Consider the following 57,671-nt stretch of genomic DNA (forward strand, 5'->3'; position numbering starts at 1 on the left):
ATGATCGGCGCCCTCGGCCGCCTGGTGCCGATCAAGGGCCACACCCATTTGCTGCAAGCCTTTGCCACCCTCAAGGACAAATACCCTGAGGCGCAGGTGGGCATCATTGGTTCCGGGCGTGCCGAAGCCGATCTGCGCGCCGACATCGAGCGCCTGGGCTTGACGGGCCGTGCGCATTTGCTGGGCTTTCGCGAAGACGGCATGAAGTACGTGCGCGGCTTCGACATCTGGACCATGCCATCGCTGTTCGAAGGCCTGGGCCTTGCGCTGCTGGAAGGCATGAGCGGCCACTTGCCGGTGATTGCGTCCAACGGCCCTGCGATGCTGCCCCTGGTGCAGGGCGCGGGCGGCTTGTCCCATGACCCTGGCAATGTCGAGCAATTGGCCGAGGCGCTGGATACCTATCTGGCGCTGAGCGATGAGCAGCTGCGCGCCAAGGGTGAAGAGGTGTTCCGCTATCTGGAAGCCAACCACACCCTCGACGAGTTCAAGCACAAGTACCTGACCCTGATTGAAACCGGTTTGCGTGAAGTAGGTAGAGCATGAATCAGCAGCAACCCCTGGTCTCGGTGATCATTGCTTCCTATAACCATGCCCGGTACATCGAGCAGAGCATCCTCAGCGTGTTGGGGCAGACCTACCCCCATATCGAGTTGCTGGTGGTCGACGATGGTTCCAAGGATGACAGTGTCGAGCGCATCCGGCGCCTGCAGGCCGAGCATGGCTTTGATTTCCAGGTGCAACAGAACCAGGGGCTCAGCGCCACCCTCAACGGCGCGATCGCTCGCGCCAAGGGCAGCCTGATCGCACCGTTCGGCTCGGATGACATCATGCTGCCGGACCGTATCGCCACTCAGGTGGCGTATATGGAGGGCAAGCCGAAGGTGGGCATGTGCGCCGGCAACATCGAGCTGATCGATGGCGATGGCAACCTGCACCCGGAGAAGAAGCAACGTCGCGATGTGCCGTTTCGCAGTCTCGATTTTGACGACATGTTCATGGACCGCAAGCCGTTCCCACCGGCGCCCACCATGCTGATTCGTCGGGACGTGCTCGAGGAGGTCGGCGGTTTCGACCCGCAGATTCCCCTCGAGGACCTGCTGATCCAATTGAAGATCACGGCGGCGGGCTACACCATCGACGCCCTTGACGTGGTGATGGCGCAGTATCGGCAGCACGGCAGCAACACCTACAAGAACCACCGCTACATGATCCAGAACATCCTCAAGACCTACGCCAAGTTCAGCGACCACCCGGCCTATGACGCGGTGCGCTACAACTTCCTGAACTCGATGTTCTTAAAGACCGCCCAGCGCGACCGGCCGCTGGCGCGCGAGATTCTCAAGCAGATTCCGCTGAAGTTCTGGGGCCGCAAAACCTTGCGCGGGTTGGTGCGGCTCTACCTGGCACCGCTCAAAAGCTGAAACGGCGCGACCCATGTAGGAGCGAGCTTGCTCGCGAAAAACTCAAGGACACTGCGGGCACCCTGAATGCCCGCGTTATCGTTGACGATCTTCGCGAGCAAGCTCGCTCCTACAGATGCTTATCGACTGGACGGGCCAGGCTCTGTACCTGCTCGCGAATTTTCGCAGTGGCCGTTGGGCTCGCAACGGTTGCGTAGCCCTTCACCAGTTGCTCGAAGTGCGTTTCGAACAGCCAGTTGCGGTCCTGCGGATAGCGTTGCATGTGGCGCAAATTACGCTGGCGCAATGCGTAGCGCAGGGGCGACGGGAAGATGCGCAGGTCGGCGACGTCAATCAGGCCGAACTCACCGTCGTCCATCAGCAACACGTTGCCCAGGTGCAGCGAACGGAAGTACACGCCGCGCTCATGCAATTGCGCCATGAACCGACCAAAACGCTCGACCAGCGATTCGCGCAGGCTGCTGTCCAGGCTTTGCAGGGCCTGGCGCAGGGTCAGGCCGGGCAGGGGCGTGTAGGCCACGGCGCTGCTGGCATCGGGCAGGGAGTAGAGCCCGAGAATGTGCGGTGCGGGGATGCCCAGGGTGCGCAATTGCTCGCTGTTGCTGGCAAAGCGCTCGGAATACGGGTTGAAGCTACCGGAGGTGTACCAGCGGCGTGGGCGGAACAGCTTGAGGAAGCTGCCATCTTCCAGGCGCAAGACCTTTGGCCCGAGGCCATCGGCTTCGATTACATGGGCATTGCTGCACAGCTGGTCGAATGCCTGAGGCTTGATCGATTGCACAGGCATGCGCAGCAGACTGCGGTGGCGCTGGGCGACGCTCAGGCCGGCAATGATTGCCAGCGGGATCCACAGCAGGAACCAATGCTCCTTGGGTCGCGACAGGATGCCACCGCCTTCGGTCAGGCCGGCACCGATGCCGTAGGCCAGCAGCGACGATGCCAGGATAAACAGCGGTTGCGCGCGTTGCTGCAGGCTCTTGTACAGGGCCCAGCCGAGCATGAATATCCACGGGATGAAGCCAATGATGCCGACGTAATAGAGCACGCCAAGGGCAAAGCTGTGGGGTTCGCGCAGTTGGTAGCCGTCTGCCAATGTCAGGTACAGCTCGGAATTATAGCTATGGCCGATCCAGGGACGCTCGGCGATAAGCTGCAGCGACATGCTCCATAGCTCCAGGCGGAACGAGCTGCCGCGCGAAATAATCCATTCGGGATAGAACACTACCAGCACGGCCGCTCCCACCACCGTACCGGCGATAAGCAGCACCGAACGACGGTTGCGGCTGATTAAAGCCATCCACCCAATCGCCAGTATCAACGCCACTAATGGGGTACGTGAGCCGGTTGCCAGCACCGCCATAGTCATGATCGCCAGGGCCGGCACGCTGAACCACAACACTTTCAGGCGCTGGGTCGTCATGCACACGTACAGCCAATACACCGTGAAAAAGCCGAACAGGTGAGAGCTGAGCAGCGGATTGTCGAGGGCGCCAAGGCCGCCGATCATGCGCGTGCCAGGTTGGTAGCCCTTGGCGAACGCCATCAGGTTGGCCAGGCACACCACCAGCGCAATCACTGCGGCGCCGAAGAAAATCGGCTTGAGCAACTCGTTGCGGTAATGCAGCAGCAGCGCGCAGCCGCCAAACAGCATGAAGGTGTTCAGCGGACGTTTGAAAAAATCGGTGTCGGTGCTGTGCTCGGGGCTCCAGAGCAGGCTGGTCAAGGCCCAGGCGCAGAACGCCAGGAACGCCAGAGCGATAGGTTCGCGCAACAGGTCCTTGAGTTCCCGGGGACGCATGCACAACAGCAACAAGGTGGGCACGCTGAACAGGATGTAGAAAACCCGGTGCAGTACGTTACGGTTGCCGACAAAGAACAGCGCACTCAAGAGCAACAGCAAGCCAACAGGCAAAATCCACAGGACCAGGAAGTCGAAAACGCGATTTGAGCCATAGATAAGGCGCTTTGAGTGCATACGATAAAGCCATTCCAGAAAGAGAAAGCCGACCATCTTAAGGTAGTGGCTATGTAATGTCGCCCGTCTGATCCAACCGGGCTGCGGGTTACGCCGGGTGCAAGTACAACAGAGAAGCTGTGCTAAAGTCAGCCTCCTTTTTCAAAACGCCGCGTGATATGACCGACTCCAGTCCGAGCGCAAGCCCTTCGAGCTTGAAAATATACTTCCGCCTGCTCAGTTACGTTAAGCCTTATATGGGCTTGTTCGCGTTGAGTATCCTTGGATTTCTGATTTTCGCGTCGACCCAACCGATGCTGGGTTACATCCTCAAATACTTCGTCGACGGCCTGTCCAACCCCGAAGCCGTGCTGTTTCCGACCGTGCCTTTCCTGCGCGACCTGCAGCTGCTGCAGGCGGTGCCGCTGCTGATCATTCTGATCGCGGCCTGGCAAGGCCTGGGCTCATTCCTGGGCAACTACCTGTTGGCCAAGGTCTCCCTGGGGCTGGTCCACGATTTGCGCGTGCAGTTGTTCAACAACCTGCTGACGCTGCCAAACCGTTACTTCGACAACCATAACTCCGGCCACCTGATTTCCCGCATCACCTTCAACGTGACCATGGTCACGGGGGCGGCAACCGATGCCATCAAGGTGGTGATCCGCGAAGGCATGACAGTGATATTCCTGTTCGCCTCGCTGCTGTTCATGAACTGGCGCCTGACGCTGGTGATGATCGCCATCCTGCCGTTGATTGCGGTCATGGTCAGCACGGCCAGCAAGAAATTCCGCAAGCAGAGCAAGAAGATCCAGGTGGCCATGGGTGACGTCACCCACGTCGCCTCGGAAACCATCCAGGGCTACCGCGTGGTGCGCAGCTTCGGTGGCGAGGTCTACGAGGAAAAAAGATTCTTCAAGGCCAGCCAGAGCAACACCAACAAGCAATTGCGCATGACCCGCACCGGGGCGATCTACACGCCGGCGCTGCAACTGGTGATCTACTCCGCGATGGCGGTGCTGATGTTCCTGGTGCTGTACCTGCGAGGCGATGCGTCGGCCGGTGACATGGTGGCTTACATCACCCTGGCCGGTTTGTTGCCCAAACCGATCCGCCAACTGTCGGAAGTCAGCTCGACTATCCAGAAAGGCGTGGCCGGTGCCGAAAGCATTTTCGAACAGCTGGACGAAGAGGTGGAGGTCGACCACGGCACCCTCGAGCGTGAAAAAGTCAGCGGCCGCCTGGAAGTGCGCAACCTGAACTTCACCTACCCGGGCACCGAGCGCCATGTGCTCAAGGACATCAGCTTTACCGCCGAGCCTGGGCAGATGATCGCCCTGGTGGGGCGCTCGGGCAGTGGCAAGTCGACCCTGGCCAGCCTGATCCCGCGGTTCTATCACCACGAAAGCGGTGAAATCCTGCTCGACGGCATCGAGATCGAAGACTACAAGCTGCTCAACCTGCGCAAGCACATTGCCCAGGTGACCCAGCACGTGACCCTGTTCAGCGACACCGTGACCAACAATATCGCCTACGGTGACCTGGCCGGCGCGCCCCGCGAAGACGTCGAGGCGGCGGCGGCAGATGCCAACGCCAGGGACTTCATCGACCAGTTGCCCAAGGGCTTCGATACCCAGGTCGGCGAGAACGGCGTGCTGTTGTCCGGCGGCCAACGCCAGCGCCTGGCGATCGCCCGTGCCCTGCTCAAGAATGCGCCTGTGTTGATTCTCGACGAAGCCACCTCGGCCCTCGACACCGAGTCCGAGCGGCATATCCAGGCCGCGCTGGACAAGGTCATGCAGGGCCGCACGACGCTGGTGATCGCACACCGCTTGTCCACCATCGAAAAGGCTGACCTGATCCTGGTGATGGACGACGGTCGGATCGTCGAGCGCGGCACCCACGGCGAACTGTTGGCGCAGAACGGCTATTACGCCCGCCTGCATGCCATGGGCCTGGATGCGCCGGTACCGGCCGATATCACCTGATCTGAAATACGCACACATCTACTGTGGGAGGGGGCTTGCCCCCGATAGCGAAGTGTCAGCTTGCAGAAGTGCTGGCTGATACAGCGCCATCGGGGGCAAGCCCCCTCCCACATTTGCCCTGCGCTATATTCGGCGTCGCGCCAGTCGCAAGCCAGCGCAAACCCTGTGCTAATATCGCGCCCCTGTTCATTTTGTATGTGGGTTGCTCCATGAAGTTGTCCATGCCGCGATTCAATCAAGCCCCTGTCTTGGTGGTCGGCGATGTCATGCTCGACCGTTACTGGCATGGTGGTACCTCACGGATTTCCCCTGAGGCGCCGGTACCGGTCGTCAAGGTCGAGCAAATCGAAGACCGTCCAGGTGGCGCTGCCAACGTCGCCCTCAATATTGCCGCGCTCGGCGCCCCGGCCTCTCTGGTGGGTGTGACCGGTGACGACGAAGCGGCCGACAGCCTGGCCAACAGCCTGCGCGGGGCGGGCGTGCGCGCATTATTCCAGCGCATCGCTCATCAGCCGACCATCGTCAAGCTGCGAGTCATGAGCCGTCACCAGCAATTGCTGCGCATCGATTTCGAAGAACCCTTCGCCACCGACGCCCTGGCCCTCAATAGCCAGGTAGAGGAGTTGCTCGAAGGCATCAAGGTGCTGGTGTTGTCTGACTACGGCAAAGGCGCCTTGAAGAACCACCAGGTGCTGATCCAGGCCGCCAAGGCCCGCAACATTCCGGTGCTGGCCGATCCCAAGGGCAAGGACTTCTCGATTTATCGGGGCGCCAGCCTGATCACGCCAAACCTCAGCGAGTTCGAAGCCGTCGTCGGTGGTTGCGCCGATGAGCACGAGCTGGTGAGCAAGGGCGCGGCGCTGATGGCCGATCTTGAGCTTGGTGCCCTGCTGGTGACCCGTGGCGAGCACGGCATGACCCTGCTGCGTCCAGGCCATCCGGCGATGCACCTGCCGGCGCGTGCGCGAGAAGTGTTCGACGTCACCGGCGCCGGTGACACGGTGATTTCCACCCTGGCCGCGTCCATCGCCGCCGGTGAGGAGCTGCCCCACGCCGTGGCCCTGGCCAACCTGGCGGCGGGCATCGTGGTTGGCAAGCTGGGCACCGCTGCCATCAGCGCACCCGAGTTGCGTCGCGCCATCCAGCGCTCCGAAGGCTCGGAACGCGGGGTGCTGGGGCTCGAGCAATTGCTGTTGGCGATTGACGACGCTCGCGCCCACAACGAAAGCATTGTCTTCACCAACGGTTGCTTCGACATCCTGCACGCCGGCCATGTGACTTATCTTGAGCAAGCGAGCGCCCAGGGCGATCGCCTGATCGTCGCGGTCAACGATGACGCGTCCGTCAGCCGCTTGAAAGGCCCTGGGCGCCCGATCAATAGCGTCGACCGGCGCATGGCGGTACTGGCGGGTTTGGGTGCGGTGGACTGGGTGATCAGTTTTTCTGAAGGCACCCCGGAAAACCTGTTGGCCCAGGTCAAGCCAGACGTGCTGGTCAAGGGTGGTGACTATTCCGTCGACCAGGTAGTGGGTGCGGACATCGTCAGTGCCTACGGCGGCACGGTCAAAGTGTTGGGGCTGGTGGAAAACAGCTCGACCACCGCGATCGTCGAGAAAATCCGCAATAACGAATAAAGCCTGTAGCCGCTGGGCTCGCGCCTAGCGGCTGGTTTTCTTCGGCACGATCTTGCGCAGCATCTGCTGCGCCTTGCCGGTCAAGCGCTTAAGCTTCGACTCTTTTTCCGGTTCTGCCAGGCCTTGCTGGCGCAGCCAGTCCTTCCAGCGAATCCGCTCATCACGCACCAGCCAGCCCTCCTGCTGGGCGAAGCTTTCGGCCAGGTACAAACCACGCGTGCTCGCCGGGTACAACTGATCTTTCTTGACCGTGTAGAGCTCGGCCAGCGGCTCGCCGTCTTTGAGCGGCATCAAGTACAGATCCGGACGCTGTCGATCCAGGCGCGCCACCAGTTGGTCACCTTCCAGGCGCTCATCCACATGAAACAGGCTCAGCGACTTGGCCTCCTTCGGCACTTCCAGGCGCAGATCGTAAATCAGCTGCAGTGACGCCGTCGGCAGGTGCACATAGGCCCGTGGGCGCTCGATCAACTGGGTGGTCGCGCAGCGCACCGGGCGCGCGGCGCCGGACAGCGGGCTCAGGCGAAACGGCAGGGCTTCACGGTAATGCAGCGCGGCGGAGTAGGGCGCCGGCAGCCACGTGTCGTTGAAGCGCCCGCCGAGCCAGCCTTCCGGAGTTTCCAGCAAGCACTCTTCGGCAATTTCCTGGATGGCGGTATGCAGCGGCAGGTTCAGTTCATGGGCCGGGACGTAGCCGGAGATCAGCTTGAGCACCACATCGCCGCGATCCTGGCGCCGCTGGCGCACCAGTACCCAGTAATCCTTGTTTTGCCAGTGCAGCGTCAGACGCACCGAGACGCCGAGGTTCGCCAGCTCCAGAGTGAAGCGTTCTGCGTCGGGCACCTCGACCGGCTTGCGCCGTTGCAGGGTCTGGGCGAAGTTGAGCGGCATGCCGACGCTCTGGTAGCTCAGGCCTTCTGGGGTGGCTTCTACGTGCAGCGGCAGTGTCTTGAAGTTGCTCGGGTTCTTTCTTATGAGCGTACGCGGCATGTCGGCTCCTTTTTGCGACGGGGTCGGCCGCGTGGGCGGCATCAGAGTTGACGGATGACTCGGGCAGCGGTTGCCACGTTATGGGCCAGGTGCAGCGGATTAATGGTCCCGACAATAGCACTGGCGACGCCCGTTTGCGCAAACAACAACATGAAACTGGCCTGAATTGGATCCATTCCAGGCTCCAGGCACACGTGGCCGCTGGCCAGGGCTTTTTTCACCAGGATGCCCTTGCCATGGGCCGCCGCGTATTCAATGACGGCTTTTTCAGCTTGTTCGTTCAAATTGTAAGTGACCATTGCGCAATCACCCTGTTCCAGCGCCTTCACACCGCCTTCAACGGTCTTGCCGGAGAAGCCGAAACCGCGAATCTTGCCCTCTTTTTTCAGCGCCGCCAGGGTCTGGTACACCTCGCAATCGTTGAGGATATGCAGGTCGTTACCGTCGGAGTGCACCAGCACCAGGTCGATAAAATCCGTTTCAAGTCTTTTCAGGCTGCGCTCGATCGACATCCGCGTATGGGCGGCGCTGAAATCGTGGCGGGAAACGCCCGCTTCGAATTCCTCACCGACCTTGCTGACGATCACCCAATCCTTGCGCTGGTCGCGCAGCAGAGGCCCGAGGCGCTCTTCGCTGCGGCCGTAGGCGGGCGCGGTGTCGATCAGGTTTATGCCCAGCTGGCGCGCCTGGCGTAGCAACATCCGCGCCTCGTCGTCATCCGGAATCTTGAAGCCGCTGGGGTATTTCACCCCTTGGTCACGGCCCAGCTTGACGGTGCCCAGGCCCAGTGGCGACACCAGCAAGCCGGTACTGCCCAGGGGGCGATGCAGGTCGTGCAGGGTTGGCAGGCTCATGGCAACAGTTGCTCCCAGGCGGGTTGGCCGATAGCAGGCTTTGGCAGCTCGGGCAGGGGGGCGCTGGCGCTTGGGCGGATGCCATCGCGTTCCAGGCTGTTGATCACGCGGTCGGCGAAGTCCGGTGCAAGGGCCAGCTTGGTCGGCCACCCCACCAACAGGCGACCCTGTTCGGCAACGAAGGCGTTGTCGGGACGGGTCAGGCCCGATTGCAGTGGCTCGGCGCGGTTGACGCGCAGGGTGGCCCACTGGGTCTGGCTCATGTCGATCCACGGCAACAACTGGGCAAGCTCTTTCTGGGCGGTAGCGATCTGCTCTTGCGGCGTGCGTGCCACGCCGTCGGCCTCGGCGATATCGCCACCGATGTACCACACCCAGTTACCGTCGGCGGCCGGGTGGGTGGTCACGGTCAGGCGCGGCTTGGTGCCGCCGCCCAGGCAGTGGGCATACAACGGCATGAGGCCCGGGCCTTTGGCGATGATCATGTGCAGCGGGCGGGTCTGCATCGCCGGCTGGCTCAAGCCCAGGGCCGCCAGCAACTCCGCCGTGCCGGCGCCAGCGCTCAGTACGATGCGCTGGGCGCGGATGTCGCGGCCATCAACCTTCAAGCCGACCAGCGTGTTGCCGTCGAGCAGTGGTTCGATGTGCTCGCCTGCGAGCAAACCGTCACCGGCCAGGTGCGCCAGGCGTTCAATCAGGCTCGGCACGTCCACTACCAACTCCGCCAGGCGATAGACTTTGCCCTTGAAGCGGCGATCTTGCAGCGCCGGGGGTAGTTCGTCGCCCTTGACCTGATCGACGCGACCACGCACGGCCTTGCTGGCGAAAAAGCTGGTGAGATTACCGGCGAGGGTGCCGGGGGACCACAGGTAGTGGGCTTCAGAAAGCAGGCGCACGCCGGACAGGTCCAGCTCGCCAGTGCCGGCCAGGGCTTCACGCCAGCGGCGCGGCATGTCGGCAATTGCTTCGGAGGCGCCGGTGAGGGCGCCATGCAGGGCATATTTCGCGCCGCCGTGGATGATCCCCTGAGACTTCACACTTTGCCCACCACCCAGGGTCGCGCTTTCCACCAGCACCGTGGAAAACCCCTGGCGGCGCAGGCGCGCATTGAGCCAGAGGCCGGCAACCCCGGCGCCGACAATCAGAACGTCGGTGGAAATAACGGATGGCATCGGCGACCTCAATGTTCAAGACAAGAGGCGCAGTATACAGGCTGTTGAGTGGCGGTCAGTGACCGGCGGTTTTCGAGAACAGCTGAATCACCACCACGCCCAGCACAATCAGGCCCATCCCCAGCATGGCCGGGATGTCCAGCTTCTGCCCGTAGATGAACAGCGCTGCAACGCTGACCATCACGATGCCCATCCCCGCCCAGACGGCATAAGCCACGCCCACCGGCACCGTGCGCACCACCAGCGTAAGCATCCAGAACGCCACGCCGTAACCGACGATCACCAGCAACAGCGGAATCGGCGTGCTCCAGCCCTTGATGGCTTTCATGGAAACGGTTGCGATCACTTCCGAGCAGATGGCGATGGCCAGGTAACAGTAGGCGGCGTTCATGGTGCGTTCCTCAAGGTGAAGCTCGTTTGATAAGGTCGGCATTCTAGAGGTTCAACAGATGGGGTAAAGTCATTACCTATCCGAATTCAAGATAGGTTCAGCCATGAGCGTGCAGTGGGATCTGGAACAGATGCGCCTGTTTGTCAGCGTAGCCGAGCAGCGTTCGTTCTCTGCCGTGGCGCGCGGGCAACGCAAGGCGCAATCGGCCATCAGCAACGCTATTGCGATGCTGGAGGCGGACCTCGGCGTCAGCCTGTTCGAGCGTAGCAGCGGCCGCCAGCCGCGCCTGACTGAAGCCGGCAGTGTACTGCTGGAGGAGGCGCGCGAAGTGCTGCGCCAGTGCGAGCGCCTGACGGGACGGGCGTTGTCGTTGACCCGTGGCGAGGAAGCGTGCCTGCGCCTGGCCCAGGACGAGGCGATGTTGTTCCAGCCGGTGCTCGACAGCTTGGAAGCGCTGGCCGTGCGCTATCCGTTGCTTGAAGTGCAGCTGTCCAGCGCCGCTCAGGGCGATGTGGCGCGCAAGTTGGTGGAACGCCAGGCCGACCTGGGCCTGTTGTTCTACCACGACCAGATCCCCGAAGCCCTCGAACGGCGGGTGGTGGGCAGTGTGGAAATGGTCACGGTGTGCGGTGTGAATCACCCATTGGCCAAGGAAAAGTACGTGGATTGCCAACGACTGGCGCAGTTTCGCCAGTTGCTGATGTCGACCCAGACCAGCGTCTACCCCGGCAGCGAAGCCGCCAGCCCGCTGGTGTGGCGGGCCGACAGCTTCTACGTATTGGCCGAATGGCTGATGAGCGGCCTCGGTTGGGCGTGGTTGCCACGGCATATCGTGCAATACCCGACCTACCAGCAACAGATGGTTGAACTGGACAGCGAATGGACCCCGCCGGCGCTGGTGGTTGAACTGGTGTGGCGCCGCGATGAGCCCCTTGGGCCCGCCGCGCGTTTTTTGGCTGAACGTTTTGCCGAGTGCCTGCAGGCGATCGACTGAAAAAGCCGATAAACTCCGCCGCCATGAATAGAACTCTCTACAGCTGTCTGTTTTACCTCGCGCTGCCGTTGGTGGCTTTACGTCTATGGTTGCGCGCGCGCAAGGCGCCGGCCTATGCCAAGCGCGTGGGCGAGCGGTTTTCCTATGGCTTGCCGGTGATGCAGCCCGGCGGCATCTGGGTGCATGCGGTGTCGGTGGGCGAAAGCATTGCCGCCGCGCCGATGATCCGCGCCCTGCTGGAGCGTTATCCGCAGCTGCCGATGACCGTCACCTGCATGACGCCCACCGGTTCCGAGCGCATCCAGGCGCTGTTCGCCAATGAACCGCGCATTCAACATTGTTATCTGCCGTACGACTTGCCCTGCGCCGCCAAGCGTTTCCTCGACCGGGTACAGCCTAGGCTCGCGGTGATCATGGAGACCGAGTTGTGGCCTAACCATATTCACGCCTGCGCCCAGCGCGGTATTCCGGTGGCCCTGGCCAATGCGCGGTTGTCGGCGCGCTCGGCCAAGGGCTACGCCCGGTTTGCCAGGCTGACCGCGCCGATGCTGGCGCAAATGAACTTGATTGCGGTGCAGACCGAGACCGAGGCCGAACGCTTTCGCAGCCTCGGCGCGCGTCCTGAAACCGTTGAAGTCACCGGCTCGATCAAGTTCGACCTGACCGTCGACCCGCAACTGCCGGCCCGCGCCGCTGCCCTGCGCGAACAATGGGGTGCCGGCGAGCGGCCGGTGTGGATCGCCGCCAGCACCCACGAAGGTGAAGACGAAGTCGTGCTTGCGGCCCATCGCCAATTGCTTGCCAGCTATCCCAACGCCTTGCTGATTCTGGTACCGCGTCACCAGGAACGCTTTGACCCGGCCTTTGAGCGTTGCGTGCAGCAGGGCTTTGCCACGGTACGTCGTTCCAGTGGCGAGCCGGTCACCGCAAACACCTCAGTGTTGCTCGGCGACACCATGGGCGAGTTGCTGTTTCTCTACGCCTTGGCCGACAGCGCCTTTGTCGGCGGTAGCCTGGTCCCGACCGGTGGGCACAACCCGCTGGAGCCGGCCGCGCTGGGCAAGCCGGTGATCATGGGGCCGCACCTGTTCAACTTCCTGGAAATCACCGCGATGATGCGCGACGCCGGAGCATTGCGTGAGGTGGATGATGCAGACGGCTTGGCCGAGGCGGTGCGGCAGCTGTTCGAGCTGCCGCAGGATGCGCGCAGGATGGCGCAGGCGGGATTGAAGGTGATGCAGGCCAACCAGGGCGCGCTTAAGCGCTTGCTGGATGGGCTGGACAGACTGATAAGTCACTGACCCAACACCGATCCAAAATGTGGGAGGGGGCTTGCCCCCGATAGCGATCTGTCAGTTTAAATGGTTTTAACTGACACTTCGTCATCGGGGGCAAGCCCCCTCCCACATTGGTTTTGCAGTGTTCTCAAGAACCTGGGCGGGCCTTCAATTGCTCGGCGGCGGCTTTGGCCAGGTCCGGTGGCAGGAAGTCCTTGTCCGGGTTGTAGTCGGCCTTGAGGTAGCGCGTCAGGTCCTGCAGATCCCCTGGGTTCAACGTGCCCGCAGCCTGCTTCAAGCGCAGGTTGTCGAGGATGTAGTCGTAGCGGCTATTGTTGTAATTGCGCACCGACGCGTAGAGCTGGCGCTGGGCGTCGAGTACGTCGACGATATTGCGCGTGCCCACCTGATAGCCGATTTCCGTGGCTTCCACCGCGCTCTGGTTGGAGATGATCGACTGGCGGCGCGCCTGTACCTGCTCCACGTCGGTATTCACCGCGCGGTGCAGGTTGCGGGTGTTTTCCACGACCTGGCGGCGCAGGCCTTCGCGTTGCTGCTCGGTCTGGCCCAGGCGCGAGTAGGACTCACGGACCTGAGAGCTGGTCAGCCCGCCGCTGTAGATCGGAATGTTCAGACGCAGGCCGATAGTGCGCTGTTCGACGTCACCGCGATAGGGCGTGCCGAACGCATTCGGGTTGCTGAAACCCAGGGCATCGTTATCGCCTTTTTCGTACTGCGCCACCGCGTCCAGGGTCGGCGCGTGGCCGGCCTTGCGCTGCTTGAGGGTTTCCTCGGCGGCGGTGACGGCGTAGTTGCTGGCCAGCAGGTTCAGGTTCTGGCGGCCGGCGGTTTCGACCCAGGCCTTGGCATCGTTCGGCAGCGGTGGCAACACCGGCAGCGTATGGACAATGCCCTGGATCGAATTGTATTGGCGATTGGTCAGGGTGATCAGCGCCTCGAAGGCGTCTTCCACCTGGCGCTGGGCGAGGATACGGTTGGCCCGTGCCGTGTCATAGCTGGCCTGGGATTGCAGCACGTCGGTTTTGTCTGACAGGCCCACATCAAAGCGTTCATTGGATTGGTCCAACTGGCGCTTGAAGGCATTTTCTTCGGCCTTGGTCGAGGCCAGGTTGTCTTGGGCGCGCAGCACGGCGAAGTAGCTCTCGGCGCTCTGCAGGATCAGGTTCTGTTCGGTCGCCGAGAGCTGCAGCGCCGCCTGCTCGTTGGTGGCTTCGGCGGCTTGCAACTGGAACCAGCGGTCGGCACGGAACAGCGGCTGGCTCAGGGTTGCACGCCAGGAGTGCGCATCGCGATTGGCGGTGGCGGCCGGCGTGTCGATCTGGGTGCGTACGTTGTTGATATCAACGCCGCCGGTCAGGTTCGGCAGCAACCCGGCGCGAGCCTGGGGCACTACTTCCTTCTGCGCGCCGTACTGGGCGCGTGCGGCGGCCAGATCAGCGTTGTTGTCCACCGCTTCCTGATAGACGCTGACCAGGTCGGTCCTGGCAGACAAGGGCGCTTCAGCTGCCCAGACCATTGTGTGGGTCGCACAAGACACGGCAACTGCCAGTGAAAGTTTGCGCAGCATGAGTCGATCCCTGAGTAAATATTACGATGATAATTTATTGGCCAAGGCTACGGTGACCCAACTGGAGCGTCAAGCCTTGAGGCAGCTCCCGAGTGTAGTGGCCGGACCGCGGCACAACAATCCTGCAATCACGCCATTTATCATGCCCAATGCGGCGCCATTGGCAATTTGCCCACGCCATGGTCTAGACTGGCCGCGTTCTTGTCGGGGTGCCTTGTTGGAAGGCTGAGATCGGTAAATACCGGATCCCGTTGAACCTGATCAGGTTAGCGCCTGCGTAGGGAACAAGATTTCTCGTCCCCCGGCGAGTCCTCTTGTGCTTCGTCCGGGAAGTTGTTCGACAATCGAACAGCCCTCGTGCGCCAAGCACAGCACTGGTTCCAGTGCCTCCGTCCGTCACAGGTTCGCTCCGACAAACATCCACCGCCTGGAGAGTTGGAGAGCCCGTGATGAGCACAGAAATAAAAAGTACAAAACTGAAAAACACCGTGCACTTGAGTGAATCGGCCAAGGTCGACTCCGGCTCCGTGCAGCCGTTTACCCGCTCGCAGAAAATCTACGTACAAGGCACTCGCCCGGACATTCGTGTGCCGATGCGCGAGGTCAGCCTGGATGTGACGCCCACCGATTTCGGCGGCGAAATCAACGCGCCCGTGGTGGTCTACGACACCTCCGGTCCGTACACCGACCCCAACGTGATCATCGACGTGCGCAAAGGCTTGGGCGATGTGCGCTCGCCCTGGATCGAATCTCGCGGCGACACCGAGCGCCTGTCGGGCCTGAGTTCGCACTTCGGTCAACAGCGCCTGAGCGATGCCGAGTTGACCGCCCTGCGTTTCGCCCATGTAAAGAACCCGCGCCGCGCCAAGGCCGGGGCCAACGTCACGCAGATGCACTACGCGCGCAAGGGCATCATCACCGCCGAGATGGAATACGTTGCCATCCGCGAAAACATGAAGCTTGAAGAAGCCCGCGCCAGTGGCTTGCTTGACCAACAGCACGCCGGTCACAGCTTCGGCGCCAGCGTACCGAAGATCATCACCCCTGAATTTGTGCGTGAAGAAATCGCCCGTGGCCGCGCGATAATCCCGGCCAACATCAACCACACCGAATTGGAACCGATGATCATCGGCCGTAACTTCCTGGTGAAGATCAACGGCAACATCGGCAACAGCGCGCTGGGCTCGTCCATTGAAGAAGAAGTGGCGAAACTGACCTGGGGTATTCGCTGGGGTTCGGACACGGTGATGGACCTGTCCACCGGCAAGCACATCCACGAAACCCGCGAGTGGATCATCCGCAACTCGCCGGTGCCGATCGGTACTGTGCCGATCTACCAGGCCCTGGAAAAAGTCGGCGGCGCCGCCGAAGACCTGACCTGGGAGCTGTTTCGTGACACCTTGATCGAACAGGCCGAGCAGGGCGTCGACTACTTCACCATCCACGCCGGCGTGTTGTTGCGCTACGTACCGCTGACCGCCAAGCGCGTCACCGGCATTGTGTCCCGTGGCGGCTCGATCATGGCCAAGTGGTGCCTGGCCCACCACAAAGAGAACTTCACCTACACGCATTTCGATGAGATCTGCGAAATCATGAAGGCCTATGACGTTAGCTTCTCCCTCGGCGACGGCCTGCGCCCTGGCTCGATCGCCGACGCCAACGACGCCGCGCAATTCGGTGAACTGGAAACCCTTGGCGAGCTGACCAAGATCGCCTGGAAGCACGACGTGCAAACCATGATCGAAGGCCCGGGCCACGTGCCGATGCAGTTGATCAAGGAAAACATGGACAAGCAGCTGGAGTGCTGCGACGAAGCGCCGTTCTACACCCTCGGGCCGCTGACCACCGATATTGCGCCAGGCTATGACCACATCACCTCCGGTATCGGCGCGGCGATGATCGGCTGGTTCGGCTGCGCCATGCTCTGCTACGTCACGCCCAAGGAGCACCTGGGCTTACCGAACAAGGATGACGTGAAGACCGGCATCATCACCTACAAGATCGCGGCGCATGCTGCCGACCTTGCCAAGGGCCATCCGGGTGCGCAGATACGCGACAACGCGCTGAGCAAGGCACGCTTCGAGTTTCGCTGGGAAGACCAGTTCAACCTCGGCCTGGACCCGGACACCGCGCGTTCCTATCACGACGAAACCCTGCCGAAGGATTCGGCCAAGGTCGCGCATTTCTGCTCGATGTGCGGGCCGAAATTCTGCTCGATGAAAATTACCCAGGAAGTGCGTGAGTACGCGGCTAACCAGCGCATTGAAGCGGTGGATGTGGACGTGGCCAAGGGCCTGGCGGAGCAGGCGGAGCGGTTCAAGCAGGAAGGCAGTCAGCTGTACAAAAAAGTCTGAAACCCATGATCGTTCCCACGCTCCGCGTGGGAATGCATCCCGTGACGCTCGCGTCACAAAGGCGGACGCAGAGCGTCCAAAGCGGCATTCCCACGCAGAGCGTGGGAACGATCAGCCCCTCAGAGATACCCCTCTTGAACATTCAACCGAGTACCTACTCCCCCGACATCGCGGTGCCCACCGACAAGCGCGTCTTCGGCGCCCGCGACCTGTTCTCCCTGTGGTTCTCCCTCGGCATCGGCCTGATGGTCCTGCAAACCGGCGCGCTGTTGGCGCCTGGCCTGGGTTTGTCCGGCTCATTGTTGGCCATCTTCCTTGGCACCCTGGTGGGCGTGCTGTTGCTGGCATCCGTCGGTGTGATCGGCAGCGACACCGGCTTGTCCGCCATGGCCGCACTCAAGCTCAGCCTCGGTGCCAAGGGTGCCAGCCTGCCGGCGCTGTTGAACTTGTTGCAATTGATTGGCTGGGGCTCGTTCGAAATCATCGTGATGCGCGATGCCGCCAGTCTGCTGGGCACAAGAGCGTTCAGCGAAGGCAGCCTGCTGGCGAGCCCCTTGCTGTGGACGCTGTTCTTCGGCGGCCTTGCCACCTTGCTGGCGGTGAGCGGCCCGCTGACCTTCGTGCGCCAGATCCTGCGCAAATGGGGTATCTGGCTGCTGCTTGCGGCCTGCCTGTGGCTGACCTGGAACCTGTTCGCCAAGGCCGACCTCGCTGCCCTGTGGGCCCAGGCCGGTGATGGCTCGATGCCGTTTGCGGTGGGCTTCGACATTGCCATCGCCATGCCGCTGTCCTGGCTGCCGTTGATTGCCGACTACTCACGCTTCGGCAAGCGCGCCAAAAGCGTGTTCGGCGGCACTGCGCTGGGGTTCTTTGTGGGTAATTTCTGGCTGATGAGCCTGGGGGTGGCCTACACCCTGGCATTTGCGCCAAGCGGTGAGGTCAATGCATTGCTGCTGGCCCTGGCTGGTGCCGGCCTGGGTATTCCGCTGTTGCTGATCCTGCTGGACGAGTCGGAAAACGCGTTTGCCGATATTCACTCGGCAGCGGTGTCGAGCGGGATTCTGCTGCGCTTGAAGGTCGAGCACCTGGCGTTGGCTATCGGTGTGCTCTGCACCCTGATCGCCTGCTTTGCGCCCTTGGCGCAATACCAGAACTTCCTGTTGCTGATCGGTTCAGTATTTGCGCCACTGTTCGGCGTGGTACTGGTGGATCACTTCATCCTGCGCCATCGGCGCCAGGGCGCGGTGACCCTGCTGCACTGGCCGGCGCTGGTGGCCTGGCTGGGCGGCATCGCTACCTATCATCTGCTGGCCAACCTCTATCCGGATATCGGCGCAACCCTGCCGGCATTGCTGCTGGCGGGGCTGCTGCAGTTCATCCTGGGGCGGGCGGTCAGTGGCGCGCGCGCATCAGCTCAGGCTTGATCACACCGGTAAGGCGCGCATAGGGGATGGTGATTTCGATCAACCCCTGTGCATAAGGGGCGATGGTGCTCACGTTGTACTTGAGCACCACGCCGCCACTGGTCAAGGCCACGTTCGGGGTTTTCTGGAACGGCCAGTTCTTCACGAACTCCGGATCGCGGTCCATCTTGGTGTTGATCAACCAGCTGTTATGGGCAACTTTTGCCGTATTCCAGAAGGCCTGCTCCTGGCCGGGCAACAGCATGTCGGCCAGGCCCAGCTCTTTATGCAGCACACGTGAATAGTTGATGAACCCGCGGCCAGGCTCACCGTGGGCCACGCCGGTGTCCAGGTAGCTGGACACTTCGACGATCACCAGGGCGTCATGCTGCTCGCGTACCTTGGCTTGCAAATACATGCTGTGGCGGTCGGGGGATTCGCGCAGGAACTTGTCCCGGTAGGCATTCAGGGTTGCCGGTACGCTGGCGCCGGGGCTGGTGCGGGTCATTTGCAGCAAACGCTGCTCCACCAGGCTGTCGAGTTGCGGGTCGGCGGGGAAATGCACGGTATCGATGTTCACCAGCGGGCAGTCAGGGCTGCCGCAGCCGGGTTTGGTTTGCTCCGATTTGTCGGTGGTAACGTCCAGCGGCTTGAGCTGGCTGGGTTGGAACAGGCTCTGGCAGGCACCCAGGGTCAAGGCAATGCAAGCCACGGAGGCGATTTTTAAAAGCGACATGTGTGTCCTTCGTAAATCGATGGAAAGCGAAAAGAGTAGCGCTTGGACTGCCAACAGGGCCGCCAGTTCGCCACTAGACTGATTAGAGTGAGTTTGACGCCCGCCGTCTATCCCGGCAACCGGAAAGGGGCTGCGCCGACCTGCATGGGCGCGTTAGGATGGCGCCCATTGCACGGCTTATGACGAGGAAGGATATGACGGATTTTACGAAGTCGACGCCGAATAAAATCGAGATTGTTCAGCGCGACTCTGCCTACAAGGGCTTCTACCAGCTCGATCGCGTGCAGTTGCGCCACGAGAAGTTCGACGGCGGCATGAGCCGCGTGATCAATCGTGAAGTCTTCGTGCGCCATGATGCGGTGTGCGTGCTGCCCTACGACCCGCAGCGCGATGAAGTGGTGCTGATCGAGCAGTTCCGCGTGGGCGCCATGGGCCGCACCGACAACCCCTGGTTGGTGGAAATGGTCGCCGGCCTGATCGACAAGGACGAGCAACCGGAGGAGGTTGCACACCGCGAAGCCGAGGAGGAAGCTGGGCTGACGTTCTCCGCGCTGTGGCCGATCACCAAGTATTTCCCCTCGCCTGGCGGCAGCACCGAATTTGTCCACTTGTACCTGGGCCGTTGCGACAGCTCCCAGGCGGGTGGTATCCATGGATTGGAAGAAGAGGCAGAAGACATCCGCGTCACCACCTGGGCATTCGAAGATGCCTTGCAGGCGGTACGCGACGGTAAGATTTCCAACGCAGCCAGCATTATCGCCCTGCAATGGCTTGCGCTTAATCGCGCGGAAGTGAGGGGGTTATGGCAGTAAAGGCACGGGAACGTTATCGAGTTGACCTGATCGGGCTGCAAGCCGCGTGCGAGGCCAACTATGCGCGGCTGATGCGCCTGCTCCCCGATATGCGCCACGCGCCCGAGGCGCGGCGCATTGCCGTGACCCACGGCGACCAGATGCTCGGCGTGCTGGCCCTGGAAGTCATCGTCAATTGCCCGTACACCACCACCCTGCGCGTGCGCCAGGAACACAGCCTGCCGTGGCTGCCGGTGCCGCAGCTGGAAGTGCAGGTGTACCACGATGCGCGCATGGCCGAAGTGATCAGCGCCGAACATGCACGGCGCTTTCGCAGCATCTATCCTTACCCGAATGTGTTCATGCACCAGCCCGATGAGAAAGCCCAGCTCAATGTGTTCCTTGGCGAATGGTTGAGCCACTGCCTGGCCTTGGGCCATGAGTTCGAAGTCGTGCGATAGATGTGAACGGTGTCCGTTTGTCCAGATTTCCTCTTTGTGTCCTGCCCTAGCATAATTGCCCCAACTATCTATTCCTGTGATTGCTAGGAGAGCGCCTTGCCGAGCGTATCCGCCGTGAACCCTGACGCTGTGCTGCTGGTGCAGCTGACCGACAGCCATCTGTTTGCCGAGGCCGACGGAACGCTGCTGGGTATGAATACCCGCGAGAGCCTGCAGCGGGTGATCGAATTGGTCCGCGAACAGCAGCCGTCTATCGATCTGGTGCTGGCCACCGGGGATCTGTCCCAGGACGGCACGCTGGCGTCATACCAGCAATTTCGCGATATGACTGCGCCGCTAGGTGCTCCCGCGCGCTGGATTCCCGGCAACCACGATGAGCCGCAAGTCATGGCCCAGGCTGCCGTGCACAGCGACCTGCTGGAGCCGGTGGTCGATGTCGGCAATTGGCGCATCATCCTGCTGGACTCCGCCGTACCCGGCTCCGTGCCCGGCTACCTGCAAGACCAGCAACTGCAATTACTCGCCCAGGCCTTGAGCGAAGCGCCGAACCGGCATCATCTGGTGTGCTTCCATCATCACCCGGTGTCGATCGACTGTGCCTGGATGGAGCCTATCGGCCTGCGCAACCCCGATGCGTTGTTTGCCGTGCTCGACCGCTTCCCGCAGGTCAAGGCGGTGCTCTGGGGCCATGTGCACCAGGAAATCGACCGCGAGCGTAACGGTGTACGTCTGCTGGCTTCGCCGTCCACGTGCATCCAGTTCGCACCCGGCAGTGAGCACTTCAAGGTCAGCGAGCAAGCGCCGGGCTATCGCTGGCTGCGCCTGCATGCCGACGGGCGGTTGGATACCGGCGTAGAAAGGCTCCAAGGCTTCGCGTTCCAGGTGGACTACGGCAGCAACGGCTATTGACCACCGACGGCGCGGCTATAGGTCCAGCGCCTTCGCCAACCTGACCACGGTAACGCCTTGCCCCAAGTGTCGCAGCGAGGGTTGGATCAACACGCAGTTGTCATACGGCGTGAGGATTTCGCGTTCGGCGTCTCGGGCGATCACTGTTCCCGCGTGAGCGATCCGTTCCAGGCCACGGAAGTCATCGGTAAAACTGAAGTCCATGCTGTTCGCGATCACCGGATCGGTGACCTGCAAACAGTGCTGGGCAACGGGCTGGTCCCGGCTTAGAAACCTCGAAACGTCAGCCCCGGTGACGGTTTCAGTCGCCACCAGGAAACGAGCGGCTATATCGAGGGCGACGTGTTCGCTCTTTTTTGAAAAGTGCTGACCTGTTTCGATCAGCAGCGCGTTTTTGGTGCTTTTGGCGTCACCAAACCCGCCGTAGTCACGCATGCGTCGACCATTGGCGTGGCCGGCGTCGGCGACGACGGTGGCCGGTACACCCAACGATTTTGCAAATGCCAGGCCTTTGGCGCACGCCCCGCACATCATCAGGGGTGGGGACTCTTCGTGCATTGAATGGATATCGAGCAGAAAATCGACGTCGTCGATCAGCGGTCGCAGCTCACGGGCGCGGCACAACTCGACAGACTCTCGCTCGCCGTCCAGTGCGGATGGCAGCCAGACACGGTTCATGTCCTCGTCAATGAAGCGGGACGCGTCGATGTTTTGCGGGTCGAAGCGTTGATAGGCCTCAACGTTGCCGAACGCCAGTGACAAGCGGCCCTTGCGCGGACGGATACCGCTGCGTAACAGGGTGTCTACCGCGATGGCTCCGCTGACTTCATTCCCATGGGTCAATGCCATGATCAAAACATGCGGCCCCGGTTCGCCGCTGTCGAAGCTGTAAACGTAGTCGATCCCGCCATTACCGTTTTTCCATGGGCTGAGGTCGGGGAAGTTAACCTCAACCGGATATGGCTTCAGGGATGCACGCACTTGCTCTAAGGTTTTCATTTCTGTCTCCGATAGACCAACGTTTAGACGTGTCGCCAGATAGGGCGCGACAATCATGGGAAGCTGGCTTTTATAAGGGCCCGGCTCAACTGGCCGAAGGTTGCGTACCGCGCATGCGCCGGCCGAGGCAGACGATCGACACGACACTGATCAAGATGGTCCCCATCACGTAAAAGCTCGGTGCGAGCTTGCTGCCGCTGGCTTCGATCAACGCGGTCACGATCAATGGCGCAAAACCACCAAACAGGGTGACGGAAAAGTTGTAGCTCAGCGCCAGGCCCGTGCCGCGAATGCTGGTCGGGAAAATGTCGGAAAGCATCGCTGGAATCGGCCCCAGGCAGGCTGCGATCAACAAGCCAACAAGGGCTTGCACGATCAGCAGTGTGGTGAAGCTGGGGAAGGTGTTGAGCAGCACGAACATCGGGTAAGACGAAAACCCGGTAATCAACAGCGCAATGGTCAGTACCCGGTATCGTCCGTAGCGGTCTGAAAGCCCGCCAAATACCGGCGCCATCAGCATTAACGTCACGCCCGTCATCAGCGCCCCGAGGTAAGAAGACGTGGCGGCGATGTTCAGTTGCTTGAACGCGTAGATCGGCATGTACAACTTATGGACATAATTGAATGCGGTCGCACCGGCCACTACACCGATAGCCAGCAGCAGGCTGACATGCCCCTTGATCAAGACGTCTCGCAGCGGGGTTTTGGCCGTGCTGCTGGCCAGCGTTTTCTTGAAGTCCGGGGTTTCATCGATTTGTGTACGAATGTAATAGCCCACCGGCCCGATCAGCAGGCCGAAACCGAATGCGACGCGCCAGCCCCATTCGTTCAACTGCACATCCGACAGTACATAACTGAGGATCGCGCTGACGCCCGCTGCCAGGACGGTTGCCAGCCCTTGGGTGGACAGTTGCCAGCTGGCAAAGAAGCCCCGGCGCTTGGCGTCTGCGTGTTCGACCATAAACGCCGTCGCGGCGCCGAACTCACCGCCCGTGGAGAACCCCTGAAGCATGCGCGCAACGATGATCAACAACGGCGCGGCCAAGCCAATCTGTTCATAGGTGGGTGCGAAAGTGATTATTGCGGTGCCGAGCAACATGATCATGATCGACAGTGTCAGCGAGGCTTTTCGCCCGGCTTTGTCGGTGTAGGAACCCAGCACAATGGCGCCTAGCGGACGCATCAGAAAGGAAATACCGAATGAGCCCACGGCCAGCAACAGTGAGGTGGTTTCGTTATCGGAGGGGAAAAACTGTTTGCCGATGACGACTGCAAAATAGCCGTAGATCAACAAATCATAGAACTCCAGCGCATTGCCGAAACTGGCAGCGATGATTTCCTTCCATGGGCCTCGTCGGGCTGGGGTCGTTGCCGAGGGTAAGACGGGTGATTGAGCGGTCATGGGTGTGCCCCGGGTGTATTTCACGTTTGGCATTCGGATTCGCCCAAGCTGCTACGCGGCCTGGCGAGATCGAAAGCGTTAATTGTTATGGGTGAAAGCCCGGATGAAAGTGAATCAATAGCGGTGTAGCGGCAATTGCTGATTTGGCACAGGTTTGAGCTGTTTTGGCACGGGCCAGGCCAGCCGCGGCTGGTAGCGGTGGTGAAGCGGAAAAACGGGCGATTATGAGGGGGGCGGCAGCGTTTCAAACGCTGCCAACGCTTCCCATATCTTCATCACCATCTCGCTCTGGTTATCGCGTAACCGATGCAGCGAGACGTCGAAGCTGACGCAAAACTCGGCGCCGCCTGCAATCAGCAGTTCGCCCGACGCCAGCGCATCGTTGACGACCATCTGCGGTAACCACGCAAGGCCCTTGCCACGCTTGGCCATTTCCAGAATCGCATCATAGGAATCGGCTTGGTAAACCATCCGCAACGCCAGGCGCTGTGGCAGTCGCTCCAGGTGCTGCGCCAGCACGCCGCGCAGCGCAAGGGAAGGTGAAAAGGCCAGCCAGGGAATGGGGAGGGCGTTACTGCTTGCGGCTATCTGCTGGCGCGGTTGGCCCTGAGCGTCCGGCGCACTGACCGGTAGCAATTGCTCCTTTGCCAGCACTCGAGAGTCAAAACGCTGCGGGTCGATCAATGACTGGGTCAGCGGGCTGGAAAAGCTCAGCAGCAGATCGACTTCGCCAGCCGACAGCCGGCTGATGGCCTCTTGCGCACCGCTGGTGAGCAGTGACACCGCAAAACTGCCCAATTGCGGGTGCAGCGACTCGTACCAGTCGGGGAAGAAGTCACAGGCCAGGGTTCGCCCGGTGGCGATACGCACGGGTTCATCGCGGCTCAGGGGGCCACCTTTGAATTGCGCTCTGACGGCGGTCAGCAGTTCCAGCGATTGGGTTGCAGCATCCAGAAACAGTACGCCGCAAGGGGTCAGTGACACCGGTTGTGTACGTTCGATCAATGGCGTGCCGACCCATTCTTCCAGCGCCCGGATACGGCGCCCGAACGCGGGGTGCGTGACGCACCGATTTTCCGCCGCGCGCGACAGGCTGCGGGTGCGGGTCAGTTCAATAAAGTCCTCAAGCCATTCCAGTTGCATGCTGTTTTCCCGCTCGGCAACCTATTTAACGCGCCGCCAGTACCGGCGAATTCCACAAGCAATGAAGAAAGAGTGCACTGATCAAAAAATGAGCAGTTTGCAGCCGATCAGGTGCTTAAGGGGCGTGGAACGGATAGTAACGCCAGCGGCGATGGGCTGCACCCACGACCCCGCTGTTACCTGTAAACTGCGCCTCTTTGGCGCAAGCATGGAGAGCCCGGCATGTCCGCATCAATCTTGTATATCCACGGTTTCAACAGCGCGCCGGCGTCCAACAAGGCCAGCCAGTTGATGACCGTGATGGACAGCCTCGGCCTGGCCGACCAGTTGCGTGTACCGGCCCTGCATCACCACCCGCGTCAGGCGATTCCTCAATTGGAGGAAGCCATCGCGCAACTGGGTCGGCCACTGCTGGTGGGAAGCTCACTCGGCGGCTACTATGCAACCCATCTTGCCGAACGCCATGGCCTCAAGGCGCTGCTGGTCAACCCGGCGGTCAGCCCCCATCGGATGTTTGACGGTTACCTGGGCACCCAGAAGAACCTCTACACCGATGAAACCTGGGAATTGACCCACGATCACGTCACAGCGCTGGCCGAGCTGGAAGTGCCGGCTCCTCAAGACGCCGCGCGTTATCAGGTGTGGTTGCAGACCGGGGATGAAACCCTGGATTATCGCCTGGCCCAGCAGTATTACCGGGCCTGTGCCTTGCGCATCCAGGCCGGTGGCGACCATGGTTACCAAGGGTTCGCCCAGCAATTGCCGGCACTGTTGAGCTTTGCCGGCATTGGCGCAGATCAGTATCAATCCTTCGATTTTTCGTCACTGTAAAAATCGCGGGTTACTTTTTTAATCGAACGACTCACGACGAGACCCCATGGCCACTCCCAGCGCTAGCTCTTATAACGCCGACGCCATCGAAGTCCTCTCGGGCCTCGACCCGGTGCGCAAACGCCCCGGCATGTACACCGACACCAGTCGGCCGAACCACCTCGCCCAGGAAGTCATCGACAACAGCGTTGACGAAGCCCTGGCCGGCCACGCCAAGTCGGTGCAGGTCATTCTCCACGCCGATCACTCCCTGGAAGTGTCCGATGACGGTCGCGGCATGCCAGTGGACATCCACCCCGAAGAGGGTGTGTCGGGCGTCGAGCTGATCCTTACCAAGCTGCACGCCGGCGGCAAGTTCTCCAACAAGAACTACCAGTTCTCCGGCGGCCTGCACGGCGTGGGTATTTCGGTGGTCAACGCGCTGTCGAACCACGTCCGGGTCAAGGTCAAGCGCGACGGCAACGAGTACGAGATGACCTTCGCCGATGGCTACAAAGCCACCGACCTGCAGGTGATCGGCACCGTTGGCAAGCGCAATACCGGCACCAGCGTGTACTTCGCGCCGGACCCGAAATACTTCGATTCGCCGAAATTCTCCATCAGCCGCCTCAAGCACGTGCTCAAGGCCAAGGCCGTGCTGTGCCCGGGCCTGCTGGTGAGCTTTGAAGACAAAGGCACGGGGGAGAAGGTCGAGTGGCACTACGAAGACGGCCTGCGCTCCTACCTGGAAGACTCCGTCAGCGACTTCGAGCGCCTGCCCAACGCGCCGTTCTGCGGCAGCCTGGCCGGTAACAAGGAAGCCGTCGACTGGGCGCTGTTGTGGTTGCCCGAAGGCGGCGACAGCGTGCAGGAAAGCTACGTCAACCTGATCCCCACCGCCCAGGGCGGCACCCACGTCAATGGCTTGCGCCAGGGCCTGCTGGATGCCATGCGCGAATTCTGCGAATACCGCAGCCTGCTGCCACGCGGCGTGAAGCTGGCGCCGGAAGACGTGTGGGAGCGCATCGCCTTCGTGCTGTCGATGAAAATGCAGGAGCCGCAATTTTCCGGCCAGACCAAGGAGCGCCTGTCGTCCCGCGAGGCGGCGGCGTTTGTCTCCGGTGTGGTCAAGGATGCCTTCAGCCTGTGGCTCAACGAGCACCCGGAGCTGGGCCTGGCCCTGGCGGAACTGGCGATCAACAACGCCGGTCGTCGCCTCAAGGCCAGCAAGAAGGTCGAGCGCAAGCGCATCACCCAGGGCCCGGCATTGCCCGGCAAGCTGGCCGATTGCGCCGGGCAGGACCCGATGCGTTCCGAGCTGTTCCTGGTGGAAGGTGATTCCGCCGGTGGTTCCGCCAAGCAAGCGCGGGACAAGGAGTTCCAGGCGATCCTGCCGTTGCGCGGCAAGATCCTCAACACCTGGGAAGTCGACGGCAGCGAAGTCCTGGCCAGCCAGGAAGTGCACAACATTGCCGTGGCCATCGGCGTCGACCCGGGCGCGGCGGACATCAGCCAGTTGCGCTACGGCAAGATCTGCATCCTCGCTGACGCCGACTCCGACGGCCTGCACATCGCGACCCTGCTGTGTGCGTTGTTCGTGCAGCACTTCCGCCCGTTGGTGGATGCCGGTCACGTCTACGTCGCCATGCCACCGCTGTACCGGATCGACCTGGGCAAGGAGATTTTCTACGCCCTGGACGAAGCCGAGCGCGATGGCATTCTCGACCGCCTGGTGGCCGAGAAGAAACGCGGCAAGCCACAGGTCACGCGATTCAAGGGCCTGGGCGAAATGAACCCGCCGCAACTGCGCGAAACCACCATGGACCCGAACACCCGGCGCCTGGTGCAGTTGACCCTGGAAGACTTCGCCGGCACGTCGGAAATGATGGACATGCTGCTGGCGAAAAAGCGCGCACCGGATCGCAAAGCCTGGCTCGAATCCAAAGGCAACCTGGCCGAGGTTCTGGGCTGATGCGCACAGGCGTCGCCCTGGCGATCCTGATGGTGTGCGGGTTGGCGACCACCGATGTGGTTGCCGCGCCCGTGGCTGAACTCAAGCTGGTGTCGGAACACCCGGTAGACGGCATGCGCGGCGGGAACCTGTCGGGCCTGGCGCTATGTGGCGAGCAATTGTGGACCGTGTCGGACCGTGATGATGAGCAGATTTATCGCCTGGACACCCGCGCGCCGACCTGGACCGCCGAAGTGGTGAAGATCGACGTACCCCCCGTGCCCGAATCCGGCCTGCCGTGGGGTTTGCGCTCGCGCACCAAGGCGGCTTCGTTCGTTCGCGGTGGCGACCTGGATTTCGAAGGCATCAGCTGTGATGCCGCAGGCAACCGCTACATCGTCAGCGAAGCCCACGCGGCGGTGTTGCAGGTGCCGGTAGCAGGCGCACCCGAGTGGCTGAAAATTGCCCCAGGCATGGTGCGCGAGGCCCGGGCCAGCGGCATGTTGCTGCACTTCAATGCGTTGTTCGAGGGCCTGACGGTGAACCCGCAAGGCGATCGCATCTGGCTGGCGGCCGAGCGTGAGCGCCGTGGCCTGGTCTCGATCAAGCGCGGGCAGAGCGTGTGGGATTGCGACGGTGCTTGCGTGGTGTTGAGCGACGCCGGCCTGGAAGTGCAGCCGGCGCACTTCCCCAACGCCAAGGCGGTGTCGAAGGACTTTGCCGACCTGGCGCTGTTCAACGGCAAGCTGTTTACCCTGGAGCGCAATGCGTTCCAGATTTGCCGGCGCGATACGGTGACGGCCGAGGTTGAGCTGTGCTGGTCGTTTGCCGACGAAACCCTGACGCCCGAGCGGCGTTACCCCCAGCCTTACGGCCTGGCCGAAGCCCTGGCGGTGGACGCCGACGGTGCCTGGATTGGCATCGACAATAATTTCGGCGCGCGTGCCGATGGTGAAAAGCGCCCGGTGGTCTATCGTTTCGCCGCCCCGGCCGGTGGCTGGAGTGCCCAGCCATGAGCCGTCACGAATTTGAATTGAATCAGCGCAGCGGCAATTCCGTTGCGCCTTACCCCATGATGAGGCCCGCATGAGTGACATCCTCGCAGACAGCTTAGATGGCGTAGAACGCCGATCGCTGGCTGACTTCACCGAAAATGCCTACCTCAACTACTCCATGTACGTGATCATGGACCGTGCCCTGCCGCATATCGGCGACGGCCTGAAGCCGGTACAACGGCGCATTATCTACGCCATGAGTGAGTTGGGCCTGGACGCCGACTCCAAGCACAAGAAGTCGGCGCGTACCGTCGGTGACGTGCTCGGTAAGTTCCACCCCCACGGCGATTCGGCGTGCTATGAAGCCATGGTGCTGATGGCCCAGCCGTTCAGCTACCGCTACACCCTGGTCGATGGCCAGGGTAACTGGGGTGCGCCGGATGATCCCAAGTCCTTCGCCGCCATGCGTTATACCGAGGCGCGCCTGTCGCGCTACTCGGAAGTACTGCTCAGCGAGCTGGGCCAGGGCACCGCGAACTGGGGGCCGAACTTTGACGGCACACTCGACGAACCCCTGGTATTGCCGGCACGTTTGCCGAATATCCTGCTAAATGGCACCACCGGCATCGCGGTCGGCATGGCCACCGACGTGCCGCCGCACAACCTGCGCGAAGTCGCCACGGCCTGCGTGCGCCTGTTGGATGAGCCAAAAGCCACGGTCGAGCAGCTGTGCGAGCATATCCAGGGCCCGGACTACCCGACCGAGGCTGAAATCATCACGCCGCGCGCCGACCTGCTGAAGATGTACGAAACCGGCAAGGGCTCGGTGCGCATGCGCGCGGTGTACCACGTCGAAGACGGCGACATTATTGTGACCGCATTGCCGCATCAGGTATCCGGCGCCAAGGTGCTGGAGCAGATTGCCGCGTTGATGCAGGCAAAACCGTCGAAATTGCCGCAAGTCGCCGACCTGCGCGATGAGTCCGACCACGAAAACCCTTGCCGCATCGTGATCATCCCGACCAATAGCCGGGTTGATCATGAAGTGCTGATGCAGCATTTGTTTGCCAGCACCGACCTTGAGTCCAGCTACCGGGTCAACGTCAACATCATCGGCCTGGACGGCAAGCCACAGCTCAAAAACCTGCGCAATTTGCTGGTGGAATGGCTGGAGTTCCGCGTGCAGACCGTGCGCCGCCGCCTGCAATTTCGCCTGGACAAGGTCGAGCGCCGCTTGCACCTGTTGGACGGCTTGCTGATTGCCTACCTCAACCTGGATGAAGTGATTCATATCATCCGTACCGCCGAGCACCCGAAGGCCGAGCTGATCGCGCGCTTCGAGCTGAGCGAAATCCAGGCTGACTACATCCTCGACACCCGCTTGCGCCAGTTGGCACGCCTGGAAGAAATGAAGCTGCGCGACGAGCAGGACGCGCTGCTCAAGGAACAAGCCAAGCTGCAGGCGCTGCTGGGCAGCGAAACCAAGCTCAAGAAGCTGGTGCGCAGTGAACTGATCAAAGACGCCGAAACCTACGGCGATGACCGCCGCTCGCCGATTGTCGAGCGCGCAGAAGCGAAAGCTCTGACAGAAACCGAGCTGTTGCCTAACGAGAAAATTACCGTCGTTCTGTCGGAAAAGGGTTGGGTTCGTTCCGCCAAAGGGCATGATATTGACGCTACTGGCCTTTCCTACAAGGCGGGTGATGGCTTCAAGACTGCGGCGGCTGGGCGTTCCAACCAATTTGCGGTGTTTATCGATTCGACGGGGCGCAGTTATTCGGTGCCGGCCCACACCCTGCCCTCAGCACGCGGGCAGGGCGAGCCGCTGACCGGGCGCCTCACGCCGCCGCCGGGGGCGAATTTCGAGTGCGTGCTGTTGCCGGACGATGATTCGCTGTACGTCATCGCCTCCGACGCCGGCTATGGTTTCGTGGTCAAGGGTGAAGACCTGCAGGCCAAGAACAAGGCGGGCAAGGCGCTGTTGAGCCTGCCGAACAACGCCAAGGTGATCCTGCCGCGACCGGTGGAGGATCGCGAGCATAACTGGCTGGCCTCGGTGACCACCGAAGGGCGTTTGCTGGTGTTCAAGATCAGCGACCTGCCGCAGTTGGGCAAGGGCAAGGGCAACAAGATCATTGGTATCCCCGGAGAGCGGGTAGCCAGTCGCGAGGAGTACGTGACCGACATCGCCGTCATCCCGGAAGGCTCAACCCTGGTGCTCCAGGCCGGCAAGCGCACGTTGTCCTTGCGCCCCGACGACCTTGAACATTACAAGGGCGAGCGCGGTCGACGCGGTAACAAACTGCCTCGCGGCTTCCAGAGAGTGGATGCTTTGTTGGTAGAAACGCCTGCTTAAGGCGTACTAGAGGCCTCGATCTACGATTTAACGCGTAGATCGACGCTTTGGCGCTGGAGTCATGGCGCATATTCACGGATGATATGGCCTTTCCAGCGCCGGCGTGGCCGAGCGTATTTAGGTTATTTTTAGTATTACATTGTGGTTCGCCGTGCGGCAGCCACCTGGATGGGATGATGACTGCTCCACGCCTTCCTCTATTTTTGATGCTCGCTGGCCTGTTGGGGCTGGCGGGTTGCAGCACGCACCAGCCGGTGTCGCTGTACCAGCTGGACAGCGGAAGTCCGGCTCAGCCAGCACAAACCGCCGGCATGGCCGTTCTGCTGGGGCCGGTAATCGTTGCCGATTACCTGCAACGCGAAACCCTGCTGCAACGTCAGAACGACGGCAGCCTGCAAGGTTCCACCGATGGTCGTTGGGCGGGCAGCCTGTCCTCCGATATCAATCAATTGATGTTGCGTCAGGTGGCGGGTCAGTTGGACAGCCAGCGTGTGGTGCTGGCGCCGGGGCCATCCGGGTTTACCCCGGATGTGCAGGTGCTGCTGACGATCACGCGGCTTGACTCCGGTACCTCGCAGCCGGCGATCCTGGATGCACAGTGGCGCCTGATCGACCGTCGCGGCCAGGTCCGGGACAACCGTATCGTGCACCTGCAGGAAGAACATACCGGCACCACGGCGTCCCAGGTCCAGGCCCAGGGCGTATTGTTGCAGCACCTGGCGCAACAGTTGTCGGTCGCGATCAAGCCGTTGGCCAACCAGCCGCCGATTGCCGAGGCCCCGCGCAAACAGACGCCGGCACAGGCCAAGCCCTCAGCGCCGGAAAAGCCCAAGATGCCGATGGCGACACCGATTCGTACGGATTTGGAAGTGTTCAGGTTTTGATCTGAATAGCAGACAAACAAAAGGCCCGCTGAGTAAGCGGGCCTTTTTTGTATCTGAAATAGAAGCCATGGCGCAGTCAAATGTGGGAGGGGGCAAGCCCCCTCCCACAGGGAGCAATTGCGTGCCTTATGTCTTTGTGCGCGTCTCATGCATCCGCGCCAGCTGCCGTTCCAGCATTGAGGGATAAGGTTCCATCAAGCGCTCCACGCAGCTGGCGCCCTCAGGGCTGGCAATCGGGCGGATGCGTGCGCGTTGGCGGATCAACGTGTCTTCACTGATCTTGCGCTCTACCAGCAGCAGGTTGCGGCTGTGTTGCGACAAGGCCAAGGCATCCTGGGCGATCTCGGTCAGCAGCAGGTCGATCTGGCTGATGCCGAACAGGTCATCACCCACCGTCAAGCCCAGTTGCAGTTGCAACGTGATGCCGCTGTCCGCCACTTCAATCTGCAGGGCATGACCCAGGGCGCGCAACAACTCGCCGCAGCAGATGGCGTTGGTCAGGTAGTCCTCGCCGCTGTCTTCGCTGTGGAACAGCATCAGCGTGCTGCCGTCGTTCAGGGTGTGCAGTTCGCTCTGGTAGAGCGAGGCGGCCTGGTCGAGACAGTCGCGGTAGCGTTCCAGCAGTTCCGTCAAGCGAGCGCGGGGCAAGCGGCGCAGTTGGTCCTGGGCACCCAGTTGCACGGCGAGTACGGCGCTGTACTGAGGTTCGCTGCTTTTGGCGGGAAGCGGCTTCGGCGCCACGACGGGCACGGCCTCGGCGGTATCACGCAGGTCGGCGAACGGGTCTTCGTCGTCCAGCTCGTCTTCTTCGGCCCTGATTACATGCCGCGGCGCAGGCTTCAAGCCCGCCACCGGAGCGCTTTCGTCGAAGCCTGGGTCGCGCAGGTCGCGTACTTCAAACTCAGGTTCGTCGGTGTAGTCGGCGTCGTCGTACTCGGGTTCGGGTTCGACCTCAGGCACGGTCGGCTCCGGGGCGAAGCTGGCATGCAGCTGGCGCGCCAGGTCGCCGATTTCGTCCTGGCGGTCGGTGGCTGGGGTGTGTTCGTCGATATCGCGCAGCCAGATGCGCAGTTGCATCAACGGCGTGGAGATATGCCGTCCCAGGCGCAGGCTCAACGCCAGGGCCAGGGCCAGCAGGATCGCGCTCAAGATGCCCATGCTCTGCAGGCTGATGGTCATCGGCTGCTGGAATTGCTGCATGTCCAGGCTGATGCGCAATTGGCCGGCTTTTACATCCTGAAACGTGATATTGCTCTGATACAGGCCCTCGGCTTCGCCCAGCAGGCCGTTTTTCGGGCGCTGCCCGGCTTCGGCCATGATCCGGTTGTCCACGCTATAAATGGCGGCGTGGGCCACCAGCGGGTTCTTGGTCAGGTTGTTGAGCAATACGTTGAGGCTGAGGATGTCGTTGGACACCAACAACTCAGTCGCCGAGGTGGCGGTCTGGGTGGTCAGGCTCTCGCCGAGGGCGTCGGCCTGCTCGTGCATGGCCTGCTTGAACTGCAAACCCATCACGCAGGCGTAGATCACCAGGGCCAGGGCGACCAGGATCACGTTATGGCTGGCGATGCGTAATGCGATCGGTACACGGCGGTGACGCAGTGCCCGGAAGATCAGCAGGAAGAAGTTATCGGTTTTTACTGGCGTGGGCCGGTTCACTTGCGCTCGGCTCTTGGTCCGTGAAGTTGACGCGCAGTATAGCGACAGGCCCATGACCGGCAAAGCGCTGGCTGTGCCCGATGATCACTGAAAGTGGGTAGAATGCGGTTTTTTTCCAGCCTGGGGGTGCGCTTTGCGCGAAATTGTCCTGATCAACATCACGGGTCTTGACCGACCGGGTCTCACCGCTGCCATTACCGGCGTTCTGGCTCAGGGTGGTGTGAACATTCTCGACATCGGCCAGGCGGTGATCCACGACACCCTGTCGTTCGGCATCCTGGTGGAAATCCCCAGCAACGAGCAGGCTTCGTCGGTACTCAAGGACATCCTGTTTACGGCCTACAAGCTGGATCAGCAGGTGCGTTTCACGCCGGTGTCAGAAGCCGATTACCAGCATTGGGTCGAAGGCCAGGGCAAAAAACGCCATATCGTGACCTTGCTCACCCGCAAGGTCACGGCCGAACAGTTGCAGCGCGTCAGTTCGATCACGGCGCACTACGGCTTGAACATCGACCATATCGACCGTCTGTCGGGTCGCATGCCCTTGGACACGCCCGCAGACAAAGGCAAGGGCTGCATCGAGTTCTCCGTACGGGGCGAGCCGGCCGATGCGCAGGCGCTGCGCGCTGAATTCCTGAGCGTGGCCCAGGAGCTGAATGTCGACATCGCTTTCCAGGAGGACTCGCTGTTCCGACGCAACCGTCGCCTGGCGGTGTTCGACATGGACTCCACGCTAATCGAAGCCGAAGTCATCGACGAACTGGCCAAGGCCGCCGGTGTGGGCGAGCAAGTCTCGGCCATTACCGAGCGCGCGATGGCCGGCGAGCTGGATTTTCGCGCCAGCTTCAAGGAGCGCCTGGCGTTGCTCAAGGGCCTGGATGTGAGCGTGCTCGATTCAATCGGCGCGTCCCTGCGCCTGACCGAAGGCGCCGAAACCTTGTTCGCCGAGCTCAAGCGCCTGGGCTACAAGACGGCCATCCTGTCTGGCGGCTTCACCTACTTCGCCAAGCAACTGCAGGCCAAGCTGGGCATTGACTATGTATTCGCCAACGAGCTGGAAGTGGTGGATGGCAAAGTGACCGGCGTGGCGGTGGAGCCGATTGTCGATGCACAACGCAAGGCGGACCTGCTCAAGGAGCTGGCGCACAAGGAAGGCTTGCGTTTGGAGCAGACCATTGCGGTCGGCGACGGCGCGAACGACTTGCCGATGCTGGCGATTGCGGGATTGGGTGTGGCGTTTCGCGCCAAGCCATTGGTCAAGCAATCGGCCAAGCAGGCGATTTCGACCTTGGGGTTGGATGGGGTGCTGTATCTGCTGGGCTTGCGCGACCGTGATGGTCAGCTGTAACTCGACAGATCATTCCCACGCTTCGCGTGGGAATGCCTTCTGTGACGCTCTGCGTCAGGCTTTGGGGGCGCAGAGCGCCCTGCGCTGCATTCCCACGCAGAGCGTGGGAATGATCATCAGGCTTTAGGTGAGCCGATACCCTGGCCCATCTGCACCGGCGTGCCCGCCGCCAGTTCCTGCGCCCACTGCACCTGGTCCGGCCCAAACAGCACGATCGCAGTAGAACCCAACTTGAAGCGACCCAACTCCGCACCTTTCTCCAGGTGAATCGGTGCGCGAGCAGCTTCGTCATAGCGGAAGGTTTTCAGCTCGCGCTTCGGTGGTGTTACCAGCCCGGCCCACACCGTCTCGATCGAGGCTACGATCATCGCGCCCACCAATACCACGGCCATCGGGCCGCGTTCGGTGTCGAACAGGCAGACAACCCGCTCGTTACGCGCAAACAGTTCCGGCACGTTCTCGGCGGTGGTCTGGTTCACCGAGAAAATCCGCCCCGGCACATAGACCATTTCGCGCAAGGTACCGGCCAGTGGCATATGTACGCGGTGATAGTCCTTGGGCGACAAGTAGATAGTGGCGAAGTCACCGCCCATGAACGGCGCAGCCAGCGCGGCGTCGCCGCCGAGCAATTCCAGCACGCTGAAACTGTGGCCCTTGGCCTGAAACACACGGCCATGCTCGATCGGGCCGAGCTGGCTGACCGCACCATCGGCCGGGCTCAGTACGGCGCCCGGAGTTTGGTCCAGTGGGCGCGCACCGTCTTTCAATGCGCGGGTAAAGAAGGCGTTGAAATGCTCGTAGGCGGTCACGTCTTCAACCAGCGCCTGGGACATATCCACCTGGTAACGCTTGGCGAACCAGCGGGTGAAGGCGTTCTTGAACCAGCGCACGCGGCACTCGGCAATGCAGCCGGCCAAGCGCGACAGCAGGTGGTGCGGCAGCAAGTACTGACTGAGGATAAACAACTGCTTTTTCATTAAGTGTCCTTAAGCTTCAAATCTCGACGGGGGTGTCGGGGTGGTTGCCCCATTCGCCCCAGGAACCGGCATAACCTTTGACTCGCGGATAACCGAGCGCCTTGGCCACCAGGTAGGTGAAGCCAGAGCGGTGGTGGGTCTGGCAGTGGGTGATGATTTCTTTATCGCGGGTCAGCCCGAGGTCTTCGAGGATTTGCGGCATGTCGCGGCGGATACGCAGGCTGCGCGCCTTGTCCATGCCAGCGGTCCATTCGAAGTTCACCGCGCCGGGGATGTGCCCGGCTTTGGCCGCGAGCACTTTTTCGCCGGAATACTCCAGCGGGCCGCGTGCGTCCCAGATACCCAGGTCGGCTGCGCCGAGCCGGCTTTGCAGGTATTCGCGGGTGGCGGTGGGGCCGTCGTGCAGCGTAAGGCTGACCGGGCTGCCGGCGGGCGCGGGCACCTCGGTGGAAACCGGGTGCTTTTCCTCCAGCCACGCCAGAAGGCCGCCGTCGAGGTAGTGGTACTTCTGGTGGCCGATGACATCGAGCATCCAGATAAAGCGCCCGGCCCAGCCGCCGCCCTCGTCGTCGTAGACCACATAGGTGGCGTCGGGGGTGTGGCCCAGCTCGCCGAACAGCTTTTCCAGGTCGGCCTTGTGCGGCAGCAGGCCTGGCGCGGGGGCTGGCCCAATTGGGTGCGCTTGGGGTCAACGAAATGCGCGCCGGGGATATGCCCTTCGGCGTAGCGGGCGGCACTGGTGAGGTCCACCAGAATCAGGTGGTCGGCATCCAGGCGACCTTGCAGGTCGCTGGATTCGATCACCAGCGGCAAGCCAGAGAAGTCAGGCATGTGAGGTCTCCTGGGCACGAATATTGGCAATAAAGGAGGGCGATTGTAGCGCAAGCATCAGGCGCTGCGGTTGGTAAAGCTGTGCAGGGCCTTTTCGATGCATTGCGCGGTTTTACCAAAGGCTTGCACGGTGGTTTCCGAGAACGGCCCGCCACCCTGGTCCGCCACCATCAGCATCACCACGCGGCCATTGCAGCTCAGCGAGCGCAACAGCAGGTGCTCGCCGGTAAACAGGCGCCGCAGGATCGGTGGCAGCAGGGCGGAGAACTGCGCATGGTTGTCAGGGCTGAGACGCACCTGGGCGGACTTTTCCAGCAGGCGTTGCAGCAATGTACTGTTGACCACATCCAGGCTCAGGTTGGCAGCGTCCCTGGGCAAGCCATCGGCCTGATGCACGCGCAAGGTGCTCAAAGCGCGATCCGCCATGAACAGCAATACGCGCTGCATGCCGCTGGCGACCAGGGCTTCCCTGGCGCAAGTGGTCAGGTGCATCGCGTTGGCAAAGCGGCTCGGCTCGACCAGCAGCTCCGTGCAGCGGCTGCGCCACACGGCCAGCGATTCGGCCGTCGGCGGCGGCGCGGGCAACAGGCCACGATGGACTTTTTGCACATGCCACGGCCAGATCAGCGACAGCGCCGGGTGCCAGAGGTCAGGCATCAGGGTGCTGCGGGCACTGGTTACCGCTTGCTGGTGCACCTGCTGTTGCACATCGCCCAGTGGTTCCTGCAGGTACAGCGCAGTGAGGTGTTGCCAGCGTTCAGTGTGCGGGCAGGTCCAGGACTCCTGCGCCGACATCGCCAGGCCGTTGGCCAGCAGTACGGTGTTGGCCGGCTGGTTCAGCCAGCGGCGCAGGTTGGGTTCGGCATCGAGTAATTGTTGGTGGCGCAGAGGGTCGTCTTCGCGGGCGATACGCAAGGCCTTGACCAGCAGGCGCCGCTCGCCCAGTAACAGATTGTAGCCCTGGGACACCCAGATCGGCAGGTGCCAGGCCGCAGTCAGGCCAAGGCACAGGTCCAGCAGGCGCACGCCGAACAATTGCTGCTCGACCTGGCGCGCCGACTCGCCTTTGTGGATCACCCGCAGTTCCCATTCTTCCAGGAGCTTGGGGTAGGCGACGGCCATCGGCCACAGCGGTGACAGAAACAACAGGCTGCCCCAATGAATGTCTTGCCACAGACGCGCCAAGCGGTTGCCGAACAAGCCGTTGGCCTGCTGCGAGGCATGCTGGCTGATCAACAGCAGCTGGCGCAGCGCTACGGGAATTTCTAGGGCCGGCACCGAAGGCAGGCGTGCCAGCAGTTCCTCGGCGCGCTTGAGACCGAGGCGGTTGAGCGCCACTTCGAGGTTTTCCGCCGGTTCCGCCAGGCTGCCGTGAGTGTGGCTGTTGGCCTCGCGCATCACGCTGAGCACCAGGGCCGGGCTGTCCTGCATCAGCTCGGCAATGTCCCTTAACGAGCTGCGGCTGTCGCGGATGGCTTTGCACACGCGCTCGTGGCTGGCCTGGGGAACGGGCAGCAGCACGTCGTCCAGGCACTTGATCCAGGCGGCGAGTGTGGCGGGTTTTGCAGTTGGGACTGTCGTTTCATTAGCCATGATTGGGGCGCGATCGTCACTTGTGTTCAACACGCCCTGAACGGGCTGAATTGGCTTTTCGCCTTAACGGGCTATAGTCTGGCGCAGTTTTGCCGATAAGTAGAACAAGAGTTTTTCAGCTGCACCCACTATGTCCATGAACCCGACGGCGCAAGTACAGATCCCCTATGGCTAAAATTATCGGCATCATTGTCGTCCTCGCAAGTGTGCTCGGTGGGTACGTCCTGTCCCACGGTAAAATTGCCGCGCTGATTCAGCCTTTCGAAGTGTTGATCATTGGCGGCGCCGCCTTTGGCGCCTTCCTGCAGGCCAACCCCGGCTACATGACCATGCATGTGATCAAGAAGTCGCTGGGCATGTTCAGCTCGCGCTTCTCGCACACGTTCTATCTGGAAGTGCTGGGGCTGGTCTACGAGATCCTCAACAAGAGCCGCCGCGAAGGCATGATGGCGATTGAAGGAGACATCGAAGACGCCGCCGCCAGCCCGATCTTCGCCAAGTACCCCGCCGTGCTCAAAGACGAGCGCATGACCGCGTATATCTGCGATTACCTGCGCATCATGTCCTCCGGCAACATGGCTCCCCATGAGCTTGAAGGCCTTTTCGACATGGAGCTGTTCAGCCTCAAGGAAGAGCTGGAGCATCCTTCCCACGCGGTGACCGGCATTGCCGACGGCATGCCCGGTTTCGGTATTGTTGCGGCGGTGCTGGGTATCGTGGTGACCATGGCTTCCCTGGGCGAGGGCGACCAGGCGGCCATCGGCATGCACGTCGGCGCGGCGTTGGTCGGTACCTTCTTCGGTATTCTCGCGGCCTACGGTTTCTTCGGCCCGCTTGCCACGTCGCTGGCCCACGATGCCAAGGAAGAGATCAACCTCTACGAAACGATCAAGGCGTGCCTCGTGGCTTCGGCATCCGGCATGCCGCCGTCGCTGGCGGTAGAGTTCGGACGCAAAGTGCTGTACCCGAAACATCGCCCAAGTTTCGCCGAGCTGGAACAAGCGGTTCGCGGTCGCTAAGCCATGGAAAACAACCAGCCGATCATCATCAAGCGCGTCAAGCGCTTCGCAGCGGGGCACCATGGCGGCGCCTGGAAAATCGCCTTTGCCGACTTCGCGACGGCAATGATGGCGTTCTTCCTGGTGCTGTGGCTGATGTCCACCGCTACCCCTGAACAGAAGATTGCCATCGCGGGTTACTTCAAGGACCCGATTGGTTTTTCGGAAAGTGGCACGCCCTTCGTGATCGACCTGGGTGGCTCGCCGCAGTTGGCGCCGGAGCGCACCATCAACCCGGAAGTGCAGACCGAATCGCCCCAGGAAAAAATCCCGATCGAGCGCGATAAGGTCGAAACCATGGCCGAACAGGTCGAGAAAGAACGCCTCGAGCTGCTGTTGCAGGAGCTGCAGACGAAGGTTGAGGAAAACCCGCAACTGCTGAAGTTCAAGGATCAGATTTCCTTCGAGATCACCCCGGAAGGCTTGCGCATCCAGATCACCGACGCGGCCAACCGGCCGATGTTCGATTCCGGCAGCGCACGCTTGAAGCCGTACTTCGAAGACATCCTGCTGGCCATGGCCGACACCATCAAGGCGGTGCCGAACAAGATCAGTATCAGCGGCCACACCGATGCCAAGCCCTACGCGGGGCAGGGCGACTTCGGCAACTGGGAACTTTCGGCCAACCGCGCCAACGCCGCCCGCCGTGCGCTGGTGGCTGGCAGCTACCCGGACCCGCAAGTGGCGCGGGTGGTGGGCTTTGCGTCATCGCAGCTGTTTGACCCCAAGGAACCGTTCAACCCGATCAACCGTCGGATCGACATCGTCGTGCTGACCAAAAAGGCCCAGCGTGCGATCGAGGGCGATCAACCGCCACCGCCACAGCCGGCTCAGGGTGAAGGCGCCCCCGGTGAAGTACCGGCGGACCCGAATGCGCTCCCACCAGGGCAGGAGCCGCTGCCGGCCCATGAACTGCGCCAGAAGCTGAACCTGTTTGATGATGGTGGCGTGAAGGACCCGACGGCGCCTGCGCCTGCGCCGTAAGCGGTCTCTATAAGCCAGAAATGAAAACGCCCCGATCAGCCGGGGCGTTTTCATTTGCGGTCAGAGTGGCAGGTACGCTTTGACGCCACCGATTACGCCTCGCATATCATCCGCGCACAGGCGCGGTACGAAGTACTCTCGACCCTTGGAGCGGGTCTTTCTGTGCAGTTTGTCGAGGCGTTCGAAGCTGACGGTGTAAATCATGTCGCACTTTACCCACAGCTCTTTGTAACCGTCGGATTGAAGTGGGTTGGCGCGTAGCAGATGGTGCCAGTCGTGCCGGATATCTGGTGCAGTAGAGGAAATCGGCACCACGGTGCACAGTTTGCGATTGTGCGTAGAGGTTGGGGATATCACTACGACCTTATGGATCTTCAGCATCTCCGGAGCCACAAAGCCCCGCGTGAAGTCGCACAGCAGTACATCGCCCTGTTTGGGGTGATAGTAGAGAGCCAATTGTTAATTCCCCACAAAAAGCAAAGCCGCCCGAAGGCGGCTTCATTCGACACGCAGCGGAGCTTGCTTCGCCCCTTCTGCGCCGCTGGATCAACTCCGAAAAGGATCCAGACTCCTGCCAGCTTTCGCTGGTGACGGAGCAATTATGGGCATCAGAAAATCCGAATACAAGCCAGCTTGTGTTTGTAAGCCACCGAGTTGGCCTGAATTCTTGATGCCTGCACCTATTAAATCAATGGATTATGAGGGTCGGCGTCCTGATTTATATGTATCAAGAAGTTGACCATCAGTAACTGCTCTCAGGCAAACTCGCAATAATCGACCGATAGCTGTTCATCCGTTGCTGCTGCACGCGGCCATCTTCCAGGGCCTTGAGCAATGCACAACCCGGTTCGCGGTCGTGTTTGCAGTCGCGGAAGCGGCAGGTGCCGATCAGGTCGTTGAACTCGATGAAGCCCGCTTCCACGTCGCTGCGGCTGACATGGCCGAGGCCGAATTCACGAATGCCTGGGGAGTCGATCAGCTCGCCGCCACCGGGGAAGTGGAACAGCCGTGCGGTAGTGGTGGTGTGCGTGCCCTGGCCGGACAGCTCCGACAGCGGGCCGACACGGGTGTCGACTTCCGGCAGCAGGCTGTTGACCAGCGATGACTTGCCCACGCCGGACTGGCCGACAAACACGCTGATACGCCCGTCCAACTGCTGTTGCAGCTGTTCCATGCCGTTGCCGTGGTGTGCCGAGACTTCCAGTACCGGATAACCCAGGGTGCGGTAGACCGCCAGTAATGCGTTAAGCGCCGGCGCGTTCTGCTCGTCGATCAAGTCGAATTTGTTCAGCAGCAGCAGCGGGCGGATACCGGCATGCTCGGCGGCGACCAGATAGCGGTCGATCAGGTTGGCGTGGGGCTCGGGCAGCGGCGCGAACACAATCACGATCATGTCGACGTTGGCCGCCACCGGCTTGAGCTGGCCGCGGCTGTCGGGGCGGCGCAGCTCGGTGCTGCGGGGCAACTGGGCGACGATCACGCCGATGCCCTGGTTGCCGGCACGCCAGACGACCTTGTCGCCGGTCACCAGCGCAGGCAGGTTGGCGCGCAAATGGCAGCGGGATACCGAGCCGGCGAGCTCGCCTTCCAGCGCCTCGACTTCGACCTGTACGCCGAAGTGCGCGATCACCAGGCCCGTTTGTTCGGGACCCAGGTCGCCGCCCTCAAGCGCTTCCACGGCGGAGGACTCTCGTTTGGCGGCGCGCGCTGCGCGTTCACCTTGAATCTTTTCGATGCGCCAGTTTTGGCGACGATTGAGCTGGCGTTTGGCCATTGGTGTTCCGTGTCGATAATGCAAAAGTTGGGTGAAACGGTCGCGAGTCTAGCACGGCGCCGCCTGCTAAACTGCCCGGCTACGCCAAGGTGCCAAGAGAATCAAGCCATGCAAAACCCACAGAACCTGATTTGGATCGATCTGGAAATGACCGGTCTGAACCCCGACACCGACGTCATCATCGAGATGGCAACGATCGTCACCGACAGCAACCTCAACACCTTGGCCGAAGGTCCGGTGATCGCCATCCATCACAGCGATGCGGTGCTCGCCACCATGGACGAATGGAATACCCGCACCCACGGCAACTCCGGCTTGACCCAGCGTGTACGCGACAGCCGCATCAGCATGGCCGAAGCCGAAGCCGAAACCATCGCGTTCCTGGAAAAATGGGTGCCCAAGGGCAAATCTCCGATCTGCGGCAACAGTATCTGCCAGGACCGTCGCTTCCTTTATACGCATATGAAGGCGCTGGAGAGCTACTTCCACTATCGCAACCTGGACGTGTCCACCTTGAAAGAGCTGGCTGCACGCTGGGCGCCGGAGGTCAAAGACAGCTTCCACAAAGGCAGCACGCACTTGGCGCTGGATGATATTCGCGAGTCGATCGCCGAGTTGCAGCATTACCGCAAGCATTTCATCAAGGCTTGAAGACCTTCCGCCTTGGATCGTTCCCACGCTCCGCGTGGGAATGCAGCCCAGGACGCTCTGCGTCCCAATGTGGGAGGGGGGGGGCCCCGATGGCAGGCGACTCGGTTTATCGCCAAGCGCCCCCTTTTGGTGCCATCAGCAAATGATTAGACTGCCGGCCTCTCTGCAAGGATCGCCATCATGCTGCTGATGCTCTACCTCATCGCCATCACCGCCGAAGCCATGACGGGCGCCTTGTCCGCCGGCCGGCGTGGTATGGACTGGTTTGGCGTGGTGCTGATCGCGTGCGTGACGGCGCTGGGTGGCGGTTCTGTGCGCGATATGTTGCTGGGGCATTACCCGCTGACCTGGGTCAAGCACCCTGAATACCTGGTGCTGACCTCCGTCGCCGCACTGGTGACTATCTTTATCGCACCGTTGATGCGCCATCTACGCTCGCTGTTCCTGGCGCTGGATGCCGTGGGGTTGGTGGCGTTCACTTTGATCGGCTGCATGACCGCCCTGGAAATGGGGCATGGCATGCTGGTCGCCTCGGTCAGTGGCGTAATCACTGGTGTCTTTGGCGGCATCCTGCGCGACATCTTTTGCAACGACATCCCGCTGATCTTCCGCCGTGAGCTGTACGCCAGCGTGTCGTTCCTCGCTGCCTGGTTTTACTTGCTGTGCCTGTATCTGGAATTGCCCAGCGAACAGGCGATCCTGCTGACCTTGTTCAGCGGCTTTCTACTGCGCCTGTTGGCGATCCGGTTTCACTGGGAAATGCCCAAGTTCGTCTACAACGACGACGTCCACTAGCGGGCGGCGTGCTGGTTCAGCGCCCATTCCACATGTTCACGCACCAGTTCCGACGGGTAGTCGCGCCGCGCCTTCAAGGCTTCCAGCACCGGAATGCTCGAGGGTGCGTTACCCAGGCCCACCGCCAGGTTGCGCAGCCAGCGCTCGTATCCGGCCCGGCGCAAGGGTGAGCCTTCGGTGCTGCTGAGGAATTTATCCTCGTCCCACATAAACAGTTCGGCCAGGGTCGCGTTATCCAGATTGTGCCGTGGCTTGAAATCGCTTTCGCCAGTGGGTCGGGCGAAACGATTCCACGGGCAAACGATCTGACAGTCATCGCAGCCAAATACCCGGTTGCCGATCAGTGGGCGCAGGTCCTCGGGAATGGCGCTCTTGAGCTCGATGGTCAGGTAGGAAATGCAGCGCCGGGCATCCAGCACGTAAGGGCCGACGAACGCGTTGGTGGGGCAGATGTCCAGGCACGCCGTGCAGCGGCCACAGTGCTCGGTGGTATGGGGTGGGTCGATCGGTAACGGCAAATCGACAAACAGTTCGCTCAGGAAGAAATAGCTGCCGGCCTTGCGATTGAGTACCAGGGTGTTCTTGCCGATCCAGCCGAGGCCGGCCTGTTCGGCGATGGCTTTTTCCAGTACGGGTGCGCTGTCGACAAAGGCTCGAAAGCCGAACGGCCCGATCTGCGCCTGGATACGGTCGGCCAGTTGCTGCACGCGCTTGCGGATCAGCTTGTGATAGTCGCGGCCCAGGGCGTAACGCGAGACATAGGCTTTTTCCGGCTCGGCCAGTAGCTGTGCCATTTGCGTGTCGCCGGGCAGGTAATCCATGCGCAGTGACACCACGCGCAAGGTGCCGGGCACCAGTTCTTCGGGGTGGGAGCGTTTGCTGCCATGGGCGCCCATGTAGTCCATCTCGCCGTGGTAGCCCGCGTCGAGCCAGCGTTGCAGGTGCTGTTCATGCTCAGCCAGGTCGAGACCGCTGATGCCGACTTGTTGGAAACCCAGCTCGCGGCCCCAGTCTTTGATCGATTGGGCGAGGGCGGGCAGATCGGAGGTAATAGCGGGCATGAGACACGGGAAACCACAGGTTAGATGCGTATAATTCTGCCAGACATCGGAGCTTGAAGACGCATGCCTCAGACAAAACACGAAATAACCGACGTGCAGCCGCTGTTGCCCGGCCACTTGCCGCAACTGGCTGCGCGCTCCCCGGACGCCCATAAAGGGCAGTTTGGCCATCTATTGGTGATTGGCGGCGACCGAGGCTTTGGCGGCGCCGCGCTGCTCAGTGCCGAGAGCGCGTTGCGCAGTGGCGCCGGCATGGTGTCCCTGGCGACCCGTATGGAGCATGTTCCCGCCGCGCTGGCGCGCTTGCCGGAAGTGATGATCGTAGGCGTGAGTTCGGCCAATCAACTGATGGGCTTGCTGGAAAAAATCTCGGTCATTGTGATCGGCCCCGGTCTCGGGGATGCGTCCTGGGGTGAAAGCCTGCTATCCGTCGCCGCCAACGCGCACCTGCCGCAAGTCTGGGACGCCGATGCCTTGAATCAATTGGCGACCGGCAGCGTCAGCCTGCCCGCCAATTGCGTGATCACCCCGCATCCAGGCGAAGCCGCACGGCTGCTGGGCATTTCGACAGCCGAGGTTCAGGCCGACCGCCTTAAGGTGGCGCGCGCGTTGAGCCGTAAATTCGACGCAGTGGCTATTCTCAAGGGTGCCGGCAGTTTGATTGCAAGCCCGGACGGGCGCGTTTCACGTTGTGACCAGGGCCATCCCGCCATGGCGACGGCGGGGCTCGGTGACGTATTGGCCGGCCTCGTGGGCGCATTGCTCGCCCAGGGCATGCCGGCGTATGAGGCCAGCTGCCTGGCCGTGTGGCTGCACGCCACGGCAGGGGATCGCCAGGGCACCTTCGGTCGCGGGCTGGCAGCGAGCGACCTGATACCTGCCATTCGTCAATTGTTGGAGGAGCAGTCGCCGTGCCTGAAGTAAATCTTTTCCTGGCCGATGAAGACGCGATGGTCGCGTTCGGTCACGCTATTGCACGAGTGACGGGCGGGGCGGGGCTGGTGTTTCTCGAAGGTGACCTGGGGGCGGGCAAGACTACGCTGTCTCGGGGCATCATTCGCGGGTTGGGCCATACCGGTGCGGTAAAAAGCCCGACGTTCACCCTGGTCGAACCCTACGAGATCGGTGACGTGCGTGCCTTCCACTTCGACCTCTATCGCCTGGTCGACCCTGAAGAGCTGGAGTTCATGGGCATTCGTGATTACTTCGACGAAGACGCGCTGTGCCTGATCGAGTGGCCAGATAAAGGCACAGGCTTTTTGCCAAAGCCTGACATGACCATTACCATTACGCCGCACGAGCACGGACGTCAGCTGAAGTTGTTGCCCCAGAGCCCGCGCGGTGAAGCGTGGCGTGATGCTCTGGCATTGGAATTCAAATAATTGGTGGGGTTAGGTATGCGCTTTCGCGCGTTGGTTGCTGTCGTGGGGGTGTTGCTTGCGGCAATGACTGTCAATGCTGTGGCTGCTTCACAGGTCAAGAGTGTCCGCCTGTGGCGAGCGCCGGATAACACGCGACTGGTGTTCGACCTGTCGGGCCCGGTCCAGCACAGCGTCTTTACCCTCACGGCGCCTGATCGCCTGGTGATCGACATCAACGGTGCGACCCTGGCCGCGCCGCTGAAAGTCTCCACCGCCAACACCCCGATTACGATGATGCGTTCGGCCCAGCGCACGCCGACCGATTTGCGCGTGGTCATCGACCTGAAAAAAGCGGTCACCCCCAAAAGCTTCTCCCTGGCGCCCAACGCCCAATATGGCAACCGCCTGGTGGTCGACCTGTTCGACAACCCCGCCGATGCCGCCCCGCCGCCTGCGCCGACGCCCAGCGTGGCGACGGTGCCGGCGGTGCCGGTCAACCCCTCGCAGCCGCAGGTCAAGCTGCCACCGCCGCCGCCCGCTCCGGCAGGCAAGCGCGACATTATCGTGGTGATCGATGCCGGCCACGGTGGCGAAGACCCCGGCGCGTCCGGCTCGCGCGGCCAGCATGAAAAAGACGTGGTGCTGGCGATCGCCCGCGAACTGCAACGCCAGGTCAACGGCATGAAAGGCTATCGCGCCGAACTGACCCGTACCGGTGACTATTTCATCCCGTTGCGCGGGCGTACCGAAATCGCCCGCAAGAAGGGCGCGGACCTGTTCGTATCGATCCACGCCGACGCCGCCCCATCCTCGGCGGCGTTCGGTGCGTCGGTGTTTGCCTTGTCCGATCGTGGCGCCACGTCCGAGACCGCCCGTTGGCTGGCCGACAGTGAAAACCGTTCCGACTTGATCGGCGGGGCCGGCAACGTCTCCCTCGATGACAAAGACAAAATGCTCGCCGGCGTACTGCTCGACTTGTCGATGACCGCCTCGCTGACCTCCAGCCTGAATGTCGGCCAGAAAGTCCTGAGTAACATTGGCCGGGTCACCTCGCTGCACAAGCAACGCGTGGAGCAGGCCGGGTTCATGGTGTTGAAGTCGCCGGATATCCCGTCGATCCTGGTCGAAACCGGCTTCATTTCCAACGCCAACGAGGCCTCGAAGCTGGCCAGTGCCAGCCACCAGCAAGCGTTGGCGCGCTCGATCAGCGCCGGCGTGCGCCAGTTCTTCCAACAGAACCCGCCACCGGGCACTTACATCGCCTGGTTGCGTGACTCCGGCAAAATCGCCCAGGGCCCGCGTGACCACCGCGTGCAGCCTGGCGACACCGTGGCGATGCTGGCCGTACGTTTCCAGGTCACCCCCGCCGCCTTGCGCAGCGCTAACAACCTGAAAACCGACGAGTTGAGAATTGGCCAGATGTTGACCATCCCCGGCACTGAATTGGCGGCGCAGTAATGAGCGAATCTGTGTTGAATAGTGGCTCGCGCATCGAACTGCTCAGCCCGCGCCTGGCTAACCAGATCGCCGCAGGTGAGGTGGTCGAGCGCCCGGCGTCGGTGATCAAGGAACTGCTGGAAAACAGTATCGATTCCGGCGCCAAGCGCATCGACGTAGACGTGGAGCAAGGCGGCGTCAAGCTGCTGCGGGTACGTGACGATGGCAGCGGCATCTCTTCGGATGACCTGCCGCTGGCCCTGGCCCGTCACGCCACCAGCAAGATTCGCGACCTGGAAGACCTCGAGCGGGTGATGAGCCTGGGCTTTCGCGGTGAGGCCCTGGCCTCCATCAGTTCCGTGGCCCGCCTGACCCTGACGTCCCGTACGCGCGGCGCCGAACAGGCCTGGCAAGTAGAGACCGAAGGCCGCGACATGGCGCCTCGGGTCCAGCCGGCGGCCCATCCGGTGGGTACCTCGGTGGAAGTGCGCGACCTGTTCTTCAACACCCCGGCGCGGCGCAAATTCCTCAAGGCCGAGAAAACCGAATTCGACCACCTGCAGGAAGTGATCAAGCGCCTGGCCCTGGCGCGCTTCGATGTGGCGTTCCATCTGCGCCACAACGGCAAGACCATCCTCAGCCTGCACGAAGCCAATGACGACGCCGCGCGCGCTCGGCGAGTGGCGGCCGTGTGCGGTGCCGGCTTCCTGGAGCAGGCGCTGCCGATTGAAATCGAACGCAATGGCTTGCGCCTGTGGGGTTGGGTCGGTTTGCCGACCTTCTCCCGCAGCCAGGCCGATTTGCAGTATTTCTTCGTCAACGGCCGTGCGGTGCGCGACAAACTGGTGGCCCATGCGGTTCGCCAGGCGTACCGCGACGTATTGTTCAACGGTCGGCATCCGACGTTTGTGCTGTTTTTCGAGGTCGACCCCTCGGTGGTCGACGTCAACGTGCACCCGACCAAGCACGAAGTGCGCTTCCGTGACGGGCGCATGGTGCATGACTTCTTGTACGGCACCTTGCACCGTGCCTTGGGCGATGTGCGCCCGGATGACCAGTTATCCGCGCCAATCGTAACGGCGGTGGTCCGCCCGAGCGGCCCCGAGGCTGGCGAGTTCGGTCCCCAGGGCGAAATGAGCCTCGCTGGCAACCTGCTGCAATCATCGCAGCCGCAGCCGAATTACACCGCGCCCAATTCGGGAGCCGGCGCAGGGTATCAATATCAATACACGCCACGGCCGCAATCGACCGTGCCGGTGGCTGAGGCCCAGGCGGCTTACCGTGAATTCTTCGCGCCGTTGCCGGGTGCCGAGTCGGGCACCGTTGCCTTGCCCGAGGGCGGCGGTGATATTCCGCCGCTGGGCTACGCGCTGGCGCAACTCAAGGGCATCTACATCCTCGCGGAAAATGCCCACGGCCTGGTGCTGGTGGACATGCACGCCGCCCACGAGCGGATCATGTACGAGCGCCTGAAGATCGCCATGGCCAGTGAAGGGCTCAGTGGTCAGCCGCTGCTGGTGCCGGAATCCCTGGCAGTCAGCCAGCGCGAAGCCGATTGTGCCGAGGAACACCACGGTGTGTTCCAGAAGCTGGGCTTCGAACTGCAACGCCTGGGCCCGGAGGCCCTGGCGATCCGTCAGATTCCTGCGCTGCTCAAGCAGGCTGAGGCCAATCGCCTGGTGTCCGACGTACTGGCGGACCTGATGGAATACGGCACCAGCGACCGTATCCAGGCGCATATCAACGAACTGCTCGGCACCATGGCCTGCCACGGTGCCATCCGCGCCAACCGCCGACTGGCCCTGCCGGAAATGAACGGCCTGCTGCGCGACATGGAAAACACCGAGCGCAGTGGCCAATGCAACCATGGCCGGCCGACCTGGACCCAGATGGGCCTGGATGATCTGGACAAACTGTTCCTGCGCGGTCGCTGATGAGTGCCTTGCCCCCCGCGATCTTCCTGATGGGCCCGACGGCCGCGGGCAAGACCGACCTGGCCATCGAACTGACCAAGGTCTTGCCGTGCGAGCTGATCAGCGTCGACTCTGCCCTGGTTTACCGGGACATGGACATCGGCACGGCCAAGCCTTCAAAAGAGCTGTTGGCCCGGCATCCGCATCGGTTGATCGACATTATCGACCCGTCCGAAAGCTATTCGGCCGCAGATTTCCGTACCGACGCCCTGGCCGCCATGGCTGAAATCACCGCGCGGGGCAACATCCCGCTGTTGGTCGGCGGCACGATGCTCTACTACAAGGCTTTGCAGGAGGGCCTGGCGGACATGCCGCCCGCTGACGCCCAGGTACGCGCCGAGCTTGAAGATCAAGCCGCGCGCCTCGGCTGGCAGGCCCTGCACGACCAGCTGGCGGCGGTAGACCCGGTGTCTGCGGCGCGCATCCACCCCAACGACCCCCAGCGACTTACCCGTGCGCTGGAAGTCTGGCGCGTCAGCGGCCAGACCATGACTGAACACAGACTGAAACAAACTGCGCAAAGTGCTGATGCAGACGCATCTGGTCAGTCACAATTGCCCTATACTGTGGCGAATCTGGCCATCGCTCCGGCAAATCGCCAGGTGCTGCATGAACGAATTGCACAAAGATTCACAATTATGTTGGAACAGGGGTTTGTGGAGGAGGTCGTAGCACTGCGTTCCCGAGGTGATCTGCATCCAGGATTGCCTTCGATACGTGCTGTAGGCTACCGCCAAGTCTGGGATCATCTGGATGGCAAGCTGACGTCAGCCGAAATGCAGGAGCGCGGCATCATTGCCACGCGCCAATTGGCGAAGCGCCAGTTCACCTGGCTGCGCAGCTGGAGCGATTTGCACTGGCTGGACAGCCTGGACAGCGACAATCTGTCACGCGCCTTGAAATACTTGGGAACGGTCTCCATATTGAGCTGAGTCCTTGCAATTGCCGTCTATCCTTGGGGGTGTGACGGCCATGAGCTATTTATTTTCCGATTTTTACTATTGATCCTTAAAGGAGTGCGGCACATGTCAAAAGGGCATTCGCTACAAGACCCTTACTTGAATACTTTACGTAAAGAGAAAGTGGGGGTTTCCATCTATCTGGTCAACGGTATCAAGTTGCAAGGTACGATCGAGTCGTTCGACCAGTTCGTGATCCTGCTGAAAAACACCGTCAGCCAGATGGTTTACAAACACGCTATCTCTACAGTCGTCCCTGTTCGTCCGATCCGTCTGCCTAGCGCAGCAGGTGATGAAGCAGCTGACGCTGAGCCAGGTAACGCCTGATAGGAGTCTCCTTTGTTCTTTGAGCGCCACGGTGGTGGTGAGCGAGTAATCCTCGTTCACTTGGATGGACAGGACCCTGAGGCGCGCGAAGATCCGCAGGAGTTTCAGGAGTTGGCAAATTCGGCCGGCGCCGAGACCGTTGCGTTTTTTAACGTGCCGCGTCATCGGCCAACCGCCAAATACCTGATCGGCAGCGGCAAGGTCGAGGAATTGCGCGACCTGGTCCACGCTGAAGAAGCCGATCTGGTGATCTTCAATCACACCCTCACGCCCAGTCAGGAACGTAACCTCGAACGTGTCTTCGAGTGTCGCGTGATCGACCGCACCGGTCTGATTCTCGATATTTTCGCCCAACGCGCGCGTACCCATGAAGGCAAACTGCAGGTCGAACTGGCCCAGCTTGACCACATGAGCACCCGCCTGGTGCGCGGTTGGACTCACCTTGAGCGCCAGGGCGGCGGCATCGGCATGCGTGGCCCGGGTGAAACCCAGCTGGAAACCGACCGACGCCTGTTGCGGGTTCGCCTGCGCCAGATCAAGGGCCGCCTGGAAAAAGTGCGCAGCCAGCGCGAGCAATCGCGTCGAGGCCGTTCGCGTGCGGATATCCCTACCGTGTCACTGGTGGGGTACACCAACGCCGGCAAATCCACACTCTTCAACAACGTGACGAAATCGGACGTGTACGCGGCAGACCAACTGTTCGCCACGCTCGACCCGACCCTGCGCCGCCTGGATATCGGCGACCTGGGGCCGATCGTCCTGGCCGATACCGTGGGTTTCATCCGGCACTTGCCGCACAAGCTGGTCGAGGCATTTCGGTCTACGCTCGAAGAGTCGAGCAATTCCGACCTGCTGTTGCACGTAATCGATGCGGCTGAACCGGATCGCATGCTGCAGATCGAGCAGGTGATGGTAGTGCTGGGCGAGATTGGTGCACAGGACTTGCCGATCCTCGAGGTCTATAACAAACTCGATTTGCTTGAAGGCGTCGAGCCACAAATTCAGCGCGACGAGAACGGCAAGCCTCAACGGGTCTGGCTGTCGGCGCGTGATGGCAGTGGCCTGGAGCTGCTGGAACAAGCCATTGCCGAGTTGCTCGGCAGCGATTTGTTCGTGGGCACCTTGCGCTTGCCGCAGCGTTTTGCTCGACTGCGTGCACAGTTTTTCGAGCTGGGCGCGGTACAGAAAGAAGAACACGACGAAGAAGGTGTCAGCTTGCTGGACGTTCGATTGCCACGCTCGGAGCTCAATCGACTGGTCAGTCGCGAGGGTGTTGTACCGGCAGAGTTCATCGAGCAACACACTTTGCAATAAAAGCCTGAGAAAGCGGTTGTGCCGCGGTGGCAGGCATTCTGTAGCATTGGTCGGCGCGCCGTGGGTGCGTCTTTGCTTTATCAGATGGAGAGCGCTATGGCTTGGAATGAGCCGGGTGGCAACTCGAATAATCAGGATCCTTGGGGTGGTAAGCGCCGCAATAATGGCGACCGCAAGGGGCCACCGGATCTCGACGAGGCCTTCCGAAAGCTGCAGGAAAGCCTGAATGGGTTGTTCGGTGGTGGAAAAAAACGCGGTAGTGACGAGGGTGGTCGCACGAGCAAGGGCGGTGGCTATGGCCTGCTGGGCCTGGGCCTTGTCGTGCTTGCGGCCGTCTGGCTGTACAGCGCGGTCTATGTAGTGGACGAGCAGGAGCAAGCCGTGGTGCTGCGCTTCGGCAAGTACTACGAGACTGTCGGGCCAGGCCTGAACATCTATTTCCCGCCGATCGACAAGAAGTACATGGAGAACGTCACGCGTGAGCGTGCCTACACCAAGCAGGGCCAGATGCTGACCGAAGACGAGAACATCGTCGAAGTGCCGCTGACCGTGCAGTACAAGATCACCAACCTGCAGGACTTCGTGCTGAACGTCGACCAGCCGGAAATCAGCCTGCAACACGCAACCGAAAGTGCCTTGCGCCATGTGGTGGGTTCCACCGCCATGGACCAGGTGCTGACCGAAGGGCGTGAATTGATGGCCAGCGAAATCAAGGAGCGCCTGCAACGGTTCCTCGATACCTATCGCACCGGTATCACCGTCACCCAGGTCAACGTACAGAGCGCTGCCGCACCGCGTGAAGTGCAGGAGGCCTTTGACGACGTGATCCGTGCCCGTGAAGACGAGCAGCGTTCGCGCAACCAGGCTGAAACCTACGCCAATGGCGTGGTGCCGGAAGCCCGTGGTCAAGCCCAGCGCATCCTTGAAGATGCCAACGGTTATCGCGACGAAGTGGTCTCCCGTGCCAAGGGTGAGGCAGACCGCTTTACCAAACTGGTTGCCGAGTACCGCAAGGCACCTGAGGTGACCCGTGAGCGTCTGTACCTGGACACCATGCAGGAAGTCTTCAGCAATACCAGCAAGGTTCTCGTGACCGGCAGCAAGGGTGGGCAGAACAACCTGCTGTACCTGCCGCTGGACAAGATGATCGAAGGTGGTCGTAGCGGCACCAGCGCGCCGTCCACCGGTTCGAATGCCGCTGCCAACGAAGCGAGCGCCCGTGCGGCCGCTGACTTGCTGCAACAGCAAACACGTACCAGGGAGAGCCGTTGATGAGCAATAAATCGCTGACCGCCCTGATTGTGGGCGTCGTCGTGGTCATCGCTGCCTGGAACTGCTTCTACATCGTGGCTCAGACCGAGCGTGCGGTGCTGCTGCAATTCGGTCGCGTGGTCCAGGCGGATGTCCAGCCGGGCCTGCATGTGAAAGTCCCCTACGTCAACCAGGTGCGCAAGTTCGACGCCCGCCTGATGACCCTGGATGCACCTACACAGCGCTTCCTGACCCTGGAAAAGAAAGCCGTGATGGTTGACGCCTACGCCAAGTGGCGCGTCAAGGACGCCGAGCGCTTCTACACCGCGACTTCCGGCCTCAAGCAGATTGCCGACGAGCGTTTGTCGCGCCGTCTGGAATCGGGCCTGCGCGACCAGTTTGGTAAGCGCACCCTGCATGAGGTGGTATCCGGTGAACGTGATGCGCTGATGGCTGACATCACCCGTTCGCTGAACACCATGGCGGAGAAAGAGCTGGGTATCGAAGTGGTCGATGTGCGCGTCAAGGCCATTGACCTGCCCAAGGAAGTGAACCGCAGCGTGTTCGAGCGCATGAGCACCGAGCGTGAGCGTGAAGCCCGTGAGCACCGCGCCAAAGGTAACGAGCTGGCCGAAGGTATCCGTGCGGATGCCGATCGTCAGCGCCGTGTACTGCTGGCGGAAGCCTATCGCGAGTCTGAAGAGGCCCGTGGTGATGGTGATGCTCAAGCCGCGGCGATCTACGCCAAGGCTTACGGCCAGGACCAGGAGTTCTACGCGTTCTACCGTAGCCTGCGTGCCTACCGTGAAAGCTTCGCGAACAAGACCGACGTGCTGGTGCTGGACCCAAGCAGCGACTTCTTCCGCTACCTGGAAAAGTCCAAGTAACAGGCCTGTGATTCTGCAGGACCACTCCGTCGGGCGGCTAAAATGCCTGGCGGGGTGATCCTTTCAGAAAACGGGTGTATGATGCGGCAGCCGGGAAATTCCCGGCTTTTTTGCGTCTGCATGTTCGATTCGGCAGGCGTGACAGGTTTTTCGAGGAAAGTGCCCGACGAGGCCGGTTACAGGTCGTTCGTCACGTCGCTCTTGCGCGTGGTTTATGCAGGCGGCGGGTATTTTCTGCTTCACTCAAGGCTCGGCCGAGGGCTGGCCGCCCGGATCATAGGGGAATGGCGTAATGGCAACGGTAGACCGCTGGCTGCTGCCAGATGGCATCGAAGAAGTACTGCCACCAGAAGCTGCGCGCATTGAAATAGCGCGTCGCCAGGTGTTGGATCTGTTCCAGAGCTGGGGTTACGAGTTTGTCGTGACTCCCCATATCGAGTACCTGGAATCCCTGCTGACCGGCGCGGGCCAGGACCTGGATCTGCGCACCTTCAAGGTTATCGACCCGCAATCGGGCCGGCAGATGGGGTTTCGTGCCGACATCACGCCGCAAGTGGCGCGTATCGATGCGCACACCCTGCGCCGCGAAGGCCCGAGCCGCCTGTGCTACGCCGGCAGCGTGCTGCATGCCCAGCCACGTGCCTTGTCATCGTCCCGCAGCCCGATCCAGTTGGGCGCCGAGCTGTATGGCGATGCGAGCCCGAGCAGCGACGTCGAGGTGATCAGCCTGATGCTGGCCATGCTGCAACTGGCTGATGTGCCGGATGTGCACATGGACCTGGGCCACGTCGGTATCTACCGTGGCCTCGCTCGTGCCGCTGGTTTGTCCGGTGAAGCCGAGCAACAACTGTTCGACGCCCTGCAACGCAAGGCGATTGACGAAGTGATCGCCCTCACCGAAGGCGTGCCGGCTGACCTCGCGCAGATGTTGCGCGCGTTGGTCAACCTGTGCGGCGGCCGTGAAGTGCTGGTGGCTGCGCGTGAGCGCCTGGCCAATGCGCCAGCGCCGGTATTGGCGGCCCTGGACGATGTGCTGGCGATTGCCGAGCAGTTGTCGGCGCGCTTCCCGCAATTGCCGCTGTATTTTGACCTGGGCGAGTTGCGCGGCTACCACTACCACACCGGTGTGGTGTTCGCGGTGTTCGTTCCGGGTGTTGGCCAGGCCATCGCCCAGGGCGGTCGCTACGACGATATCGGCGCCGACTTCGGTCGCGCCCGTCCGGCCACTGGCTTTTCCACCGATTTGAAAACCCTGGTGACCCTGGGGCGTGCTGAGGTCGAGCTGCCGTCTGGTGGCATCTGGATGCCCGACAGTACGGACGCGGCACTCTGGCAGCAGGTTTGCCAGTTGCGCAGTGAGGGTCAGCGTGTCGTCCAGGCCTTGCCTGGGCAGCCATTGGCCGCCGCCCGTGAAGCGGACTGCGACCGGCAATTGATTCAGCAGAACGGGCTTTGGCAAGTATCGCCACTGGCTTCTTGAGTTTTCCTGCCGGCCATCGCCGGCACCAAGTTTGCGCGAATGAGGACAAGTGTTATGGGTAAGAATGTCGTAGTCCTGGGCACCCAATGGGGTGATGAGGGCAAAGGCAAGATCGTTGATCTGCTGACCGAACATGCTGCCGCCGTAGTGCGCTACCAAGGTGGCCACAACGCGGGTCACACCCTGGTCATCGATGGCGAAAAAACCGTCTTGCACCTGATCCCGTCGGGCGTCCTGCGCGAAGGTGTGCAGTGCCTGATCGGCAACGGCGTGGTGGTTGCACCGGACGCCCTGTTGCGCGAGATCACCAAGCTGGAAGAGAAAGGCGTACCGGTGCGTGAGCGCCTGCGTATCAGCCCATCCTGCCCGCTGATCCTGTCCTTCCACGTGGCGCTGGACCAGGCCCGTGAAAAGGCCCGTGGCGAGCTGAAGATCGGCACCACCGGTCGCGGCATCGGCCCGGCCTACGAAGACAAGGTGGCGCGCCGTGGCCTGCGTGTGGGCGACCTGCTCAACATGCCGCGCTTTGAAGACAAGCTGCGTGAACTGGTGGATTACCACAACTTCATGCTGGTGGGTTACTACAAAGAACCGGCCATCGAGTTCGAAAAGACGCTGGCCGAATGCAAGGAATACGCTGAGCTGCTCAAGCCGCTGATGCTGGACGTGACGGCCGAGTTGCACGACCTGCGTCGCGCCGGCAAAGACATCATGTTCGAAGGCGCCCAGGGTTCGTTGCTCGACATCGACCACGGCACCTACCCGTACGTGACCAGTTCCAACACCACCGCTGGCGGCGTTGCTACCGGTTCGGGCGTTGGCCCGATGTTCCTGGACTACATCCTGGGCATCACCAAGGCTTACACCACCCGCGTAGGTTCGGGCCCGTTCCCGACTGAGCTGTTCGACGAAGTCGGCGCGCACCTGGCCAAGCAAGGCCACGAGTTCGGCGCAACCACTGGCCGCGCCCGTCGTTGTGGCTGGTTCGACGCCGTTATCCTGCGTCGCGCTATCGATGTGAACAGCATCTCGGGCATCTGCCTGACCAAGCTGGACGTGCTCGACGGTCTGGAAGCCATCAACATCTGCACCGGTTACAAAGACGCCGCAGGTAATGACGTCGCTCCTACTGACGCCGACAGCTACGTGGGCCTGCAGCCTGTGTACGAAGAAGTGCCGGGCTGGACCGAGTCGACCGTGGGCGCCAAGACCCTGGAAGAGCTTCCAGCCAATGCCCGTGCTTACATCAAGCGCGTTGAAGAGCTGATTGGCGCGCCGATCGACATTATTTCGACGGGCCCGGACCGCAACGAGACCATCGTTCTGCGTCATCCGTTCGCTTAATAAGCTGTTGATGTAAAAAGCAAAGGGCTCCTTCGGGAGCCCTTTGTCGTTTGTGTCTGGCAAGCGGCACGACCCTTGCTGTGTTTCCTTCTTTCCGAGGTGCTATCAATTTAATGGCACCCGTGGTGGAGGGATTCCCAGTGTCTGCCGTTCTCTCGTTGTTACAAAGTCGTCTGTTGCGGCCAGTATTCGTTACCCTAGGTATCGCTCTTTTGGTGCAAGTGCTGGTGGCCGTCGCGCTGACGCGGAGCACAGTCACCGCCTTGGAGGCAGATTTGGGTAATCGCCTGGGCATCGACAGCCAGAAACTGTCCGGCGAATTGGCCCAGGCCGGCAAGGAAGTCACGTCCAGTCTGGACAGTTTGTCCACTAGCACCCGTCAGCGTCTGACCGCAGGGCTTTCCACGCGCCTTCAGCAAGAGCAGAAGCAATTGCGTGCGACCCTGGAAAAAGATCTGCAGGACTCTGCCAATGACATGGCGCAGTTGCTGGCGTCGGTGGCGCCGCGAGCCATGTGGGACAGCGATGTGCCAACCTTGTCGGAGTTCGCCCGGCGTGCGCAGCGCAATCCCAACGTGTTGTTCGTGGTGTATGACGACGCGGCGGGCGAGCACCTGACCCGTTACCTGAACCGTGAAAACCCGATCAACCAGGCCCTGTTGGCAAAGGGCGCGGGGGAGCGGGCCCTGGATAAAGTGCTGGACGCGGCCAAGACTGATCCTGCGGTGTATTACGTCGAAGCCTCGATCAGCCCCAACGGCGTGGAGATCGGCAAGGTCCGCATGGGGGTTTCCACCGCGTCGGTCGAGGCCGATCTGCAAGCGCTGGACAAGCGTTTTGCCGCGCTGATTGCCAGCGGTGATCAACTGGTCGGTGACAGCCTCAAAGGCGCAGCGGCGGATAGCGCTGCGGCCATGGGCGCGCGCCTGCAATCGGCGCAAGCCACCGCCACCCAGATGACCGCCAACACCACCAGCGCGGTTCAAGAGGCCGCCGGCACCCTGCGCTGGCGCATCGGCATGGGCCTGGCGCTGGTCGGTCTTGGCGTATTACTGCTGATCGCCATCGTGCTCGGTCGCCGCGTCGTCAACCGCTTGAAGCTGCTGATCGCTGCCATGGATGATTTGGCGGCGGGCGAGGGCGACCTTAC

The 57,671-nt window shown here is 61.6% G+C and carries 48 protein-coding genes, 2 pseudogenes and 1 riboswitch (2 of these 51 cut by a window edge); of the genes and pseudogenes, 33 read left to right on the top strand and 17 right to left on the bottom strand.

Going from position 1 to position 57,671, the window contains the following annotated elements; genetic code table 11:
• On the top strand, positions 1-546 hold the end of the coding sequence (locus C4J88_RS02380) for a glycosyltransferase family 4 protein (protein WP_124406126.1). Its footprint begins 603 nt before the window's first position; 546 of the gene's 1,149 nt are visible here — the last part of the coding sequence; its start codon lies beyond the left edge, outside the window; the stop codon is at positions 544-546.
• Positions 543-1,424, top strand: coding sequence for a glycosyltransferase (locus C4J88_RS02385; RefSeq protein ID WP_124365593.1), 882 nt, complete (start codon positions 543-545; stop codon positions 1,422-1,424). The genes C4J88_RS02380 and C4J88_RS02385 overlap by 4 nt, the downstream gene beginning before the upstream one ends.
• Before the next feature lie 109 nt (positions 1,425-1,533).
• Here C4J88_RS02385 and C4J88_RS02390 read toward each other — a convergent pair whose 3' ends face one another.
• Positions 1,534-3,399, bottom strand: a complete 1,866-nt coding sequence (locus C4J88_RS02390) for a bifunctional O-antigen ligase/aminoglycoside phosphotransferase family protein (protein WP_124406127.1) — start codon at positions 3,397-3,399, stop codon at positions 1,534-1,536.
• Between the two features lie 158 nt (positions 3,400-3,557).
• Between C4J88_RS02390 and msbA the strand changes: the two genes are divergently transcribed.
• Positions 3,558-5,363, top strand: a complete 1,806-nt coding sequence (gene msbA, locus C4J88_RS02395; RefSeq protein ID WP_124365595.1) for a lipid A export permease/ATP-binding protein MsbA — start codon at positions 3,558-3,560, stop codon at positions 5,361-5,363.
• 209 nt (positions 5,364-5,572) lie between these two features.
• Positions 5,573-6,997, top strand: a complete 1,425-nt coding sequence (gene hldE / locus C4J88_RS02400) for a bifunctional D-glycero-beta-D-manno-heptose-7-phosphate kinase/D-glycero-beta-D-manno-heptose 1-phosphate adenylyltransferase HldE (RefSeq protein WP_124369361.1) — start codon at positions 5,573-5,575, stop codon at positions 6,995-6,997.
• Positions 6,998-7,021: 24 nt separating this feature from the next.
• On the opposite strand, the gene C4J88_RS02405 is transcribed toward hldE, so the two are convergent.
• From C4J88_RS02405 to C4J88_RS02420, 4 genes are read right to left on the bottom strand one after another with little or no spacing between them, the layout of a single operon-like run.
• Positions 7,022-7,987, bottom strand: a complete 966-nt coding sequence (locus tag C4J88_RS02405; protein WP_124365597.1) for a metal ABC transporter ATPase — start codon at positions 7,985-7,987, stop codon at positions 7,022-7,024.
• Positions 7,988-8,028: 41 nt separating this feature from the next.
• A complete protein-coding gene (locus C4J88_RS02410) occupies positions 8,029-8,841 on the bottom strand; it encodes an aldo/keto reductase (protein WP_124369362.1) in 813 nt (270 codons plus the stop codon).
• A complete protein-coding gene (locus tag C4J88_RS02415; protein ID WP_124406128.1) occupies positions 8,838-10,013 on the bottom strand; it encodes an FAD-binding oxidoreductase in 1,176 nt (391 codons plus the stop codon). The genes C4J88_RS02410 and C4J88_RS02415 overlap by 4 nt, the downstream gene beginning before the upstream one ends.
• Before the next feature lie 55 nt (positions 10,014-10,068).
• Complete coding sequence (locus tag C4J88_RS02420; RefSeq protein ID WP_124369364.1) at positions 10,069-10,404, bottom strand: multidrug efflux SMR transporter; 336 nt, start codon at positions 10,402-10,404, stop codon at positions 10,069-10,071.
• 103 nt (positions 10,405-10,507) lie between these two features.
• Between C4J88_RS02420 and C4J88_RS02425 the strand changes: the two genes are divergently transcribed.
• Entirely contained in the window at positions 10,508-11,398 is an 891-nt protein-coding gene (locus C4J88_RS02425) for a LysR family transcriptional regulator (RefSeq protein WP_124406129.1), read from the top strand.
• 23 nt (positions 11,399-11,421) lie between these two features.
• Positions 11,422-12,699, top strand: a complete 1,278-nt coding sequence (waaA, locus tag C4J88_RS02430; RefSeq protein WP_124406130.1) for a lipid IV(A) 3-deoxy-D-manno-octulosonic acid transferase — start codon at positions 11,422-11,424, stop codon at positions 12,697-12,699.
• Positions 12,700-12,823: 124 nt separating this feature from the next.
• On the opposite strand, the gene C4J88_RS02435 is transcribed toward waaA, so the two are convergent.
• Complete coding sequence (locus tag C4J88_RS02435; RefSeq protein WP_124406131.1) at positions 12,824-14,263, bottom strand: TolC family outer membrane protein; 1,440 nt, start codon at positions 14,261-14,263, stop codon at positions 12,824-12,826.
• A 195-nt stretch (positions 14,264-14,458) separates the two neighbouring features.
• Positions 14,459-14,564: riboswitch (TPP riboswitch) on the top strand.
• 148 nt (positions 14,565-14,712) lie between these two features.
• On the opposite strand from C4J88_RS02435, the gene thiC reads away from it, so the two are divergent.
• Both thiC and cytX read left to right on the top strand, forming a co-directional pair.
• The gene (gene thiC / locus C4J88_RS02440; RefSeq protein WP_124402873.1) at positions 14,713-16,617 is read left to right on the top strand and encodes a phosphomethylpyrimidine synthase ThiC; all 1,905 of its coding nucleotides are present in this window, start codon (positions 14,713-14,715) and stop codon (positions 16,615-16,617) included.
• A gap of 134 nt (positions 16,618-16,751) precedes the next feature.
• Entirely contained in the window at positions 16,752-18,041 is a 1,290-nt protein-coding gene (gene cytX, locus C4J88_RS02445; protein WP_124406132.1) for a putative hydroxymethylpyrimidine transporter CytX, read from the top strand.
• Here cytX and C4J88_RS02450 read toward each other — a convergent pair.
• On the bottom strand, positions 18,010-18,756 hold the full coding sequence (locus C4J88_RS02450) for an RsiV family protein (protein WP_124406133.1): 747 nt from the start codon (positions 18,754-18,756) through the stop codon (positions 18,010-18,012). The genes cytX and C4J88_RS02450 overlap by 32 nt on opposite strands.
• A 194-nt stretch (positions 18,757-18,950) precedes the next feature.
• On the opposite strand from C4J88_RS02450, the gene C4J88_RS02455 reads away from it, so the two are divergent.
• From C4J88_RS02455 to cpdA, 3 genes are all read left to right on the top strand, one after another.
• Complete coding sequence (locus C4J88_RS02455) at positions 18,951-19,568, top strand: NUDIX domain-containing protein (RefSeq protein WP_124360997.1); 618 nt, start codon at positions 18,951-18,953, stop codon at positions 19,566-19,568.
• Positions 19,559-20,008: a DUF1249 domain-containing protein gene (locus tag C4J88_RS02460; protein WP_124360998.1), complete on the top strand. Its 450-nt coding sequence runs from the start codon at positions 19,559-19,561 to the stop codon at positions 20,006-20,008. Before C4J88_RS02455 ends, C4J88_RS02460 begins: the two co-directional genes overlap by 10 nt.
• Positions 20,009-20,104: 96 nt before the next feature.
• On the top strand, positions 20,105-20,917 hold the full coding sequence (cpdA, locus tag C4J88_RS02465) for a 3',5'-cyclic-AMP phosphodiesterase (RefSeq protein ID WP_124406134.1): 813 nt from the start codon (positions 20,105-20,107) through the stop codon (positions 20,915-20,917).
• A 15-nt stretch (positions 20,918-20,932) separates the two neighbouring features.
• Here cpdA and C4J88_RS02470 read toward each other — a convergent pair whose 3' ends face one another.
• The 3 genes from C4J88_RS02470 to C4J88_RS02480 form a co-directional block, all read right to left on the bottom strand.
• The gene (locus C4J88_RS02470) at positions 20,933-21,916 is read right to left on the bottom strand and encodes a M14 family metallopeptidase (RefSeq protein ID WP_124406135.1); all 984 of its coding nucleotides are present in this window, start codon (positions 21,914-21,916) and stop codon (positions 20,933-20,935) included.
• Positions 21,917-22,001: 85 nt separating this feature from the next.
• Positions 22,002-23,318, bottom strand: coding sequence for an MFS transporter (locus tag C4J88_RS02475; protein ID WP_124406136.1), 1,317 nt, complete (start codon positions 23,316-23,318; stop codon positions 22,002-22,004).
• Positions 23,319-23,540: 222 nt separating this feature from the next.
• Positions 23,541-24,461 (bottom strand): LysR family transcriptional regulator, encoded by a 921-nt coding sequence (locus C4J88_RS02480; protein WP_124365608.1) that lies wholly within the window; start codon positions 24,459-24,461, stop codon positions 23,541-23,543.
• A gap of 222 nt (positions 24,462-24,683) precedes the next feature.
• Here C4J88_RS02480 and C4J88_RS02485 point away from each other — a divergent pair, with 222 nt between their 5' ends.
• From C4J88_RS02485 to C4J88_RS02505, 5 genes are all read left to right on the top strand, one after another.
• On the top strand, positions 24,684-25,292 hold the full coding sequence (locus tag C4J88_RS02485) for a YqiA/YcfP family alpha/beta fold hydrolase (protein ID WP_124361003.1): 609 nt from the start codon (positions 24,684-24,686) through the stop codon (positions 25,290-25,292).
• Between the two features lie 46 nt (positions 25,293-25,338).
• Entirely contained in the window at positions 25,339-27,243 is a 1,905-nt protein-coding gene (gene parE / locus C4J88_RS02490; RefSeq protein WP_124406137.1) for a DNA topoisomerase IV subunit B, read from the top strand.
• On the top strand, positions 27,243-28,238 hold the full coding sequence (locus tag C4J88_RS02495; protein WP_124406138.1) for an esterase-like activity of phytase family protein: 996 nt from the start codon (positions 27,243-27,245) through the stop codon (positions 28,236-28,238). The genes parE and C4J88_RS02495 overlap by 1 nt, the downstream gene beginning before the upstream one ends.
• Before the next feature lie 70 nt (positions 28,239-28,308).
• Positions 28,309-30,573: a DNA topoisomerase IV subunit A gene (gene parC / locus C4J88_RS02500; protein WP_124365611.1), complete on the top strand. Its 2,265-nt coding sequence runs from the start codon at positions 28,309-28,311 to the stop codon at positions 30,571-30,573.
• 173 nt (positions 30,574-30,746) lie between these two features.
• Positions 30,747-31,457, top strand: coding sequence for a membrane integrity-associated transporter subunit PqiC (locus C4J88_RS02505; protein ID WP_124406139.1), 711 nt, complete (start codon positions 30,747-30,749; stop codon positions 31,455-31,457).
• Between the two features lie 126 nt (positions 31,458-31,583).
• Here the strand turns inward: C4J88_RS02505 and C4J88_RS02510 are convergent, their stop codons facing one another.
• Complete coding sequence (locus C4J88_RS02510; protein WP_124406140.1) at positions 31,584-33,116, bottom strand: AhpA/YtjB family protein; 1,533 nt, start codon at positions 33,114-33,116, stop codon at positions 31,584-31,586.
• 133 nt (positions 33,117-33,249) lie between these two features.
• Between C4J88_RS02510 and serB the strand changes: the two genes are divergently transcribed.
• Complete coding sequence (serB, locus tag C4J88_RS02515) at positions 33,250-34,464, top strand: phosphoserine phosphatase SerB (RefSeq protein WP_124361009.1); 1,215 nt, start codon at positions 33,250-33,252, stop codon at positions 34,462-34,464.
• 116 nt (positions 34,465-34,580) lie between these two features.
• Here the strand turns inward: serB and asd are convergent, their stop codons facing one another.
• The 3 genes and pseudogenes from asd to C4J88_RS02530 all read right to left on the bottom strand — a co-directional run bounded on the left by asd (position 34,581) and on the right by C4J88_RS02530 (position 37,865).
• Positions 34,581-35,441 (bottom strand): archaetidylserine decarboxylase, encoded by an 861-nt coding sequence (asd, locus tag C4J88_RS02520; protein ID WP_124365614.1) that lies wholly within the window; start codon positions 35,439-35,441, stop codon positions 34,581-34,583.
• Positions 35,442-35,457: 16 nt separating this feature from the next.
• Positions 35,458-36,272: pseudogene (locus C4J88_RS02525) on the bottom strand (rhodanese-like domain-containing protein).
• A 57-nt stretch (positions 36,273-36,329) separates the two neighbouring features.
• Positions 36,330-37,865 carry an HDOD domain-containing protein gene (locus C4J88_RS02530; protein WP_124406141.1) on the bottom strand — a complete coding sequence of 512 codons (1,536 nt, stop codon included), beginning with the start codon at positions 37,863-37,865 and terminating at the stop codon, positions 36,330-36,332.
• A 167-nt stretch (positions 37,866-38,032) separates the two neighbouring features.
• On the opposite strand from C4J88_RS02530, the gene motA reads away from it, so the two are divergent.
• Both motA and motB read left to right on the top strand, forming a co-directional pair.
• A complete protein-coding gene (gene motA, locus C4J88_RS02535; protein ID WP_124406142.1) occupies positions 38,033-38,884 on the top strand; it encodes a flagellar motor stator protein MotA in 852 nt (283 codons plus the stop codon).
• Positions 38,885-38,887: 3 nt separating this feature from the next.
• Positions 38,888-39,907 carry a flagellar motor protein MotB gene (motB, locus tag C4J88_RS02540; protein WP_124365618.1) on the top strand — a complete coding sequence of 340 codons (1,020 nt, stop codon included), beginning with the start codon at positions 38,888-38,890 and terminating at the stop codon, positions 39,905-39,907.
• A gap of 60 nt (positions 39,908-39,967) precedes the next feature.
• Here motB and C4J88_RS02545 read toward each other — a convergent pair whose 3' ends face one another.
• Both C4J88_RS02545 and rsgA read right to left on the bottom strand, forming a co-directional pair.
• Positions 39,968-40,363, bottom strand: a complete 396-nt coding sequence (locus C4J88_RS02545) for a type II toxin-antitoxin system PemK/MazF family toxin (RefSeq protein ID WP_124406143.1) — start codon at positions 40,361-40,363, stop codon at positions 39,968-39,970.
• Between the two features lie 286 nt (positions 40,364-40,649).
• Positions 40,650-41,681, bottom strand: coding sequence for a small ribosomal subunit biogenesis GTPase RsgA (gene rsgA / locus C4J88_RS02550; RefSeq protein ID WP_005784215.1), 1,032 nt, complete (start codon positions 41,679-41,681; stop codon positions 40,650-40,652).
• Between the two features lie 108 nt (positions 41,682-41,789).
• On the opposite strand from rsgA, the gene orn reads away from it, so the two are divergent.
• On the top strand, positions 41,790-42,332 hold the full coding sequence (orn, locus tag C4J88_RS02555; protein WP_010213620.1) for an oligoribonuclease: 543 nt from the start codon (positions 41,790-41,792) through the stop codon (positions 42,330-42,332).
• Between the two features lie 177 nt (positions 42,333-42,509).
• The gene (locus C4J88_RS02560; RefSeq protein WP_177412764.1) at positions 42,510-43,127 is read left to right on the top strand and encodes a trimeric intracellular cation channel family protein; all 618 of its coding nucleotides are present in this window, start codon (positions 42,510-42,512) and stop codon (positions 43,125-43,127) included.
• On the opposite strand, the gene queG is transcribed toward C4J88_RS02560, so the two are convergent.
• A complete protein-coding gene (gene queG / locus C4J88_RS02565) occupies positions 43,124-44,188 on the bottom strand; it encodes a tRNA epoxyqueuosine(34) reductase QueG (protein WP_124406144.1) in 1,065 nt (354 codons plus the stop codon). The genes C4J88_RS02560 and queG overlap by 4 nt on opposite strands.
• Positions 44,189-44,251: 63 nt before the next feature.
• Here queG and C4J88_RS02570 point away from each other — a divergent pair, with 63 nt between their 5' ends.
• The 12 genes and pseudogenes from C4J88_RS02570 to C4J88_RS27985 form a co-directional block, all read left to right on the top strand.
• A complete protein-coding gene (locus C4J88_RS02570; RefSeq protein ID WP_124406145.1) occupies positions 44,252-45,112 on the top strand; it encodes an NAD(P)H-hydrate dehydratase in 861 nt (286 codons plus the stop codon).
• The gene (tsaE, locus tag C4J88_RS02575) at positions 45,100-45,570 is read left to right on the top strand and encodes a tRNA (adenosine(37)-N6)-threonylcarbamoyltransferase complex ATPase subunit type 1 TsaE (protein WP_124361019.1); all 471 of its coding nucleotides are present in this window, start codon (positions 45,100-45,102) and stop codon (positions 45,568-45,570) included. The genes C4J88_RS02570 and tsaE overlap by 13 nt, the downstream gene beginning before the upstream one ends.
• A 15-nt stretch (positions 45,571-45,585) precedes the next feature.
• Positions 45,586-47,007: an N-acetylmuramoyl-L-alanine amidase gene (locus C4J88_RS02580; RefSeq protein ID WP_124365623.1), complete on the top strand. Its 1,422-nt coding sequence runs from the start codon at positions 45,586-45,588 to the stop codon at positions 47,005-47,007.
• Positions 47,007-48,920, top strand: a complete 1,914-nt coding sequence (mutL, locus tag C4J88_RS02585; protein WP_124406146.1) for a DNA mismatch repair endonuclease MutL — start codon at positions 47,007-47,009, stop codon at positions 48,918-48,920. The genes C4J88_RS02580 and mutL overlap by 1 nt, the downstream gene beginning before the upstream one ends.
• Positions 48,920-49,891 carry a tRNA (adenosine(37)-N6)-dimethylallyltransferase MiaA gene (gene miaA / locus C4J88_RS02590; RefSeq protein WP_124361022.1) on the top strand — a complete coding sequence of 324 codons (972 nt, stop codon included), beginning with the start codon at positions 48,920-48,922 and terminating at the stop codon, positions 49,889-49,891. Before mutL ends, miaA begins: the two co-directional genes overlap by 1 nt.
• Positions 49,892-49,984: 93 nt before the next feature.
• A complete protein-coding gene (hfq, locus tag C4J88_RS02595) occupies positions 49,985-50,245 on the top strand; it encodes an RNA chaperone Hfq (protein ID WP_016976904.1) in 261 nt (86 codons plus the stop codon).
• A 12-nt stretch (positions 50,246-50,257) separates the two neighbouring features.
• On the top strand, positions 50,258-51,559 hold the full coding sequence (hflX, locus tag C4J88_RS02600; RefSeq protein ID WP_124361023.1) for a ribosome rescue GTPase HflX: 1,302 nt from the start codon (positions 50,258-50,260) through the stop codon (positions 51,557-51,559).
• A gap of 96 nt (positions 51,560-51,655) precedes the next feature.
• A complete protein-coding gene (gene hflK, locus C4J88_RS02605; protein ID WP_124406147.1) occupies positions 51,656-52,831 on the top strand; it encodes an FtsH protease activity modulator HflK in 1,176 nt (391 codons plus the stop codon).
• Positions 52,831-53,697 carry a protease modulator HflC gene (gene hflC, locus C4J88_RS02610; protein ID WP_003188064.1) on the top strand — a complete coding sequence of 289 codons (867 nt, stop codon included), beginning with the start codon at positions 52,831-52,833 and terminating at the stop codon, positions 53,695-53,697. The genes hflK and hflC overlap by 1 nt, the downstream gene beginning before the upstream one ends.
• A gap of 292 nt (positions 53,698-53,989) precedes the next feature.
• Positions 53,990-55,177 (top strand): ATP phosphoribosyltransferase regulatory subunit, encoded by a 1,188-nt coding sequence (locus tag C4J88_RS02615; protein ID WP_124369391.1) that lies wholly within the window; start codon positions 53,990-53,992, stop codon positions 55,175-55,177.
• A gap of 54 nt (positions 55,178-55,231) precedes the next feature.
• Positions 55,232-56,521, top strand: a complete 1,290-nt coding sequence (locus C4J88_RS02620) for an adenylosuccinate synthase (protein WP_124365627.1) — start codon at positions 55,232-55,234, stop codon at positions 56,519-56,521.
• Positions 56,522-57,636: 1,115 nt separating this feature from the next.
• A pseudogene (locus tag C4J88_RS27985) lies at positions 57,637-57,671 on the top strand (hypothetical protein); its annotated part runs 19 nt beyond the window's last position; the annotation flags it as partial.

It is taken from the genome of Pseudomonas sp. R4-39-08 (assembly GCF_003852275.1).
In the GTDB taxonomy this organism is placed as follows: Bacteria; Pseudomonadota; Gammaproteobacteria; order Pseudomonadales; family Pseudomonadaceae; genus Aquipseudomonas.

Bases quoted from the DNA above. Each gene is read 5' to 3' on its own strand.
- C4J88_RS02385 (WP_124365593.1), top strand. From the start codon at position 543: ATGAATCAGCAGCAACCCCTGGTCTCGGTGATCATTGCTTCCTATAAC.
- C4J88_RS02390 (WP_124406127.1), bottom strand. From the start codon at position 3,399: ATGCACTCAAAGCGCCTTATCTATGGCTCAAATCGCGTTTTCGACTTC.
- msbA (WP_124365595.1), top strand. From the start codon at position 3,558: ATGACCGACTCCAGTCCGAGCGCAAGCCCTTCGAGCTTGAAAATATAC.
- hldE (WP_124369361.1), top strand. From the start codon at position 5,573: ATGAAGTTGTCCATGCCGCGATTCAATCAAGCCCCTGTCTTGGTGGTC.
- C4J88_RS02405 (WP_124365597.1), bottom strand. From the start codon at position 7,987: ATGCCGCGTACGCTCATAAGAAAGAACCCGAGCAACTTCAAGACACTG.
- C4J88_RS02410 (WP_124369362.1), bottom strand. From the start codon at position 8,841: ATGAGCCTGCCAACCCTGCACGACCTGCATCGCCCCCTGGGCAGTACC.
- C4J88_RS02415 (WP_124406128.1), bottom strand. From the start codon at position 10,013: ATGCCATCCGTTATTTCCACCGACGTTCTGATTGTCGGCGCCGGGGTT.
- C4J88_RS02420 (WP_124369364.1), bottom strand. From the start codon at position 10,404: ATGAACGCCGCCTACTGTTACCTGGCCATCGCCATCTGCTCGGAAGTG.
- C4J88_RS02425 (WP_124406129.1), top strand. From the start codon at position 10,508: ATGAGCGTGCAGTGGGATCTGGAACAGATGCGCCTGTTTGTCAGCGTA.
- waaA (WP_124406130.1), top strand. From the start codon at position 11,422: ATGAATAGAACTCTCTACAGCTGTCTGTTTTACCTCGCGCTGCCGTTG.
- C4J88_RS02435 (WP_124406131.1), bottom strand. From the start codon at position 14,263: ATGCTGCGCAAACTTTCACTGGCAGTTGCCGTGTCTTGTGCGACCCAC.
- thiC (WP_124402873.1), top strand. From the start codon at position 14,713: ATGAGCACAGAAATAAAAAGTACAAAACTGAAAAACACCGTGCACTTG.
- C4J88_RS02450 (WP_124406133.1), bottom strand. From the start codon at position 18,756: ATGTCGCTTTTAAAAATCGCCTCCGTGGCTTGCATTGCCTTGACCCTG.
- C4J88_RS02455 (WP_124360997.1), top strand. From the start codon at position 18,951: ATGACGGATTTTACGAAGTCGACGCCGAATAAAATCGAGATTGTTCAG.
- C4J88_RS02460 (WP_124360998.1), top strand. From the start codon at position 19,559: ATGGCAGTAAAGGCACGGGAACGTTATCGAGTTGACCTGATCGGGCTG.
- C4J88_RS02470 (WP_124406135.1), bottom strand. From the start codon at position 21,916: ATGAAAACCTTAGAGCAAGTGCGTGCATCCCTGAAGCCATATCCGGTT.
- C4J88_RS02475 (WP_124406136.1), bottom strand. From the start codon at position 23,318: ATGACCGCTCAATCACCCGTCTTACCCTCGGCAACGACCCCAGCCCGA.
- C4J88_RS02480 (WP_124365608.1), bottom strand. From the start codon at position 24,461: ATGCAACTGGAATGGCTTGAGGACTTTATTGAACTGACCCGCACCCGC.
- C4J88_RS02485 (WP_124361003.1), top strand. From the start codon at position 24,684: ATGTCCGCATCAATCTTGTATATCCACGGTTTCAACAGCGCGCCGGCG.
- parE (WP_124406137.1), top strand. From the start codon at position 25,339: ATGGCCACTCCCAGCGCTAGCTCTTATAACGCCGACGCCATCGAAGTC.
- C4J88_RS02495 (WP_124406138.1), top strand. From the start codon at position 27,243: ATGCGCACAGGCGTCGCCCTGGCGATCCTGATGGTGTGCGGGTTGGCG.
- parC (WP_124365611.1), top strand. From the start codon at position 28,309: ATGAGTGACATCCTCGCAGACAGCTTAGATGGCGTAGAACGCCGATCG.
- C4J88_RS02505 (WP_124406139.1), top strand. From the start codon at position 30,747: ATGATGACTGCTCCACGCCTTCCTCTATTTTTGATGCTCGCTGGCCTG.
- asd (WP_124365614.1), bottom strand. From the start codon at position 35,441: ATGAAAAAGCAGTTGTTTATCCTCAGTCAGTACTTGCTGCCGCACCAC.
- C4J88_RS02530 (WP_124406141.1), bottom strand. From the start codon at position 37,865: ATGGCTAATGAAACGACAGTCCCAACTGCAAAACCCGCCACACTCGCC.
- motA (WP_124406142.1), top strand. From the start codon at position 38,033: ATGGCTAAAATTATCGGCATCATTGTCGTCCTCGCAAGTGTGCTCGGT.
- motB (WP_124365618.1), top strand. From the start codon at position 38,888: ATGGAAAACAACCAGCCGATCATCATCAAGCGCGTCAAGCGCTTCGCA.
- rsgA (WP_005784215.1), bottom strand. From the start codon at position 41,681: ATGGCCAAACGCCAGCTCAATCGTCGCCAAAACTGGCGCATCGAAAAG.
- orn (WP_010213620.1), top strand. From the start codon at position 41,790: ATGCAAAACCCACAGAACCTGATTTGGATCGATCTGGAAATGACCGGT.
- queG (WP_124406144.1), bottom strand. From the start codon at position 44,188: ATGCCCGCTATTACCTCCGATCTGCCCGCCCTCGCCCAATCGATCAAA.
- C4J88_RS02570 (WP_124406145.1), top strand. From the start codon at position 44,252: ATGCCTCAGACAAAACACGAAATAACCGACGTGCAGCCGCTGTTGCCC.
- C4J88_RS02580 (WP_124365623.1), top strand. From the start codon at position 45,586: ATGCGCTTTCGCGCGTTGGTTGCTGTCGTGGGGGTGTTGCTTGCGGCA.
- mutL (WP_124406146.1), top strand. From the start codon at position 47,007: ATGAGCGAATCTGTGTTGAATAGTGGCTCGCGCATCGAACTGCTCAGC.
- miaA (WP_124361022.1), top strand. From the start codon at position 48,920: ATGAGTGCCTTGCCCCCCGCGATCTTCCTGATGGGCCCGACGGCCGCG.
- hfq (WP_016976904.1), top strand. From the start codon at position 49,985: ATGTCAAAAGGGCATTCGCTACAAGACCCTTACTTGAATACTTTACGT.
- hflK (WP_124406147.1), top strand. From the start codon at position 51,656: ATGGCTTGGAATGAGCCGGGTGGCAACTCGAATAATCAGGATCCTTGG.
- hflC (WP_003188064.1), top strand. From the start codon at position 52,831: ATGAGCAATAAATCGCTGACCGCCCTGATTGTGGGCGTCGTCGTGGTC.
- C4J88_RS02615 (WP_124369391.1), top strand. From the start codon at position 53,990: ATGGCAACGGTAGACCGCTGGCTGCTGCCAGATGGCATCGAAGAAGTA.
- C4J88_RS02620 (WP_124365627.1), top strand. From the start codon at position 55,232: ATGGGTAAGAATGTCGTAGTCCTGGGCACCCAATGGGGTGATGAGGGC.